Below are 57,671 nucleotides of genomic sequence, written 5' to 3' on the forward strand. Positions count from 1 at the left end.
ATAATTTTCCTCCGGTCGGGGTTGTTCGGGCCTGTCGCCTCCGGGTCGGGGGGGGGGGGCCGGGCCCCGCGCCCCGCGGGGGGGCGCGGGCGGGGGCGGCCGCCCCCCGCCGCCGGGCGGCGGGGGGGGGCGGGGTACGACGGCTGGGGCACGGCGGGGAGGCGCTTGCGTGGCGGCGGCTTCTCCTGGCCCGCGCGCCGGGCGGAAGGGCGGGATGCCGTATTCCGTGTGCTGCCGCTGCTGGTGTGTCCGGGCCTGTTGCGGGAGACCGTGCGGGTGATGATCCGGCCGGTGGACGTGCGGGTACACGTGCGTTGCAGGTAGCCGTGTTTTTCCAGCTCGCGCAGACCGGCGGCGATGCGGGTGGGGCCCTCGGGGAAGCGGGCGGCGAGGGTCTTGATGTCGACGGACGTGCCCTGCCGCACCGACTGGATGTAACAGGAGAGCCCGATGGCGAGCAGGGACAGCTCCTTGTGCTGGACGAGGTGGTTGCCGACCACCGTGAAGCTCTCGGTGTGGCGGACGTGATCGTGGACGACGCCCGCGAGGGGCTGTTCGTTGGGGTGGTCTTCGTCCGGGGTTCGGGACGTGGCGGATACGGGCGCGTTAGGGTGCTGTGCAGCCATCAGGAAGGGTCTTTCCTCGGTGGTCAGGCCCTCGCATTGGGATCCCACTCCCGGCGAGGGCCGTCGCATGTCTGTGGTGTGTCGCCGCTGAGCGTAAGGCAGACAACCAGTCCCGAATCCAGCCGAGTTGGCATATTCACTCGCAGGAGTGACCAAGCCCGGCGGGAGGGAGGGGAGGGGCTTGGTGGGGTGCTTTCTCCCCAGTTGGTGGTTCATTGGGGGCGCAGGTGGGACCGGAACACGTCTGGTCACGTTCCGGTACTTCCTGTTCCGTGAGGGCGAGTTCGGCCCAGACCGTTTTGCGGGGAGGCCGGCCGGGGGTTACTCCCCAGCGGTCGGCGAGCGCCGTGACGAGGGCCAGACCGCGGCCGGACTCGTCGACGGGGCCGGTGGTGCGCGGGCGCGGCATCCGGTCACCGCGCGTGTCCGTGACCTCGATGCGGAGGGTCCCGCCGACCACGTGGAGCTGAAGCTGGAAGTTCCGCCCCGGGACGCGTCCGTGGGTGGCGGCGTTGTTCGCCAGCTCGGCCACGATGTGCTCCGCCGGATCCAACGGCAATCCCCAGGAGCGCAGTTGTTCGGTTGCCAGCAGTCGGGCGAGGCGAGCACCGCGCGGCGTGGAGGACAGCAAGAGGCTGAAGCTGCGGACGGGTTTGCCGGGTGGGGTGAGTTTCTGGTTCACGTCACTCAGCGTGGCCGCAGCTGCGTACCGTGAGGAGTGATGACGCCGTTGCGTACGGTCACTGTCTGGCGGTTGTCCAGTGGTGTCCGGGCTTGTCAGGGCAGTGCGTACGGGTAGGGCGTGGCTGGTACGAGGCGGTACGACGGAGGGGCGCGCATGTCGGTGGACGGTGAGGTTCGGCAGCTCAGGACCGAGGCTGACGAGCCCGGTTGGGAGGTGGACCCGGACGACGAGTGGGGCGTGGCGGTGGTCGCCACCGTGGGGCGGCAGTTGAAGCTGCGCCGGGAGGCCGTGGGGATGCGGGCCGGGGAGTTCGGCAGGGCCGTGGGGTACGGCGAGGATCTCGTCTACAAGATCGAGGGCGGGAAGCGGATTCCCCGGCCGGAGTATCTGGACATGGCCGACGAGGTGTTGGGCGCGGGTGGGCTGCTCGCCGCGATGAAGGAGGACGTGGCGAAGGTCCGGTATCCGAAGAAGGTGCGGGATCTGGCGCAGATGGAGGCGCGGGCGGTCGAGATCGGGGTGTATGTGTGCCACAGCGTCAGTGGGCTGTTGCAGACACCTGAGCATGCCAGGGCAGCTTTCGAGTCACGGCAGCCTCCGTACTCCGAGGAGGAGGTCGAGCGGATGGTCGCGGCTCGCATGGCCAGGCAGGCGATCTTTGATCGGGACCCTGCCCCTGCAATCAGCTTCGTCCTGGAAGAGGCGCCGCTCCGGCGGCCTCTCGGAGGCACAATGGTGTGGCGACGACAGCTCGAACGTCTGTTGGAGGTAGGGCGGTTGCGTAGGGTCACCCTCCAGGTGATGCCGACGCACCGCGAGACCCATCCGGGCCTGGACGGCAAGATCGAGTTGCTGAAGTTCGATGACGGAACGGCCGTGGGACGCTCCGATGGTGCGTTCAACGGGCGGCCGATCTCTGACCCGAGGCAACTCCGCATCCTTGAGCTGAGGTATGGCACCATCCGGGCGCAGGCCTTCCCGCCGGGGGAGTCGCTGACCTTCATCGAACAACTGCTGGGAGAAACATGATCCGCAAGGCCTCCGCCGGGGAAGCCTCCGAACTGGCGTGGTTCAAGAGCAGCTACAGCGATGGCAATGAAGGCGACTCATGCGTCGAGGTGGCCACCACCCCCGGCACCGTCCATATCCGCGACTCCAAGTACCGCGGTGCGAGCCCCCGCCTCGCGGTGGCGCCGGAGGCGTGGGCGGACCTGGTGGCATACGCGGCCGGGGGCTGACCCCTCGACCGGAATCCAAGTGCGGTCCGGGTGCTTGCGTCAGCGGGCCACGAACTGGGTCAGGATCGCCTGGACCTCGTAGATGTCGACGCCCTTGGTGAAGGTCTTCTCGATCGGGGTCTGGGAGCTCGACAGCCAGATCTTCAGTTCCGCGTCGAGGTCGAAGTGGCCGGCCGTCTCGACCGCGAAGTGCGTGATGCTGCGGTACGGGATCGAGTGGTACTCGGTCTTCTTGCCGGTGATGCCCTGCTTGTCGATCAGGATCAGGCGCCGGTCGGTGAACAGGATGGTGTCGCGTATCAGCAGGTAGGCGGCGTAGATCTGCTCGCCTTGGCCCAGGAGCCGCGCGTACTCCTGCTGGGCCTTGGCCGGGTCGACCGTGTGTGCGTTGCCGAACAGTGCCATGGCTGCCCCCTTGAGATCGTTATGGTCCGATCTTCGCAAAGGGCGGGGCCCGGGAGAAGAGCTGTCTCCTCCCGGGCCCCTTCCTGTAGCGAGCGCGTTACGCGGCCGGCTTCTCCTCGAGACGCGGGAAGAGCACCGCGCCCTTGGTGACCGTGGCACCGGCGGGCAGCCGGCCCCAGTCCGCCGCGTCCTGGACCCGCTGGTCCGCGAGGGCGCCCAGGGACGCCTCGGCGCCGAGGGAGTCCCAGAGCTTCTGGGAGGTGTCCGGCATGATCGGGTTGAGGAGGACCGCCACCGCGCGCAGGGATTCTGCGGCCGTGTAGAGGATCGTTGCCAGGCGGGCCTTCCCCTCCGGCGAGTCGTCCTTGGCGACCTTCCAGGGCTCCTGCTCGGTGATGTAGCCGTTGACCTGCTTCACGAAGTCGAAGACCGCCAGGATGCCGCCCTGGAAGTCCAGCTCCTCGCCGATCTTCCGGTCCGCCTCCGTGACCGCCCTGGTCAGGCCGGAGTGGATCGCCTGCTCGGCGTCCCCGTCGGCCGTCGCGGCCGGCAGCTCGCCGCCGAAGTACTTGTTGACCATGGCCGCGACGCGGGAGGCGAGGTTGCCGTAGTCGTTGGCCAGCTCGCTGGTGTAGCGGGCGGAGAAGTCCTCCCACGAGAACGAGCCGTCCTGGCCGAACGCGATCGCGCGCAGGAAGTACCAGCGGTACGCGTCCACGCCGAAGTGCGAGGTCAGGTCCTGCGGTTTGATGCCCGTCAGGTTGGACTTGCTCATCTTCTCGCCGCCGACCATCAGCCAGCCGTTCGCGGCGACCTTGCCGGGCAGCGGCAGGCCCTGGGCCATCAGCATCGCCGGCCAGATGACCGCGTGGAAGCGGAGGATGTCCTTGCCGACCAGGTGCACGTCGGCCGGGAACGTCGACGCGAACCGCTCCGGGTCCTCGTTGTAGCCGACCGCCGTGGCGTAGTTCAGCAGGGCGTCGACCCAGACGTAGATGACGTGCTTGTCGTCCCAGGGGACCGGCACGCCCCAGTCGAAGGTCGAGCGGGAGATGGAGAGGTCCTGCAGGCCCTGGCGGACGAAGTTCACGACCTCGTTGCGCGCGGACTCGGGCTGGATGAAGCCCGGGTTGGCCTCGTAGTGCGCGAGCAGCCTCTCGCTGTACTCGCTCAGCTTGAAGAAGTAGTTCTCCTCGCTGAGGATCTCCACCGGCTTCTTGTGGATGGGGCACAGCTTCTGGCCCGCGTACTCGCCCTCGCCGTCGAGCAGCTCGCCGGGGAGCTTGTACTCCTCGCAGCCCACGCAGTACGGGCCCTCGTAGCCGCCCTTGTAGATCTCGCCCTTGTCGTACAGGTCCTGCACGAACTCCTGGACGCGGTCGGTGTGCCGCTTCTGCGTGGTGCGGATGAAGTCGTCGTTCGCGATGTCGAGGTGCTCCCACAGGGGCTTCCAGGCCTCGGTGACGAGCTTGTCGGCCCAGGCCTGCGGGGTGACCCCGTTCGCCTCGGCCGTGCGCATGATCTTCTGACCGTGCTCGTCCGTGCCGGTGAGGTACCACACCTTCTCACCGCGCTGGCGGTGCCAGCGGGTGAGCACGTCGCCTGCGACGGTCGTATAGGCGTGGCCCAGGTGAGGAGCGTCGTTGACGTAGTAGATGGGGGTCGAGACGTAGTACGCCTTCGCCCCCTGCTTCTCGGTTCCAGTGGCCGCCATGGTCGAAATCCTACTGGTCCGGCGGAGATCGACTCACACGCGTTTCGGGGGGTGGACGGCAGGTTTCGCCGGTCCGCCGTCCCCCCCCCGGTGACGCCGTTACGGGCGCCAGGTGGCCAGTAGGCCCTCGTAGAGCTCCTTGTCGGTGAGCTCCTTGGGGGTCTCGCCCGCGAGGAAGTGGGAGGCGTTGCCCGTCTTGAGCTTGCGGAGGTAGTCGAAGGCCTTGTTCTCCGGGTCACCGAAGGCGACGAAGGAGAAGTGGACCTCCGGGTGGTTCGCCGCGGCGTCCGTGAGGGACTGGGTGGCGGGGGTCTTGGCGTCGGGGGCGCCGTCGGTCTGGAAGACCACCAGGGCGGGCGTGCCGGGGGACGCGTGTTCGGTGTGGTGGGCGAGGACGGCCTCCACGGCGGCGTGGTAGGCGGTGCGGCCCATGCGGCCGAGCGCTCCGTGCAGCTCGTCGATCTTGTCCTCGTGGTCGGTGAGGGTCAGTTCCCCGGTGCCGTCCACTTCCGTGGAGAAGAACGTGACGTGCACCGTCGCCTCGGGGTCGAGGTGGGCGGCGAGCGCGAGGGTCTGCTCGGCGAGGGCCTGGGCGGAGCCGTCCTTGTAGTACGGGCGCATGGAGGCGGAGCGGTCGAGGACCAGGTGGACCCGGGCGCGGGTGCCGGTGAGGCCGTGCTTCTTCAGGGCGGTGCCGGCGGCCTTGTAGGCGGTGGTGAGGGCGGGGGCGCGGGAGCGGAGGCGCGCGGCGGGGGTTGCGGGTTTTGACACGGGGGCCTGCGGCTCGCTGTGGGGGGTGGCCTCGGCTGCGCCTTCGGCGTGCGTCTTCGCACCCGCACCGCCCGTGCTGCTTTCGTTGTCGGGTGCGGGTGGCCCCTGTGGGGGTTCCTCGCCGTCGGCGGGCGCCGGGTCCGGGGCTGGTTCGGGCGTTGTTCCGGTCTCTGCCTCCGGCTCGGGCTCGGGCTCGGTCTTTGCCTTCGGCTCCGGCTCCGGCTCCGGCTCGGGCTCCGGCTCCGGCTCGGGCTCCGGCTTCGGTTCTACCTCAGGCTCTGCCTTCGACTCCGGCTCGGGCTCTGCCGTCGGCTCCGGCTTGGGTTCCGGTTTCGGCTCTGCCTCTGCCTTCGGCTCGGGCTTGGGTTCCGGCTCTGCCGCTGCCTCTGTTGTCGGCTCCGTCGGCTCCGTCGGCTTCGGGACCGTGATGTTGGTGAAGGCGGCCTTGACGAGGTCGTGCTCGTCGGTGGAGGGGGAGGTGGAGGCGTCGGCCGGAGTCGGTTCCGAGCGGGGCTCGGGGACCTGGAGGGTGGCCTCCGGCTGGGCCGGGGGTTCGGAGGCGGTCGGCTGCGACGGGAGCTTCTGCTCCGGCGCGGTGACGGGCGGTGCCGCCTCCTGCGTCGCACCCTCCGTCTCAGCGGCCCGTTCTTTGCGTGACCGGCCGAACGCGTTCCGCAGGAGAGTCAGAATGCCCATGTGCGCAACCCTTCGCGTGAGTTGATGCCCGTAGATCCCTGGCCAGGACGGACACGTAAGGTTAGCGGCCCCGACTTGTGATCTTGTGCAGGGTCTGCCACGGCTGCGCGGACGCGTCAAGGCGGGATCGAGACGCCGCAGCAGTCCCCCCTTGGCTTCCGCGGGTTCACCCGTCGTTCACCGCGATGCCCGGCTCCCGCATGTGTGCGCCCCTACGGTCGCGCTGACACCAAGGGTATTCAGGGTTTCTCAAGGGGAGAACACAGTGCGCAAGCTGCTGCCGTTGATCGGAACGCCGTCCGGTTCGCACCCCGGCGGGAGGTCTGCCATGACCTGCCGTTTCCGGTGCGGTGACGCCTGTTTCCACGAGGTGCCCAACACCAGCGACAACGAGTACGTAGGTGACGTCATCGCTGGTGCGCTCAGCCGCCGGTCGATGATGCGGGCCGCCGCCGTCGTCACCGTCGCCGCGGCGGGCGCCGGGGCCGCCGGGGTCGCGGGAGCACCGTCGGCGCAGGCCGCGCCCGCGGCCGGAAAGGGGCACGGAAACGGGCACGGGCACGGGAAACCGTCGAAACCGCAGGGCGCGCGCGGGCTGCGGTTCACGCCCGTCGCGCCGAACACCGACGACACCGTCACCATTCCGGACGGATACCGGCAGAACGTCGTGATCCGTTGGGGTGAACCCATTCTGCGCGGGGCTCCCGCCTTCGACCCGGAGAAGCAGAGCGCCAAGGCGCAGGCCGGGCAGTTCGGGTACAACAACGACTTCCTCGCGCTGCTGCCGCTGCGGGGCGAGCACGGCCGCCAGCTCCTCGTCGCGAACCACGAGTACACCGACGAGGTGCTCATGTTCCGCGGCTACGACCCCGAGAACCCGACCCGCGAGCAGGTCGAGATCGCCTGGGCCGCGCACGGTCTGTCGGTCGTCGCCGTGGAGGAGGAGAAGAGGAGCGGCCGTCTGACGGGCGTCTCGCGGCATCGGCTGAACCGGCGGGTCACCGCCACCACCGAGTTCCGGCTGACCGGGCCCGCCGCCGGGTCCGACCTGCTGAAGACCTCCGCCGACCGCAGCGGCCGCAAGGTCCTCGGCACCCTCAACAACTGCTCCGGCGGCACCACCCCGTGGGGCACGACGCTGCACGGCGAGGAGAACTTCAACCAGTACTTCGCCAACGCCTCCAGCGACACCGACAAGCGGTACGGCATCGGCACCGGCGCCACCGAGCGCAAGTGGGAGCGGTTCGACAAGCGGTTCGACATCGCCCAGGAGCCGAACGAGGTGCACCGGTTCGGGTACGTCGTCGAGCTGGACCCGTACGACCCGGACTCGACGCCGCGCAAGCACACGCTGCTCGGCCGCTTCAAGCACGAGGCCGCGACCGTGCGGCTGACGCACGACGGGCGGCCGGTCGTCTACACCGGCGACGACGAGCGGTTCGACTACTTCTACAAGTTCGTCGGCAGCAAGCGGATGCGGCACGGCAACTCCCGCTGGGCGCGCGAGCACAACCTCTCGCTGCTCGACGAGGGCACGCTGTACGTCGCCAAGCTCAGCGGCGACTCCCCGGCGATCGAGATCGACGGCTCGGGCAAGCTGCCGAGCGACGGCGAGTTCGACGGGAGCGGCCGGTGGATTCCGCTGGTCACCGCCACGGAGCGCGGTGCCGTCTCGCACGTCGAGGGCATGAGTGCCGAGGAGGTGTGCGTGTTCACGCGGCTCGCCGGTGACAAGGTCGGCGCGACCAAGATGGACCGGCCCGAGGACATCGAGCCGTCGCCGAAGACCGGCAAGGTGTACGTCGCCCTCACCAACAACACCGACCGCGGCGTGGACGCCAAACCCAAGCCGGACGAGGCCAACCCCCGCAACGCCAACAAGCACGGCCACGTCCTGGAGCTGACCGAGCGCTGGAACCGGGCCGACGCCACCTCCTTCGCCTGGTCGCTGTTCCTCGTCGCGGGCGACCCGGAGGACCCGGCGACCTACTTCGCGGGCTTCCCCAAGGACCGGGTCAGCCCGATCTCCTGCCCCGACAACGTCGCCTTCGACGACCACGGGAACCTGTGGATCTCCACCGACGGCAACGCGCTCGGCACCCACGACGGGCTCTTCGGCGTGGCGACCAAGGGCGACAGGCGCGGTGAGCTGAAGCAGTTCCTGACCGTGCCGACCGGTGCGGAGACCTGCGGTCCGCTCGTCCAGGACCGGCGCGTGCTGGTCGCCGTGCAGCACCCGGGCGAGGTCGACGGCGCCTCCGTGGAGGAGCCGGCCAGCACCTGGCCCGACGGACCGGGGAAGATCGTGCGCCCGGCCGTCGTGGCGGTGTGGCGCGAGGACGGCCGCGACATCGGGGTCTGAGCCGCCCTCGACGAACGGTGTCCGAGCCGCCCCTCGACGAACGGTGGGGGTCAGCCGTCCGCCGCGTGCAGGGTCAGGTCGACGACCAGCGCGCGGTGGTCGGTGCCGGCCAGGTCCAGGAACCGGGCGCCGTGCGCGGCGAAGTCCTCGGACACCAGGACGTGGTCGATCTGCGTGCCGAACACGGGGAGGGTCTTCGCGGGCCAGGTCGGCGTGCGGTCCTCCCCCGCCAGCCGGGCCGCGTCGCCCAGCCCCGTGTCGAGGATGCGGCGGAAGGCGGCGTGGTCCTGGGAGGCGTTGAAGTCGCCGGCCAGGACGGTGGGCGTCCCGCGGTCCCCCGGGGCGGCGACGGCGTCGCGCACGGCGGCCAGCTCCTTGCGCCACAGGTCCACCTGGTCCGGCAGCGGCGGCATCGGGTGGGCGAGCTGGAGCCGTACGGCGTGGCCGCGCACGTCGGCGACGGCGCCGGGCATGCCCATGGTCCCGGGGACGCCGGGGGCGGCCTCGAGCGGGAACGCGCTCAGGATGACCGAGCCCTCGGAGCCGCCGCCCTCGACGGCCTGCCGGTGCGGGTAGCGGGCGGCGAGTTCGCGTCGCAGCGCCGCGTCGCACGTGTACTCGCACTCCTGCACGAACACGAGGTCGGGCTTCTCGTCCCGCACGGCGGCGATCAGGGCGTCGGTGCCCTGCCCGAACTCGACGTTCGACGTCAGCACCCGCACCTGGGCGACGGGCGGCCCGGCGGGCTCGCCGGTCCTGCCGTACGGCTCGGCGAACCAGGCCAGCAGCCCGAGCAGCGCGACGCCCCACACCGCGCCGGTCCACCACCGGGCGAGCAGCGTCAGCAGCAGGCCCGCAGCGGTGGGCGCCAGCAGCCAGGGCAGGAAAGCGAGCAGCTGCGGTACCGGGGTGATGCCGTCGCTGTCGGCGACACGGCAGCCGACGACCACGCTCACGCCCGTGAACAGCAGCCCGGCGCACCACGCCCCCAGCCGCCGTCCGGTGCGGCGGGCGGCGCGCCCGCCCCGGGTGTCCGTCCGTTCGCCGTACGCCGTGTCGGTCTCGGTCCCCAAGTCCCGGCCCTCCGCTCGCGGTGCGCTGCCCGAATACTCCCCCAAAGGACGAGGAACCGGGGGTCCGGAGTTGCGCACCGGGTACGCGCGCCGGGCCCGGACGGGCCCCGACGGCATCGGACGGGGCAGGCGGTCGGACGGGGGCAGGCGGGGTCGGAAGGAGCGTTGCGGGTGCGGGTGCGGGTGCGGGTGCGGGTGCGGGTGCGGGGCAGGCTAGGCGCCGGCGTCCGCGGTCTTCGCGTCGTCTTCCCGGGGGTCCGTACCCGCAGCGGGTGCGTGGTCCGCGTGCCGGCGTGCGCGGTCGCCACGTCGGCCTGCCGGGCGTTCGAAGCGGCGTCCGTGGCGGTGTCCGTCGCGGTGTCCGTGGCGGCCCGTGAGCCAGGAGGTCAGGGCGACCGTGAGCCCGAGGGCGACCAGGAGCCACGAGGCGGTGCGCAGGGTTTCGGTGAGGGCGTCGTAGACGGCGCCCGCGGCGGGACCGTCGACCGGGCCGGGGAGGTCGGTGACGGTGAGCCGGCGGCCGACCAGGACGGCCAGGCCGAGCAGCGCCCCGCCGAGGGCCGTGCCGAGCCCGGCGGCCGTGACGGCACGGCGGCGGCAGGCGGCGAGGAGGATGCCGGTGACCGCGAAGGCGACGGCCGCCAGCGGCAGCCAGAAGGCGGCGACGTCGAGCACGTGGTAGCCCTTCCTGAGCCGGTCCGCGTCGTGGGCCGGGAGCACGGTGACCTCGGTGTGCCGGACCGGGATGCGCCGGGCGAAGGGCACGTTGTCCCGGGCCAGCCGGTCCCGGACGCGTTCGGTGACGGGAGCGAGGTCGACGGTGACGGGGCGCCCGGCCGCCGAGTCGTCCCGCAGGGCGCGCAGCACGGCACGGTGGACGGTGCGGTTGGCGGTGACCCAGCCCTCGCGGAAGGCCTCGGTCCGGGTGAACGAGCGCGCCGCGTCCCGTACGAAGAGCCGTACCGCGCCGGTCACCGGACCGGGGCCGGCGGCGACCTCGTCCACGACGCCCGCGCCGAGCGGCCCCGCGACCGCCTCCCGCACGTCCGGGTCGTCGGCGAGCGGGGCCGTGGCGGCGACGTACCGTCCGGTGTCGGCCAGCCCGTACGCGGCCCAGCCCGCCAGCGTGCCGCACGGTGCGAGCAGGCAGGCGAGGACGATCAGCACGGCCGACAGGCCGCCCCTGAGGCGCGGGAACACCCTCCCAGGCAAACGCGCGCAGTCACGCCGGGCGACCGGCGTGACTGCAGATGGCCCCCCACGACGAGCCGGTCAGGTGGTGCGGGCCGCCCGCGCCTCCTCGGCGTCCTGGTGGGTGTAGTACCAGTAGGCCAGCCCGGCGGTCACCGCCGCGGCCAGCAGCAGGGACACGACGACGCAGGTGAACATGGCCACGCCGCTGCCCGAGTACAGGTACCCCAGCGCACTGCCCGCGAACGCGCCCCACAGCACCGCGTGGCCCTCCCGCGGCAGCCGCCGGGCCACCTCGCGGACCACGACGTAGAGCACGGCGAACGCGAGTGCCGTCATGAAGCCGAAGAACAGGTTCCAGCCGGTGACGGGGCCGCCGCGGCGGCTGACGGACGCCGCCCAGTAGCCGTAGACGAGGCCGAGTACGAGGGGCGTCGCCCATTTCGCCAGCAGGTGGGTCCGCCTGCCGAAGACGTCGGGCCACGCCGTGCGGCCGGTCCTGCCCGTGCCGGTGCGGGCCCCGGTGGATGAGCCGCGTGTCGGTACCGCGTGAGCCATGAGGGCACTCCTCTCGCCTCGCCCCGACTACCAGCGCACACCTGCGCGCGCCGCCCGGCAAGTCAGGATGCGCCCCGGTGGGGCGCGTGCTTCGCTGATTCCTGTGAGGGGTGGCGTGCGCAGGCTGGTACGTGGCTGGTGGGAGCTCTTCGGCGGGCTCGTCCGGGCCGCCGGCCGGGGCGACGCCGCCTCCCGGCACGCACTGCTGAGCGTGCGCGGCCACAGCGTCGCCTGGCTGGTCCCGCTGCTGATGCTGGGCGGCATCGTCGCGGTCGACGTCACCACCGACGTGTTCCAGTTCATCGCCTGGACGGTGCTGGTCCCCGGGGTCGCCGCCGCGATCTGCGGTGTGTGGAGCACGGGCCTGTTCTCGGTGCTGTCGATCGTCGTGTACCTGCTCGCCGACCTGGTCTGGCAGCACCGTGCGGAGACCGGTCTGCCCGGTCTGCTGCTCGTCGTCATCGGCGGCGCGGTCGCCGTGGTGGCGGCCGCGGTCCGGGTCCGGGGCGAGCGGAGCATGACGCACATGCGGGACATCGCGGAGACGACCCGCCGCACGGTGCTCCGACCGCTGCCGGTGGACTTCGGCGGCCTGGAGCACGCCGCCGTCTACCTCGCCGCGGACAGCGAGGCCCGCGTCGGCGGCGACTTCTACGACATCCAGCCGGGCCCGCACGGCACCCGCGTCCTCCTCGGCGATGTGCAGGGCAAGGGACTCGGCGCGGTGGACGCGGCCGCCGCGCTGCTCGGCACCTTCCGCGAGGCGGCCTACCACGAGGCGGACCTCGCCGTGGTTGCCCGGCGCCTGGAGACCCGGATGCTGCGCCACCGCGCGCACACCGCGGCCCTCGGCCGGTCCGACGGGGACCGGTTCGCCACCGCTGTGCTGGTCGGCTTCCGGCCCGGCCTGCCGGACGCCGTGGAGGTCGCCGTCTTCGGCCACGAGCCACCCCTGGCGGTCGGCCCCCGCGGGGTTCGCGCCCTGCCGGTGGGCGGCGGGCTGCCGCTGGGCATGAGCGACCTCGGCCCGGGACCGGTCGGGTCGCCGGAGCGCGCGGCGCTCGCCGCGGACGAGGCGCTGCTGCTGGTCACCGACGGTGTCACCGAGGCGCGCGACCCCGCCGGGCGCTTCTACCGGCACGGCCGGGCCGTCGCCGCCGCCGTCGCCGCCGACCCCGCGAACAGCGCGCCCGGGCGGCTGGTGGCCCTCGTGCGGGACGGCACACTGCGGCACTGCCGGGGACGTCTGGCCGACGACACCACGGTCTTCGCGGTACGCAGGGCGGGGCGCCCGCCGGTGTGGCCGTAGCGTCGCCACCCGTGTCCGCGCCGCATCCGTGTCCGCCCCCGCGCCCGCACCCGCACTCCGGCTCCGGCTCGGGCCGGAGCTGTCGCAGGCGGCAGGCGGCAGGCGTCGTCCGGCGGAGGGGCGGGAGGGACTGCGTGCCCCGCCGCGCGGCCGCAGCGGTTACGGTGCTGCCGTACGTGATCGACAGGGGAGGGACGGGAGGGGACATGCCTGGAACCGTGCTGCTGCTCGCGGCGGCGCCCGTGGGCCGCGGGTGCCTGGTGGACGCCGCCTCCGTGCTCCCCGTGCTCGCGGCGGTGCCGCCCGCCGTGCTCTCCGGCGCCGACACGGCCAACGTCGTCGAACTCGCCGACCCGCTGGAGCCGCAGGCCGTCCTCACCCGGCTGCGCGCCGCCGCCGCGGCCCCCGGACCGCTGACCGTCTACGTGACCGGCCAGCTCCAGCTGGACCGGCGCCAGCGCCTGCCGCACCTGGCGCTGGCCCGTACGACGCCGGCGACCGTCCGCTACACCGCCCTGCCCTGGCACTGGATCCGCGAGGAGCTGCGGCTGCGCCCGAGCGGCGCGACGACTCTGCTGCTCGACCTGCACGCCGACCAGGAGACGTGGCAGTGGCTGCGGGAGCACCCCCTGGACTGCGGGCGCGACAACGCCGTCTACGGTCGCGTCGCGCCGCCGCCCGCACGGCGGACGGTGGCCGTCCCCGCGTACATGCGGGGCGTCGCGACGATCCTGCGCAGCGGGCACCGGCCGCCGCCCCACGACCTGCACCAGCAGGCGCTGGCCCGCATGGCGGCCGAGGGCGCGGGGGGCTCGGCCGACCTGGTGCTGACGGCGCCGGGGCCGGTGGCGGGCGACCCGCACGCCGTCATCGCCGCCGCCGTACGGGCCGGCCGGCACGGCGACGCCGACGCGTTCGCCGCCCGGCACGAGCGGGCCGCCGCCCAGGCGCACGGGCCCACCGCCGAGGACACGCTGCACTGGACGGAGGTCCGGGCCGACCTGGCGATGTTCGCGGGCGATCCGGTGCGCAGCTGCCGGGCCTGGCTGACGGTGGCCGAGACCCGGCTGCGCGCCGGTCAGCCGCCGCAGGCGCCCGCCGTCGAGGCGGCCGTCGACCGGGCCCACCACCAGTGGGGGCGGATCCGCGACGCCGGACGGGCCAGGGAGCTGGGCGCGGCCCTCGCCACGCTGCGGGGCCACGTGCCGGGCCGCCGCGAGGGGGCCCTGGACCACGTGCAGCGGGAGCTGAGCAGACTCCAGACACAGGGGAGTTGAACCGGATCCGGCTGTCAGCCGTTCACCGTGGTGAGCTCGTCCGGGCCGGGGGCGCCCAGGCCCGGGTCGTCCAGGTCCCGGGCGTCCGGGCCGGGGCCGGTGTCCGCCGCCGGTCGCGGGGCCGGGGACGAGGCGTCGTCCGGGTCCGCGGGGCCCGCGTTCGCGGCCAGCAGCAGGCAGGCCACGGTGACGACGGCGGCGGCGAGTGCTCTGGCACGGCGCTCGGCGGTGCGGGTGCGTACGGGCACGGTGTCCTCTGCGGATCCAGGAATTGTGTCAAGCGGGGTAAGCGCGCTTAATACGCGGTTTAACCTAGAACTGTTCGTGTGGAACGGCAAGAGGCCTCAGGGGAGTTGGCAGTGGCGGACCGTGACGACCGGGGGACCGTCGGACGCCGGGTGCAGCGGCTGCGGGCCGAGCGCGGCCTGACACAGCGCCAGCTCGCGGAACCGGCGTACACCCCCGCCTACATCTCCACCCTGGAGGCCGGCCGCGTCCGCCCCTCCGAGGAGGCACTGCGGCACCTCGCCGAGCGGCTAGGCGTCGGCTACGAGGAGCTGGCCACCGGACGCCCCGCCCGCCTCGCCACCGACCTGCGGCTCAGGCTCACCGAGGCGCAGCGCACCTTCGCCGCCGAGGGCGCCGAGCAGGCGGCCGAGCTGTACACCGGGCTGCTGGCCGAGGCCGAGGAGTACGAGCTGGCCGAGGAGCGGGCCGCCGCGCTGCTGGGGCTCGGGGAGTGCTCGGTGGAGACCGGCGAACTGGCCGCCGGACGGCAGTACTTCGAGCGGGCCGAGCAGTGCCTCGCCGACGCCGGCGCGCCGCTTCCCGCGCGCGTGCCCGCCCTGCGCGGACGGGCCCTGTCCCACTACCTCGCCGGTGAACTCCGCTACGCCGTCTACCTCCTGGAGTCCACCCTCGACGAGCTGAACCGCGGCGGCCTGCACGACCCCGACGCGCTGCTGATGCTCTACGCCAGCGTGATCGGCCCGTACATGGACATGGGCGCCCACGCGCGCGCCGCCCAGGCCGCCGAACTCGCCCTCTCCCTCGCGCCCAGCGCCGGCGACCCCGCGCTGGTCGCCCGCATGCACCGGACCGTCGCCCGCACCCTGCTCGCCGAGGGCCGCCTCGCCGAGGCCGACGCGTCACTGGCCAAGGCGGCCGAGCTGTACCGCACGCTGCAACTGCGCACCGAACTGGCCAACTGCCACTGGATGCGCGGCTACGTCTGCGCCCAGAACGGCGAACTCCCCCGCGCCGAGGAGGAGATGAGGGAGGCCCTCGGCATGCTCTCGGCCACCCGCGCCGCCCTCTACAGCAGCCAGGTCGCCGTCGAGCTGGCCGATGTGCTGCACCGGCGCGGCAAGTCCGGGGAGGCCGCCGAACTGCTGCACGGGGTCCTCAGCGACCTCTCCTCCGAACGCGGCGCCGTGCACTCCGCGGGCGCGCACCGGCTGCTCGGCATCATCGCCGAGGACGCCCGGGACACCGAGGCCGCCGAGGAGCACTACGTCCGGGCGCTGAGCCTGCTGGAGCGGGCCGGGGCCGTCGGTGACCTGGCCGACCTGTGCCGGCTCCTGGGCGACCTGCTGCGCCGCACCGGCCGGGTGGAGGCGGCCCTCGACGCGTACCGCACGGGCCTCGGCCACCGCACCGCCCCCGGCACCACCACCCTGGGACCGGCCCCCGCCCAGCCGCCGCTGTGACTGCCGGCGGCGTTCCGGGAGCGGTCACGCGGTCACCCCTTCACGGCACCCCCTCCCGTCGCGCCACCAGCGTGCGGGGCCATCCGGGCGAGGGGGCGACCGGGGGCGCAGAGGGAGGCCGAGGGGACGCTACAGCCCCAGCCACACCGTCGTGTCGGGACCGAGGCGGCCGCCGTCCAGCGGGGCGCTGCTCAGCAGCACCTCACCGGCCGGCAGGTCGACGGTGGTCCCGGAGAGGTTGGTGACGCAGCGCCAGGTGTCCGAGCGGTCGAACCGCAGGACCCCGGCCGGAACGTCGTCCGACCAGGTCAGCGACTCGCCGTCGAGCAGCTTGCGGCGCAGGCGCAGGGCCGTGCGGTACAGCTCCAGCGTGGAGCCCGCCACCCCGTCCTGCGCCTGGACGGAGTACCCGCCGAAGCCCGGCGGCTGCGGCAGCCACGCCCCGCCCGTGCCGAATCCGTACGACGGCCCGTCCGTCGTCCACGGCAGCGGCACCCGGCAGCCGTCGCGGCCCTTGCGGACGTGCCCGGTCTGCTCCCAGATCGGGTCCTGGAGGACCTCGGTGGGCAGGTCGGCCACCTCCGGCAGCCCCAGCTCCTCGCCCTGGTAGACGTAGGCCGAGCCGGGCAGCGCCAGCATCAGGAGCGTCGCCGCGCGGGCCCGGCGCAGACCGGCCGCCGCGTCGACGGCCGGGGCGCGGCCGCCGGACAGCAGCCAGGCGTCCGGGTCGGTGCCCGGCGGGAGGACCAGCCGGGAGGCGTGCCGGACCACGTCGTGGTTGGAGAGCACCCAGGTCGCCGAGGCGCCGGCGGCGTGCGCGTCGGCGAGCGACCCGGTGATGATCCCGCGCAGCTTGGCGGCGTCCCAACCACCTTGAAGGTACTCGAAGTTGAAGGCCTGGCCGAGTTCGTCCGGCCGGGCGTACAGGACGCGCCGGGGGCCGGGGACCCAGGCCTCGGCGACGGCGGTGCGGGGCGGGGAGTAGGTGTCGAAGATCTTGCGCCAGTCGCGGTAGACCTCGTGCACGTCGTCGCGGTCGTAGAACGGGTGGGTCCCCGGCGCGAACTCGGCGAGGGCCGCCTCGCCGCTCAGCTCGGGGGCGCCGAGGTCGCGCAGCGGCTCGCCCAGGTCCTTGACCAGCGCGTGCGCCACGTCGACGCGGAAGCCGTCGACGCCCCGGTCGCACCAGAACCTCAGCGTGGTGCGGAAGTCGGCGCGGACCTGCTCGTTCTCCCAGTTCAGGTCGGGCTGCTGGGGCGCGAAGAGGTGCAGGTACCACTGCCCGTCGGGCACCCGCTGCCAGGCGCTGCCGCCGAAGACGGACTGCCAGTCGGTGGGCGGGAGTTCCCCGTGCTCACCGCGGCCGTCCCGGAAGACGTACCGGTCGCGGGCGGCCGAACCGGGGCCCGCCGCCAGGGCCTCGCGGAACCACGCGTGGCGGTGCGAGGTGTGGTTGGGGACGAGGTCGACGATCACCTTCAGACCGAGCCGGTGGGCCTCGGCCGCCATCGCGTCGAAGTCGTCCAGGGTGCCCAGGCGCGGGTCGACGTCGCGGTAGTCGTCGACGTCGTAGCCGCCGTCGGCGAGTTCGGAGGGGTAGAACGGGCTGAGCCACAGGGCGTCGACGCCCAGGGCGGCCAGGTGGGTCAGGCGCTGGGTGATGCCGCGCAGGTCACCGAGCCCGTCGCCGTCGGCGTCGGCGAAGCTGCGCGGGTACACCTGGTAGATGACGGCCTGCCGCCACCAGCCGGGGTCCTGGGACGACAGGTCGGGCGTGCTGGCGGTGGGGGCGGTGCGGGCGGTGCTGCGTACGGTCACGCGGCCTCCTTCGCGGTGCGTGCGGGCACTGCAGACCCGTTGGACGCCATGGATCTCATCGGCTCCGGTCCGGACCGGCTCCGTCCCGGATCGGGTCTGTCCACATCAGGTCTGTCCAGATCACCCGAAAAGCGAACCCGTGCGCCCGCGACGCGCCGGGGTTACGCGTCGGTGCGCTCGGCCGCTGCCGGGTACGGGTTCGCATACCGCGCTACGGCCACGCGCACGGCCGGGTCTACGTTTCCGCGGTGCTCTCGGCCGACCGGGGCCCGTCCGTCCCGGACGCGGAGGCGGATTCGGCCTCCTCCGCCGCGGTGCGCAGTGCGGTGCTGTCGACGGTCATACTGACCGCTCCGGAGGGATTGAGGTACAGCACGTGGCCCTCCGGGAGCCGGTCCAGGACGTCCACCGCGGGGAGCAGCTCGTAGCCGAACCGGCCGGCTGCCTGGAGGTGCACGGGCGAGGTGAAGACCGGGACGACCGGCTCCCCGTTCGGAGAGACAGCCGACAGGGGCGTCCGGCCGGGGCCGAGGAGCATCGCCACCTCGGCGGCGGCCAGGGTGCGGGTCACCGCCTCGCCGGGGCCGTATCCGGTGGCGGCGAGCTGGACCGCCTCGTCGACGGGATCGGTGGGGGCGGGCCAGTCGAGTGCCTGCGGGGAGGGCCGGTATTCCTCGTTGGGCCGCCACTCCGCGATCTCCCCGTCGAGGTCGGCCCGCCACTGGCCGACCACGGCCCAGTTCGGCGGCTCCCCCGAACCGGCCCATGTCGGGTCCACCATGCCCAGCCAGTGGTCGGGGGAGAGCCGTGCCGCCTCCCTGATCTCCTCCGGTACCGGAGGCGTGGTCTCCTCGTCGTGCCCGGGCGCGGTGCCGGCGGCTGCAGCGGTGTCGTTCATGGGTTCCTCGGGAGCTGTCGGGGATGGTTGTGCAGGATCTGCCAGATGTTCCAGTAGTCGTCCGCGGACGGGGTACGGCCCCGGTCCCGGAACCACTCCTCGACCAGCCGGCGCAGCCGCTCGAAGGCGACCGGTCCGTCTGCGGCGTCGGGGACCGTGTCCGGGCCGAGCGCCGTCAGCAGGTCGAGGATGTCGTCCAGGGTGTGCAGGTGGGCGAGGAACCAAGCTGTCTCGTCCGGGTCAGGTTCCTGACCCGGGGGGCGACCCGCCGCACCCGCCGTCCGGTCATCCGCTGTCCGGTCGCCCGTCGCCCGGTCGCCCGTCGGCCGGTCCATCTCGGCCAGAGCGTGCTCGTCGGGGAAGAGGCCGTCGACGGCGACGTGGGCGCGCAGCTCCTCTTCCGAGAGTGGAGCGAGGTGCCAGTAACGTCCCCAGTTGTCCACGTAGTCGAGGTCGGAGGACTCGTTCGTGCCGCGGGCCCGCAGCTCGTCCAGGACGAATTGTGACCCCCTCATGATCTCGTGGAGCGAGTGGTGCCCGACGGGCAGCATCTCCGCCATCAGCGCGAGCCGCATCAGCCCCAGGTCGATGTCCAGACCCCATTCTTCGCGCATGTGCGCGGCCTGGCGCAGCAGCCGGTACGTGGTGCCGGAGGTGCCGGCCCGCACCAGGCCCCCGGTGGCCTCGGCGGCGGACGGCAGGGCGGTACTCATGGGGATGTTCCAGCGGGCCGCGCCGGGGATCCAGCGCAGGACGCCGTCCGGCATCAGCGCGCCTTCGGCGACGCTCAGCGGCGGCCGGACGTCCGCCGGGGACATCGGTACGCGCAGTGCGCTCTCCAGGCGGGCGAACCGCTCCCGCTCGGCAGGGGTCAGGCTGTCGCGGCGGGCGGCCAGGGACTCGTACGCGGTCAGGTCGGGAGCGGTCAGCCGGTCGGCGCGCTCGGCGTGGATCCCGGGCGGGTTGAGGTTGGAGATGCCCAGCAGGTCGGAAGTGGTCGCCTCGGCGACCCAGAGCAGGCCCATGCGCTCGCGCAGGTTGCCGGAGACGGCGACCTCCTCGATGCGGTCCCTGTCCAGGCCGACCGCACCGTCGACGCTGGGATCGGCCGAGCCCAGCTCGTGCCCGCGACCGGCGGCGTCCGCGCGCCGGAACAACTCGGTCGTCATGACCCCGAGCTGGTCGTTGAGGTCGTGCCGGCCGGCGAGATGGCGACCCAGGCGCTCCTCGAACAGCTCGGCCTGCTCCAGGTAGCGCACCCGGCCGCGGACCCAGGCCGGTGCCTGGTCCGGGGCCGGGGCGGACGCCAGCTCCCGCAGCCGGCGGCGCACCGCCGGGGGCGCGGCGTCGATCGCCTGCGCGATGTGCAGTGTCCGTGTGCTCCGCTGCCCGTCCGGTTCCCCCGGGGCGCCCGGCGGCCGGGCCGACGAGGGACCGGTGGCGCTGGGCGGTACGGCGGTGGCGGGCTGCCCGACGAGCCACTGGTCGCCGTCACGGAGCAGAAGCACGGACGGCGGCACCGGGGCCTGCTGCCGGGACCGCGCCGTGCGGTGGGCGTCGGCGGTGTGCGGGGAGCCGCCCCCGGCGGAGGTGCCCCCGGCGGAGGTGTCCCCGGCGGAGGTGTCCGGTGCGGCGGGGCTTTCCGCCCGGGGCCCGATGAAGGCGACCGCCCCGTCCGGCTCCGCCACGGCGGCCGTTGCTCCGAGTTCGCGCACGGCGGCGGTCAACAGCGGAACCAGCGGCAGCTCGGTGTCCGGTCCCGCGAGTTCGGGAACGGTGAGCAGCAGCCGCAGCCGCACGGCGGGCTTGATGGCGTTGTCGGCCACCGGCAGGAAGTTGCCGAGCAGGACGGCTTCCGTCCGCTGCCTCTGGGTGATCGGGTGGTGCGCGATCTCCAGCCAGGACAGTTTCACCGTCGCCGACCGGTCCAGCCGGGGCACCTGCTCTTCGGTGACGTGGCCGTCGGGAAGGGCGTCCGCCAGCCATTTCCGGAAGGCTTTGCTCCGCCCGGGCTCCGCCGCCGGGAGCAGCCCGGCCACCGGCTCGCGTTCGCCCAGGGCGGCCAGCAGTACGGCCACGGAGGTGTGGCCGGGCTCGGCGGCCACGGGGTGCAGGGCATACCGGGTGCCGTCGAGCACGGCCTCGTCGCCGGTCCGCCGCAGTACCCCGAGGGTGGCGGGCGGGAACAGCGGGCCACGACCGGCCGCGGCGCCGTCGGCGGGGGACGGTGCGCTGCCGGGCGCGTCGGCGTTGCGGTAGGCCCGTGGCGGGTACGGGGGAAGTTCCGTGAGGGTGAGCGCGGCGTGCGGCTCGAAGGTGAGCCGGTTGTGGGGGACGTCCCGGGTGAGCACGGGCAGGGCACGGCCGGCCGGATAAAGGACTTCCCGCTCGGCGGGCCACACCGCGAGCGGTGCGACCAGCGGGGCCTGCGACCGGGACACATGGCCGATGACCGGGTGGCGGTCGGCCTTTCCCTCCGCGTCGTGGCTGACGAAGACCTCGGCCAGGTCCTGGCGCTCGCTGGTGCTGCGGAAGCGGGTGATGAACAGTGTGCCGTCGTGCAGCAGCGGTGAGGGGTCCGGCTCGTTGACTGTTCCGGGCAGCCAGCCGCCCCACCAGACCGGTCCGTTCACCCCCGGCAGTATCTCCAAAGCCTCGGTGGCCATGTCGAAGTGCAGCGCCAGCTCGTCGAAGAGCCGGTCGGCGATCCGGTTCACTCGGCGCCGCACAGCGGCCAGGTCCGCCGGATCCGGGGTCTCGCCCAGGTCGGCGAGGTCGGCGATCACGTCACTCAGCTCGTCGTCGTTGAGCAGGAGTTCCGGCCGGAAGTAGTCGCCGCTGCGGGCATCGGACAGGGCCAGCTTCCACACCTGGTGGCCGAACCGCCACCGGGCGAACGCCTGGCCGAAGCGACTGTCGGTGACGAAGCTCTTGAACAGGGTGTGGTCGGAACCCGTGTAGCGGTAGACCGCCGTCAGATGGCCCGGCGCCAGTGCCCTGAACGCACGACGGCCCTCCTCCCCGAACCTCTCCAGCCACTCCCGGGCGCTCTCGACGCGCTCGGCCAGGTGCTCGGGGGCTTCGGCGCCGGACACGGCCGCGGACAGCGCCGTCCAGATGTCCCCGGGGACTTGGAGGTCGTAGGAGGAGTAGAAGCCGGTGGTGTCGCCGTAGGCCGCGTGGTGCGGCAGGGGCCCCAGGTCGGGGGCGAGAGCGCGGCGGGCCCAGAGATGGAGCCGGGCGCCGTCGCGGGAGAGCACGGTGCGCTCCTCGTCGGTGCCTGTGCCGGCGAGGTGGGAGGCGCGCAGCACCTCGGCCAGGGAGTGCCGGTGGGTGAGCACCGACCAGGCCACCACCGCCGAGCGGAACGCGAACGTCCGGGCGGGATCCGCTATCAGCCGGTGTGCTTGGAGCAGCCACAGGGCCTGGCCCACGGTGCCGCCGGCGTATCGGAAGCCGCGGTCGTCGTGGGCGAGGCGGTAGGCGCCCCCGCGGTGGCCCGGCGGGTGGGGCGGGTGCGGGGAGCCGATCCGGCCGGGTGCGGAGCGTTGCAGGCTGGTCGGCGCGGGACCGTAGGCGGCCGTGCCGAACGCCTGCATCAGCTGTGCGAGATGGGGGCCGCTTTCCAGGAACCGCGCCAGAGCGGCCCCCGGGGCGGCGGCCCGCGAGTCGTCCGCTTCCGCGGGGGCGGCGAATCCGAAGGCCAGGTCGGCGCCTTGCGGACCGTGTATCGCGGTGAGGCGTTGGTGCAGCCGCAGGACGGCGTCGACGAGCACCGCGCGGGTCTGCGGCCGGGCGGCGATGTGCTGGGCCAGGGCGATCTCGTACCGGTAGCTGTACTGCCGCCAGTCCTGCCGGGCGTACAGGGAGGCGAAGCGGAGCGTGTCGGGCTCGCCGGGGATCCGCCAGCGGGACACCGACCAGGGGTTGCCGGGCAGCGTCGCCTGCCCGGTGGGGCCGACCGGCGCGACGACCTCGAAGGGCGGGTCGGGCAGCGTCGGCGCCGAGCGCTCGGTGGGCGGGACGCGCAGCCACCGGCTGGGGGTGCCGTCGGAGTTCTCCAGCAGGTGGATGGCGACGCCCGGGGTACCGTCCGGGTTTTCCACGGGGACGGGAGCGACCGGGCCGGTGTGGATGAACACGTCCAGGCCGGTGGCGTCGGCGATGCCTTGGGCGCGGCGCGCTGTCTTGGCCAGGTCGGTGCTGGAAGCGGGGTCGCAGGCCAGGATGGTGATGCTGGTGAAGCCCGCCGCTCGCAGATCTGGACCGAGAAGCCGGCCGACCGTCTCCGGCGTCGCGCCGGACGGCAGACCGTCCGGCCCGGCCACGGTGTAGCCGTCCTCCCGGCCGTGCGAGGCCCAGAAGAGCGTGCGGCCGGGACCGGTGGCGGGCAGCTCGCGGCGGCTGGCGGTTCGGATGCCACCGGGGCCCCTGCTCCACTCGGTGTAGTGCGTGGCGTCCCGCAGGCCGGCATAGAAGGGCGCGCGCAGCGACCAGTCGGCGGCGGTGAAGGAGGCGAGGCCGACGAGCTGTCCGTCGGCGCGGATCTCCTGGGTGGTGATGTCGCCGGGCGACGTGACGGTGCGTCCGTCCGCCCACGGGTTGTTCCAGTAGTCGCGCTCGGGGTAGGGCGGGTCGGCGGCTCGCTGGTGCGGGACCGCGGGCGGCGCGGCCGTACGCTCGGTGACGCGCACCAGGGTGTAGCGCAGACCGGTCTCGGGGTCGGTGTGCAGGGTGCGGTCGACGGCGCCGAAGTCGGTGGGCTCGGCGTGCACCGCGGTGCGCTCCGCCGGGTCGCCCGCGTAAGGGCTGATGTCGCGGGCCGAGGAGCGATCCACCTCGTAGAGCACCGGGTGGTGTCCGGCCCTGCGGTCGGCGGCCAGCGCCCGCAGGGCCGCGGACCTGCTCAGCCGGACGGGGTGCAGCCGGGGGACGGCGACCGCGTCGGGCAGCGCGTCGGTGGCCTGCTGGGAGGCGGGCGGCTCGCCGGGCAGCCAGGCGCCCCACCAGACGGGGGCGTCCACCGGCTCCAGCCGGGGCAGTGCCTCCAGGGCGGCCGCGGTGTGCTGGTCGGCGCGGGCGCGGAGGAGGTCGGCGGAGCGGACCACGGCGGACCGCAGGGCGCCGGGGCGGTCGTCGGACGGGGCCGGGTCCCGGTCGAGGAGGGCGCGGAACCCGGGCAGTTCCCTCAGCAGTACGGGGAATTCGGCGTGGCCGTCCAGCGCGGCGGTCAGGGCGTCGTGGGCCGCCGGGATCACCGGGCCGCCTCCGAGCAGCGCGGCGTCGGGGCCGCCGAGCAGGTGCAGCGCGGTGAGGTGGGACTCGTCCAGGCCGTCCAGGGCCGAGCCGCCGTGCCGCCGGGTGCGGTCCAGCAGCGCCTGCTCCCGGGCCGGCAGCGCGGTGGGGTCGTGGTCGGCCGCGAGGATCTGCTCGCCGCGCCGGATCGCGTCGGCGAGACCGTCGGGCAGCGTCCAGGTGCCGGTGGCCGCGGCGTCGATCCGGCCCGCGCCGATGGCGTACAGAGCGCGGTGCGGCGGGCGCAGCGCGCCCGGGCCCGGGGCGCCGGGACGGCCGGCGGGGCGCAGGGCGCGCTCCGCCCACGTGTACAGGTGCGCGGCGTCGCCGAGGACGGCGGCGCGTTCGGCGGTGTCGCCGAGGCCGACGGCGTGCGAGGCCCGCAGGATCTCGACGAGTGAATGGCGTCCGGTGGGCAGCAGCCGGCCGAGGAGCGCCTCGCGGAAGGCGAGCGTGTCCGCACGGCGCATGCCGGGCAGCGCGAGGTGCTGTTCCAGGGCCTGTTGCACGATGTGGGCGGGGCCGTCGCCGAGCGGCAGGCCGCGGTCCCGGTGGTCGCGACGGTGGTTGCCGTCTTCGTCGGTGGGCCGGGTGGGGTCGAACCACCCGATCAGGTCGGCGCCGCGGGCGTAGGCATCCACCAAGCGCGACAGCGGCACGCCCGCGGCGGGGTCCAGCAGCCGGTCCAGGGCGGCGAGCGGGTCGGGCCCGGTGGCATCGTCCGGGAGCAGCAGAGCGGCGGCACGGGCCGGGTCGCCGGTCTGCCCGGCGCGGAAGCGGTGCAGGGCGCGCACGGCGGCGCGCGCGGAGTCCGCGACCGCCGGGTCGGAGTCCAGCGCCAGGCCGAGGGTGCGCTCCCAGGCCCGGCTCGCCGGGTCCCAGCGAGGGTCGGCGTAGAGCGAGGAGGACAGGTCGTCGGCGAACCCGGCCTCCTCCGGCAGTGTGACCGGGTCGGCGACGAGTCTGCCCGATCCACCGGGTTGCGGCTGCCCCGGGTCCCGGGCCGGCTGGGCGGCTCCCCGGAGGGCACCGTCGGCCGGAACACGGTCGGCCGGAACACGGGCGTAGGCGGCGCCGGTGACCGAGGCTGCGGTGGCGGCGGCCGGGTGGCCGGAGGCGTCCGGGCGGGTCCGGGGCAGCGGCCCGGCGGCGCGGGCGCCGAGGACGACGGTGGCCCTTCTCCGCAGGCCGGTGAGCAGCCGCCGCAGCTGTGCGCCCACCCGTCGGCGGGTGCTCGGCCGGGAGCCGACGCGCACCGCGTGGCCGTCGCCCGGCGAGGCGAAGAACACGGTGCCGCGGTCCAGGGGGAGGGCGACCTGTTCCGTCTCTCCCTCCGCGGCCGCGGTGCCGTGGGACGTGAAGCGGTCCCGGACGTGCGGGCCGGCGACGTCGCGGGGCCGCCCGTCCGGCTCCCGGGCGGTGTGGGCGGTCAGTCCGGACCAGCTGCCGTCGGGGGCGACGATGGCGCGGGTGACGGTCTCCCGGTCCCAGGCGGGTGCGGCGTCCTGGCCGGTGCTCTCCTCAAGCAGGACGTGCGTGTGGACGCCCCCGAGTGCGGCGTCGTGGCGCAGTTCGCGGGAGACCTCCCGGAAGCGGACCGGGTCCGGGTGCAGTGCCGTGCGCTGTTCGGGAGCGCGGGCGAACGGCGCGATGTCCCGCGCGCCGGAGCCGCGCACCTCGTAGACCACCGGATGGCGCCCGGCCGGTCGCTGCGTGGTGGTGAGCGGGCGTACGGCCTGGTCCCGGGAGGTGTGGACGGCGTGCCCGGCGGGCCGGGTGTGGACGGCGCCCGGCCGCCCGGTGGCGACGTCCTCGGCGGAGCCGGTCTCCCAGCCGGACCAGTAGACGGGGCCCTTCAGCGCCGGCAGCAGGGACAGGGCCTCCCGCACCATGGGGGCCAGCAGGGTCAGTTCGGTACGCGCCCCCTCCGCGAGTTCGATGGCCCGGCTGCCGGCCCGCCCGGCCAGGGACCGGAGCACCGCTTGCCGGTCGGGGCCGTCGGGTGTCCGGGACGCCTGGCGGGCCAGCGAGCGCAGGCGGGTGTCGCGGAGCAGCACCAGCGGGTACGCCCCGTCGGGCGCGCCCCGGCCGACCAGTTCGGCGGCCTGCGCGGCCAGATCCCGGCGGAACTGCTCGGCGGCGTCCGGAGCGGTGCTCACGGCGGCGTCGATCAGGGCCGCGTCCGGCCCCCCGGCCAGGTACAGCGCGGTCGCGTGCGCGGCGGTCAGGGTGCGCGGCAGGCTCTGGCCCTCGTGCCGCCGCAGCCAGGCGCGCAGCGCGGCGCGCCGACTCCGGGCGGCGGCTCCGGTGGGCCACGGCAGCGCCTCCAGGTCGGCGGCGTTCCACGTGCCGCCGTCCAGCCCGGCGAGCGAGGTGATCGCGGCCGGTTCGGCGGCGCCACCGGTGATCCAGGGGGTGATCCAGGCGGTGCGCTGCTGGTAGAGCCGCTGGTGGGGCAGGACCAGCTGCTCGGACAGGCCGGGGCCGAGGGCCGGGTCGGCACCGGGGACCTGCCGCCCGCCCGGGTCTGCGGCGAGCGGGGCGCGGGGCGCGAAAGCGGTGTCGGTCCATCTGTACAGCGCCACGGCGTCCACATCGGCGGGCCGCGGTTCGCCGTCGGCGCGGACTCCCGCGGCCTGTGCGGCCTCCAGCAGCTCGGCCAGCGAATGGCCGTCACGGGACAGCTCGTCGGCCAGGAGCGCGGTGCGCAGCCCCAGGAGGCTGTCGGTGTCGGTGCCGGGCAGGCTGGCGTGGACCCGCAGCAGCCACTCGATCCTGGCGGCGTGGCCCTCGGAGGTGAGGTGGCCGAGCCGGTCGTGGCGGTCGCGGTACCAGCTGTCCCCGGGGCGGTGCGGCTCGGTGTCGGCCACGGTGATGGGCAGGCCGTGCGTGTTGAGGTCGGGGCGCTCGCTCCACAGACGGTTGAGGGAGTGCCGTCCGGAACCGTCCGGCAGCCCGTTCACGGCATGGGTGAAGGCCTCGACGAGCGTATGGAGATCACTGCGCCGCAGGAAGTCGTCCAGTCGTTCGTCCGGGCTGCCCGACGTTCCCCGGCCGGCGGCGAGGCCGGGGAACGCGGTCGCCGCGGCCTCGGGCCCGAGATGGACGGAGAGGTGGCCGAAGAGGCTGCGCACGGCGTCGCGGACGGCGTCCTGGACGGCGCCCTTCCGCGCCAGGAAGCGGCCCAGGGCACGTTGGTACTCGGTGGCCGCCGGCCACCAGCGCGGGTCGGCGTAGAGCGCACCGAAGCCGTGGGGAGGGGCGGACGGCGGCGATGAGGCGGTGGTCGGCCCGGGTGCGGCGGGAGTGTCCGTGACCTGGACGTAGGCGTAGGGCCGGCGGCCGCTGCCGTGCAGGAGGACCGAGCGGTGCTGCTTGGGGAAGTCCCACCCGGGCGGGTAGAGCGCCTCGACCTCGGTGAAGTTCACGGAGAACAGGGAGATGTCCCGTCCCTGGGACCGGGCGACCTCGGTGAGCTGGGCGTGATACCCGTCGAGCGGGGTGCCGTAACGGAACGCGAACCTGAGGCCGACGTCGCGATCCAGGGAGGCGCTGCGGAAGAACGGCATGGTGATCTGCCGCTCCCCGTGGAGCGCGGAGGTCCTGGACGGCCGGTGCACGGAGCCCGGCACGGCCCGGTCGCCCCACCACGCGGGACGGTTGACCGGGGGCAGCACGTCCAGGGCTTCGGCGATCATGTCGATGTGCACGGGCAACTGGGCGTGGACATCGTGGGCGATGGTGTCGAGCCGTCGGCGGGCACGCGCCAGCTGCGGTGGGTCGCCGTCCCGGAGCGCCTGTTTCACCGCCTGGAAGACGCCCGTGAAGCCTGGCCGGGCGCGCAGGAGGAGCGGCAGCTGCGCGACGCCGCCCCCGCTGACGAGCTTCCAGACCATGCGGCGCACCAGCCAGCGGCTCATGCCCCGGCCCAGCCGCTCGCCCTTCAGATACGCCTTGATCAACTGGTAGTCGGCGGCCGTGTAGAGGTGCAGGGCCGTCATGTGTCCGGGCGCCAACCGGCGCAGCGCCTCGCGGCCCGCGTCTCCGTAGCGTTCCAACCACTCCCGGGCGGCTTCCTGCCGGTAGCTGTCGGGGTCGATGCCGGTGCTGCCCGGATCGAGCAACTCCCGCACCATCGCCACCAGGTCACCCGGAACGTCGAGCCCGTCGTTCGCCAGCGACCCGGTAAACCGCACGGTCTCGCTGTAGAGCCTCTCGTGCGGAGCCCTCAGGTCCTCCCGCAGGGCGCCGCCCTCCGAAGCGGGCGGGACCAGATGCCAGGGGACCAGGTGGTCGCGCACCCAGTTGTGCATCCGGGAGGCGTCGAGGGCTACGGCCCCGCGCTCCTCGGGGCCGCCCATGCCGAGGTGGTGCGACGCACGCAGGATCTCGTGCAGGGAGTGAACCCCCGCGGGCACCGCCCAGGCGATCAGAGCGAGGCGCAGCAGTGCCATCTCCCCGGCGGTCGCGCCCGTCTCGCGCGCCGCCTGGAGCAGCCACAGGGCCGGGCCGTCGACGCCGTTGACCTCGCGGAAGCCGTGCCGGTCGTACCGGGCCCCGTTCGCGTCCGGGCCTGTCGGTACGGCCCGCAGGGGGCGCCCGGCCCCGCCGACGCGGCCGGGCAGGGTTCGGGCGACGGTGGCGGATGACCCGGTCCGGGCGAAGACCGCGTCGGACTGGGCCAGGAACAGTTCCTCCAGGCTCGGCCGGGCGTCGGGCCCGAGCAAGTGGGCGAGCCGGTCGTCACGGTGCGGGGCGGAGGTGTCCGGGGCCGGGTTCTGTGACGACGGGACGAGGACACGGTCGGCTGCTTCCCTGCCGTGGCGTTCGGCGAGAAAGCGCTGGGTACGGCCCAGGTTCTCCTGCACGGCCTGGAACACTTCGCGCCGGTCGGCGAGGAGCCGGGCGAGCGCGTGCTCGAAGCGCAGGTCCAGCCTCTGCCAGTCAGCGGTCGGGTACCGGGCGGTGAACCGGGGAGTGCCCGGTGCTCCGGTGATCCGCCAGGACGCGAGGTTCGGCGGGCGCTCCTCCCGGCCGTCGGTGTCATCCTCCTCTCCGTCTTCCGAGCCGGCCCCCGTTGCGTCTTCCGCTCCGTCTTCCGAGCCGACCACCGTGCTGGCGTCCGAGCCGAACTCCGTGCCGCTCTCGGAGCCCGCGTCGTCCGGGGCGAGGGCCGGGGCGAGAGCCGTGGCGTCGGCGTTGACCTGCGCCTGATCCGGGTAGCGGACCGGTGACGCGTGGGAAGCCGCCGACGGCGGGACCGTCGCCGACGGCGGGACCGTCGCTGACGGCGGGACCCGGCCTCCGGGGTACTCGGTCACCCAGGTGGTGGGCCGGCCCTCGGCGTCCTCCAGGAGGTGCGGCATCCCGTCGACGAACGCGGTCCTGCCCAGCGGCACGTGCACCGGCAACCCGGTGGCGTCGGCGAGCCGCCGGGCCAGCGCCCGCGCGGCGGCCGGGTCGGAGAAGCCGCCGCCCGGACGGCAGGCCAGCACCGTGATGCTGCGGAAGTGCCGGCCGGCCAGCAGCGTCCGCAGCAACAGGCCGGTGTAGGAGCCGTCGTCGTGAAGTACGCCGCCGTCCTCCGTGCGCAGGGCCAGCCCGGCGGTGCCGGCGTGCCCGGCGTAGTAGAGGGTGCCCTCGCCACCGGGCAGCGGGTGGAAGGACGCCTCCGGGTGCCCGTCGGTCTCCCGCTGCCAGGCGACGAAGTCGGTGCCTTCGCCGAGCCGCTGGTAGTCCCGCTCCCGCACCGCCCAGTCGGCGTCGTCGAAGGAGGCCACCCCGGTGAACCGGTCGTCGCTGTTCCGGATCTCCCTCAGCACCGGCGGTGCCGGCCATGGACCGGAAGCGGGCGGTGTGGCGATCCGCAGCAGGTCGTCCGGTGCGCCCAGCAGCCGGACCGGCGGGAGCGCGGCGGGTGGCGGCTCTGCCTCGTGCACGGTGAGCATCTCGAACTGCACGAGCCGACCGTCGTCGCTGTCGCTGTCGACAACTTCCTGGCGGCGTTCGCGGTGGGCCTGCGTGAACCGCTGCCCCGGCGGATACGTTGCCTCCAACTCATGGGAATAGGCCACGAACGGGGTGATGTCGCGGGCCGCGGCCCGTTGCCTGACGTGCACCAGGCCCGGGTGCACGTCCGACGGGCCGCGCTGGTCGCGGATCATGAACTCGAACGCCTCGCGGGGGGCGAGCGAAGTGCTGCGCGGGAACGGCATGTCGATGAAGTCCCTGCCGTAGACCGGTCCGTGTTCCGGACGGTCCAGCGGTCCGGGCACGCCCCGGTCGCCCCAATAGACCTCCTGCTCGACCGGTGGCAGCGGCTCCAGGGCCTCGACCAGCATGTCGACGTGCAGCGGCAGCTGATCGTGGATCTGGTCGGCGAACGCGTCCGACCGCAGGCGCAGCTCCGCCGCCAGATCGGTCGGAACGGCGTGTTGGGCGAAGGCGTCCGACAGGGGATCGAAGCCGGGCACCGACATGGCCTCGAAGTGGGCGTCCGTCATGCTGTCGAAGAGTTCCTCGACCCCGGGCAGATCGCGCAGGATGACGGGAATCACGTTTTCCTCTTCGATCTGCACAGCCCGGCGCAGTCTTGACCAGACGGCGGTTCGCACCAGCCGACGGGAGAAACCGACGCCCAGGCGCTGCCCGTTGAGATAGGCCTTCATCAGGCGGTAGTCGTTGCAGCTGTAGAGGAAGATGGCCGTCAGATGCCCCGGGGTCAGCTGCTCCAGGGCCCGCAGGCCGGCCGGTCCGGTGCGTCCGAGCCAGTCGTACAGCGCGTTGCCGCGGCCGTCCGGTAGCTCGTCGGGGTTGCGCAGCGCGATGCTCACCAGGTCCGTCAGGTCGCCCGGAAGGGAAACGTCCTGGCCAGGGCTGATCTCCCGGGAGTACGTCATCCGGGCGCCGTAGAGCGCCTGGTGCGGCGGGACCACGTGTTCGACGCGCGGGTCGCCGGACGGCGGGCTCGACCTGCGCAGCAGCTCCGCCGCCCACCGGTGCAGGCCCGCGCCGTCGCGCAGCGCGGTGGTCCGCTCCCCGGCCGGGCCGGTCCCGGCGAGCTGTGAGGCCTGCAGGATCTCGGACAGGGACGCCAGGTCGGCCGGGACCAGCCAGGCGATCAGGGCCGTGCGGAACGCCTCCAGTTCCTCGGAGGACGCGCCCAGGGCCGCATGGGTCTGGATCAGTCGCAGGGCCGCGCCGCGCTCACCGCCCACCCGTCGCAGGCCCCGGCCGTCGTGGACGGCGCGGTAGGCGCTGCCCGGCGCGTACCGGGCGCGGTCGCCGGCAGGACGTGCCAGTGCCGCAGCGAGGTCCGCGGGCAGCTCGCGGCTCGCATAGGCGGCGCGGGCGAAGACGGCCATCAGCTCGTCCAGGGTGCGGACACCGGGTGGCTGGGCGAGCAGCCGGTCCAGCGCCCGGCCGGGGTCGCCGGGCAGGACGCCGGACTCGAAGAAGGCGCGGTCCGCCCGCTCCTGCCCGTAGCGCGCCGCCAGTTCGGAGCGCAGGCGTACGACCGCGTTCCGGGTTGCCTCGGTCGTGCGGATGCCCGATCCCAGCAGCCCGGCGAGGGCGAACTCCAGCCGGACGCTGAGCTGGCGCCATTCGCGGTCCTGGTAGAAGGCGGCGAAGCGGACCGTGCCGGGGGATCCGGCGGGCCTCCAGGACGAGACCGACCACGGAGCCTCCTCGGTCGCGGGACCGGGGACCGGCACGGCGGTCTCGGTCTCCGGCGAGGCGTTGATCTTCTCGGGCGCGGGGTAGCTGGGGGTGCCTTTCCCGGATGGGCCGGCGGGGCCGGGTGCGTCGAACGGGCGTACGGCGTCGGTGGGCGACGCCCGGTGCGCGGGTGCGGTGGGCCCGAGGTGGAAGGTGCCCGGGGCGTCCGACGACGGGCCGGGGTCGGAGGCAGGAGGCCGTGCGGGGGCGGGAGGGGGTATCGGCGGGGCGTCGCTGCCCTCGTAGTGGGACCCGCCGCTGTAGTAGATCTCCGTCCGCTGCGTGGGGTTGTCGGATGCCATGTGGGTGTTCGCCCACGTACCGTCGGGGCGGTGAGTCGTCGCGTCGATCCATAGATCGAATGTGTTCGCGACAAGGGGCAGGAACATCTCTGCCGCGTTCGCGGACCACTGATTTTCCCAGTCGGTGACAACGTGCAAAAACGACTGCAATTCCGTGCTGTCCAGCGGCGCGATGCTCGTTGCGTTGACGGTGAGAAGCAGTTGGCCCAGCGCGTCGTCGTCGAGGTCGGCGGGAGCCGGTAGCAGACCGTGCTCTTGGAGATATTCGAACTTCCGGGGCCGAGACACGTCCTCGGCGGCCGTCTCCGCCATGAGCCGGGCGTCCTCTGGGGGCAGGTCCCGGTAGGCGGTATGCGATGTCATGAGGGCGTCGACATACCGCCTGTCCAGGTCGTCGGGGTCCAGGCCTTCCCACACGGGAATGGACAGGACGCCGTGGTGCTCGAGGTGCTGGAGTCGTTGGTCCCGGTTCATGCTCCGCAGGCGCTCTGCGAAGTCGAAGGTGGTCGATCTCCGGAACTGTCCGATGACATGGTCGGGCAGGTGCCCCTTGCTACGGGTCACGTAGGCCTCGATCACGGACTGCATGGCCCGTTGCACGGCATACGCCGGACTCGTCAGGTCACGGGTCCGGGTCAGGCTGAAATTCTCCGCTTGGTCACGCAGTTCGTTGCGTACCGCGTCGGGATTCGCGAGCCAGGCGTACGCGTCCGGGGCGGCGGAGGCGAGGTGAGGCAGGCGGCTTCGGACGTACAGGGGGTTGCTTGCCATGACGGCGTAGAGGAGGCACCCGCCGGTGGCGGGCACCGGTATCCGACTGCCTCTCGCGGGGGCTGTGACGGAAGCTGGGTACTCCTTCGGTTTCGACCGCCCCCCCTCCGACGCCTTGGCCTTCGCCTTGCCCGTTTTGTCGCTCGGTGCGGCGACCGGTACGTCCGGTGTGGCCGGCTGCTGCGGCGGTTCCGCGACGGTCGGGGCGGTGGGACTCTCCGGTGCGGGAGCCTTCGCTTCGGTGTCCGGCTCCACTGTCGGGGCCGGGGTAGGGGCCTCCGGCGCTGTTTCAACCACGGGCTGAGGTTCGGGGCCGGGTTCGGGGGCGGCCGTGGGTTCGGGGGTGCTCGCAGGAGGTTCGGGCTCGACTCCGGGAGATCTCGGCGGAACGATCGCGGGCACAGGCTTCTCGGTCGTCGCCGCGGACTCCGCGGACTCCGCCTCGGGCGCGGGGTCCTCGACGGCCTCCGTTGTGGGTGTCACGGGTTCCGGGGGCTGCGCTTCGGAGCCGGTGTCCTCGGCCACCGGTGCGGGGGCCGTGGGGTGCGACGGCTCCGCCTCGGGCGCGGGGGCGTCCTGGGCTGGCGTGTTCTCCGCGGGTGCTTCCCCGGCGGGGTCGCTCCCGGGCTCGGGGGCGGGAGGCCGGAGGAAGGGGCCCAGGACGGGGTCGTCCTCCAGGCCGTCGGCCAACTGACCCGTACCCTTGTCGATCGGCAGCGAGCCGTAAAGGCCCCGGGGCACCTTGATCCGTACGGTGCCGTGCGGTCCGCGGACGACGGCCGTGACCCCGAAACGGTAGAGCCGGTAGGGCCGTGTGCCCTCCTTGTTGCGCTCGTCGGTGTCCGCCAGCGCGGCGTTGCGCATCTCGCTGTCGGACCAGTCCTTGATGTCGAACGGCAGACCCCCGAACATGGTGTCGTCGTTCGCGTGGCCGCCGCCCTCAGGACCGAAGTGGAAGGCCCCGCCCTTGCTCTTCTCCTCCTCGGTCTCGGGCTCTTCGTCGGTCTGTGTGTACCCGCGCTGCTTGATCGCGGTGCCCTCCGCGGGGCCCAGGATGTCGGCGCTGTCCAGCTCCAGGCCGACCAGGGCGTCCTGGTCCCCCATGGGCAGACTGTAGGCGTGCCGCAGCAGTTCCTTGATGCGCGGTCGCATCATGTTGCTGCTGGCGCGGTGTGCGTAGACCACACCGGCCGTCCTGGTGATCGGGTCCAGGCCGTCGACTGCCGGGGGATTGCCCACCTCGGTGCTCGGGGGTTCGTGCCACCGCACGGCGGTCGTCTTGGCCCAGCGCTCGATGGCCAGGGCGGCGGGCACGGTCCAGGGATGGAGACTGGTCACGAACGTCTCCCAGGCTCGCGCCGAAGCCTCCGAACGCTCCACCGGGTCCACGGGGTTCGGGGTGACCCTTGGCTCTGCGGGCTCTGTGGGCGCCGGGGGTGTCGAGGTCCCCGCGGGGCCCTGGGGTTCCGGGTTCTCCAGGGCTTCAGGGGATTCCGGGCCTGCCGGGGACTCCGGGGCATCCTGAGGCCCGGGGACCTGCACGGCCTCCGTGGTCTCCGTGGTCTCCGTGGTCTCCGTGGTCTCCGTGATCTCCGTGATCTCCGTGATCTCCGTGATCTTTGGGAGCTTCGGGGGCTTCGTGAGCTTTTTGGGCCTTGCGGCGGACTCCGAGGGCTTCCAGACGACCTCGGTCTCGCGCGGCGTGGTCAGGTCGATGGGCCACCGGGGCTGCCGGCCCGTCGCCTCCGTGAGGTGGTTCGGCACGAGCAGTCGCACGCTTCCGTCCACCAGTTGCTCCGGCGCGTCCCCGGGGTCGTACCAGACGAAGGGACGCAGGCCACGCTCCCGGTCCGCGCTGCCGGCGGTCATGTACTCGATGCGGTTCACCGTGCGTGAAGGCATGGTGAGGAGAGCCGGCAGCTCCGTGGACATGCCCATCTCGATGCGGAACGCGACGTCGTGCTCGAACTCCTCGGAGCTGTCCTTGGGGTTGGCCCGGTAGATCTCGACCGTCTTCTTCGTGTCCTTGTCCGCTGTCTTCCGCGAGGCGCGGTATTCGCTCCCGAGCTCGAATCCTCCGTGCCCGCCCTCGTTTCCGGCGCGCGCACGGACGTCGAGGCCACCGCCGGACGACCAACCGGTCTCCTTCTCCTCCGCTTCGGCCGTCACTCCCTCGCCGCGCAGCGTGAGCTTCAGTCTCTGACGGGACCGCTGGGTCTTCGGCTTCTCGAGGCGGACCGTGGTGACGTTCACCCACAGATAGCGGGTGCTGCCCAGAGGGCCGGGCACCGGGAACCAGCGGAAGACCCCCTTGTTGGTGGCGGCGTGCCACTCGGTCTGGAGGCCGCTGGAGGAGTACGACTTCTTCAGCGACCTCTGAAGGGTGTTGGGACGCGGGGCGGTGTCCGGGGACCTCTCGGTGTGGACGACTCCCCTGGCGCGCAGCCGGGCGTTGATGGCGTCCAGCACACCGTCGGCGTTCAGGATTTCCGGATGCGCGACGCCGGGGATCAGATCGGGGTCGACGTAGGTCCGGATCGGCTCCGGCTCCGGCGTCGGCTCCGGCTCCGGCTCCGGCGTCGGGTCCGGTGCCGGTGCCGAGTCCGGCTCAGGCTTCGGCTCCGGGCTCGGCCCGGGGGCCGATTGCGGGGTCGGGTCCGGTGTCGGTGTCGGTGTCGGGTCCGGTGCGAAGAGGTCCGTCAGACGGCGATCGGGGACGAGGAGGTCGAGTGCGTTCTCGGCCCTCAGGTAGCGGGTGTCCTCGATGAGCTTGTTCCCGTGCCAGCGCAGGTACGTCAGCTCGAAGATCGGACTGGCACGCAACGTGTGTGCGGGTTCGCCGTAGGTGGCGCGCGTGATGTCGATCCGTCCCCTGGTCTCGTCCTCCGAACTGCCCCAGTCCCTGACGGCGTCCGCCTTGGCGACGACGGTGACCCGGCCGCCCGGACCCGTCGGGTGTTTCTCGTGGCCGGCGTCGGAGCCGAGCATGAACTGGGGCCCGGCCGAGACGTTCACGCCCACCCCGTTGTCGACGCTTCGATCGGTCACGGTCTCCTGATTGGCCTTCGCGTACTGTTCGACCTCGACGTTCTTGCTCTCGGCGGGGTTCTCGAAATCCCGGCTCTCGTCGAGGTCCTCGTAGTCGAACACGTGGATCTTCAGCCGCATCGCCTGTTTGAAGTTGCCGTCCTTCGGCAGTTCCATCTCGTGCGCCACCTTGCGGGCGCTGTCGTCGAAATTGGCCGTGAGAGTGCCGGGATGGGCCAGGTCGCGGATCTCCTTCGGCCACTTCGACGGGTCGTCGAGCCAGGCCTTTCGTGCAGCCGCGTTCATTTCCCCCGGAAAGACGCGCTCGGCGTACTGTCTCGCGCCCAGCTGGGCGAGTTCGGGCATGAGATGGAAGACGGGGTAGAGGCCCTGGGCGCCGCTGGAGAAGTTCAGATGGCGCTGCCGCCTGGGCGGGAGTGAGCTCAGCTCTCTGACGCCGGTCGCCCGTAGCTTCTGTGCCTCTGCCAGGGTGACGGGCTGCTTGGGCGCGTGCTCCGTCGGGACCACGACCCGCGCGACGTACGGCACGCGCCCGCCGAGGAAACGACGCTTCCGGACGGATCTCACCGACCAGATCACCGCCATCGGGTAACGGTGCTCGTCGACGTCCGAGTCCGTCTCCGTACGCCGGTAGCTCTCGGGGGCGCTCGACAGCTTGGTCCCCTTCTTCTTGCCCCTTCGCAGGATGGCCTGCAATCCCGCGACCTGGAGACGGACGCGAGGCGTGACGAAGTGGAGACCGGCGATCGTGTGGTCGATCTCAGGGATCTCCAGCCGGAGACCGCCGCCGGCCATGCTGGAGAGTTTCCACCCCGTGTTGCGGTTGCCCGCCACCTTCGAGCCCGCCACGGCCCGGGTGTTGACCCTCATGCGGAAGCGCCCGCCGGACGCCGGGTCGGTGGTCTCGCTGGGGCCGTCGGTGCGGGAGGATCCCCATATCGTCTGGGCGGCCACTTCGTACGCCCGGTTGCCGACCTTGATGGTGCGGTACTCGCCCAGCAACGACTGGTCCAGGTCGGCCTCGAGCGCGGGACGTCCGTAGAAGGTCATGAGATCACGGTCGGCGACCGCCCAGTCGCTCTTCCGGCTGTTCTCCGAGCCGACGTCCAGGACATCCAGCTGCTCGATGGCGTCCCGCAGGTCCTGTTGCAGGTTCTCGGCACCCGGCAGCGCGATCGGCACGCCGAATCCGAGACCCTTGCGGGCCGCCATCGCCAGAGGCTCTCGCGCATGCGGCGTCAGCAGGTGCTTGGCCCTGCCCACCAGCATGCGGAACCGGTACACCGGCCGTACGGTCGGTGCCGACGGGATCCTGCGCCGGCCGGGCAGGGCGGGGACGCGGTGGCGCGGTGCGGCCTTGTCGAGGGCCTCGGTGTCGGTCTCGCCGGCCCCGTCGCTCGTGTCGGTCCGTTGCCTGTACTCCTTCACGGCCGACGCCGGGCGCAGCTCGGAGGTCCACGTCGGTCCGACGGTCCGCCGGACGAAGTGCGCGGCCTCGCGCTGGGGAACGCTGATCTCTCCCACGGTCTTCTCCCGCACCGTGGCGACCTTGTGCGTGCTGGACAGCGCGATCAGTTCGAGCTCCAGCCCGGCGCGGTAACGGCTCTGCGGTGCGGTGTCGTTGAGGACCGTGTGGCTCATCTGCGACGCGTCCAGGGAGTATCCCGCGTTCCGGCTCACGTCCAGGGCCGCGTTGAACATGGGTACCAGGCCCGTCGCTTCGACGTCTTCCGAGGTGTTGCCGTCCCCGTGCGACCCGATGGGTGCGCGGCCACCGAAACCGGTCTGGTTGTAGCCGGCTCCCAGTCCTCCCTCGCTGCCGCCCGAGCTGGACGTGGTGTGCGTCGTGCCCGCTCCGACGTCGTCCCGGGTGCCGATCTGGCTGTCCCCCAGGTACTGGAGGCTGTCGATCTTCCTGCGCAGCCGCAGGTGCCCCTGGAACTTCATGCCGAGCGGGCCGGTGACCCGGATGGAGTTGGACGTGTCGCCGCCGGACCACCAGTTGTACCGGCTCCGGGCGGTCGGCTCGGTCAGGAAGCCGGCGGCCCGGTCCATCTTGGCCTTGTGCAGGACCTGCTGCGCCATGGAGGCAGGCATCCCGGCGGCGAGCAGGTTGCGGTGCAGCCCGGCGACGACGGGGGTGAGGTTGACCGCCTGGAGTACTTCCCGGGCTTCGGAGGGCCGCGCGGCCGTAGCGTGCCGGCCTCCCGGCGGCGGACGTTCGGCCTCGGGCGCCCCTTCGTCGGGGCGGTAATCGTCCCCGCCGTCCCGGGTGTAGGCGGTGGGTACGTCGACGTGGAGTCGGCTCGGTACGGTGAGCTGATGATGGGCGGTGGGCGTGGCGTCCTCGCCGTCGATGAAGACCTTCATGGTCAGGCCCGCGTCGAAGCGGCTCAGGGCATTGACGAACGGCTTCCGGCCGGAGATCACCCTGCGCCGCCAGCCCCGCGACTTGCTCAGCGAGGAACGGCCCCTGAGCTGTGGCGCCACCACCACGCCCACGGAGGCGAGCCCGTTCACCGCCATGCCCACAAGACTGAACAGCGCGGTGTCGAACCCCCAGCTGTCCTCGCGTTCGCCGTCGCCTCCCGAGGCGGCGGACGCGAAACCGACGGGGTATTCGGAGACGTCGCCCTTGGCCGTCGGCATGCTGGTCAGGCCGTTCAGTACGGGGCGCAGCCACACCAGGTGCCCGTCGACGACCAGGGTCCGGCCGGCTGCCAGAATGTCGTCCCACTTCTTGGGATCGGTCTCCAGCAGCAGATCACGGACCGCCTTCCGGATCCCCGTCCGCAGCGCCTCCTGCGGTCCGGGCACCTGTAGATCCAGCCCCGAACTGATCTGCTGTGCCCAGGAGTCCGCCCTCTCCTTCGTGAAGTCCACGTCGGCCGTCGACCTGGCGACGACGATCTGCCCCATCGCGCCGTGCTCGAAGTACCAGGGCGACGGGTCAGGCGTCGGGGCCGGGTTCGGGTCAGGTGTCGGGTCCGGGTCCCCGTCCGGTTCGGCCGTTTCGCCGTCGGGTGTCGTCAGCGTGAGCTGAGGCAGTGCGGGCTGGGGCGGTACGGGCTGTGAGGGCGGAGGCTGTGGAGGCGTGGGGTCTTGGGACGGTGTGGAGTCTTGGGACGGCGTGGGGTCTTGGGACGGTGCGGGGTCTTGGGACGGTGTGGGCTGCGAGGGTGTGGTGCCTTCGGCGGGCCTTGGCGACGGTCCGCCGAGTTCTTCGAGCACGCGGTCCAGGCTGGGCCAAGCTGTGGCGGGGCCGTTGAGGGGCCGGGGTTCGAGGAGGTCTCCGGGCTGGATGGCCAGAGCGCCGTCCAGGCTGGGCAGTTGGGTGTCGAAGCCCTTGAGGGATCTGGGCTCGAAAACGTCCTCGTGCGGGGTGCGGAGGATGCTGTCGAAGGTGGGGAGGGACGTGTTGCGTGAGTTGGCAGGGCTGGGTTCGAAGGGGTTTTCGGGCAGGGGCGCGGTGACGCTGCTGGAATTGTCGGTGAGGCTGGGTTCGAGTACGTCCCCGGGAGGAGTGGCAACCTGGGGTGAGGCATCGGTCGAGTTCCCGGCCGCACGGGTGGCGGAGGCCGGTCGCACGGTTCCGTCGGCCGGGCTGCTGCCCGGCGCGTACGGGCCCTGGGGGTGCACGACCGACCAGTCGGCGGCCGTCTGTCTCCGCCCGGCCGCGAGGGGGAGCAGAGCCAGCGACTGCGGCAGCGACGGGTCGGACGGCGCGAACAGACTCACCGCACCCGGTGAGTTCCACACGGGGAGACCCGTTGCCTTGCTGAGGACGGTCGCCGGGTCGGCGGCCGGGGTGCCACCGCCGGCGTCCGGCCCGGTGGCTGCCGCGGCATGGGGCGAGGGCTGTTCCGAGAAGGTCTCCGACCAGGAGGCATAGATGATGTCGGCCGGCGAGTAGGAGTCCCTGCTCTTCTCCCACGCCAGAAGCTCGCCGATCTCCTCGTGCGGCACCTTGGCGCTGAACCCGTTGGGCAATGTCATGTGCAGGTAGGTCGGATGGAGTTCGCCCAACACCAGAAAGGGAGCGGGGTCGGTGGACCACGGCATGCGCGGCCACCGCACGGGACCGATGTTGCCCTTCTGCTCCGCCAGGACGGCGGCCGGGTTGACGTCCACCACCTTCAAGGGGGCAAGGCCGGGAACTTGTGTGAAGTGACGGCCCGACGGATTTCCGTTTGTGTCGTGAATGAGGGTGTCCAGCGCGAGTGCGCCCATCTGCTCCAGATGGAAGGCGGCCAGTTCGATCGGGTTGTCCAGGTCGATGCCGACGGCAGCCGCGCTCATCACCAGTTCGAACAGTTCGGGCAGCCGACCCGGGTCCGGGTTCTCCAGATGCAGGACCCTGGCGGTGAGGGTCGCGAGGTCGGGCGTCCGGTCCCACCACTCCAGAGCCTTCACTCTCGCCCAGAGGGCCCGGGACCGCTCGATGTCCCCGATGCCTGTCACGCCCGGGTCGGCCCACAGGACGCGGCGGGCCTCGTCGTCCAGTTCCGGGCGCGAGTAGTCGCCCAGCCACCGGGCCGCGTTGTGCACGTGCGGCAGGGTCACGAGGTCCGCGAGCGTCGCGTCGGGCTGCTGCCGGAGGGTTTCGGCTGCCCGGTCCAGCAGGATGCGGTACTCGTCCGGTCCCGGCTCGGCGCTCACCGTGCCGTCTGCACGGAGCTCGCGGGCCGCGCGCTCGAAGAGGTCGAGGGTGAACGGGGTGAGGTCGCGCAGTGCCGGGTCGGCGGCGCGCAGGGTCTCCAGTGCGCCGATGCCGGCGAGGAGTTCTCCGTACTGGCTGTCGTCCTCGATCCGCACGCCGAAGGTCAGCCGCAGGGCGCGGACCAGTCGCAGGGTCCGGTCGCGGACCTCGTCGGAGGCCGGCTGCGTGGGGTCGGTGTGCAGGCCCGCGGCGCGGGCCCGGTCGTCGAGGGCGGCGCCGACGGGCTCGGGACGGAGCAGCACCCATGTACCGCGCCGGCCCTTCGAGTCAGTCTCCAGGGCGAGGACCCAGGTGCCGTTCTGCTGCGTGACCACCACGATCCGGTCGGGGCCGTACCCTTCACGCTGGGTCTCGTTGACCTGGTGCTGGGCTTCGCTCACGAACCACAGAGGGTCGTGGGCGAGCGTGTCGCGTGCGCCCCTGCGGATGCGGGTCACACCCGGTTCGACCGCGGCGAAACAGGACGTGGTCACGAGGAGGTGGTCCTTGGGCCGCCGCGCCAGACTCGGACGACGCTTGAGCATTCCACCGGTCTGCTGTCGCCTGGTGACGTGACGCGGGTTGTCCTCGGTCGGGATGTGCGTCTCGCCCGGCAGGCCGTGCGCGCTCCACTGGTAGAAGGTCCGGCCCGCGAAGGGCAGGGGCTTGTCGTCCTTGGTGAAGACCCTGGTGACCGGGTTGTAGTGCCACATCTCCGTCTGCTTCGCGAAGCTTCGGTCCCCGGTCAGCATGAAGGCTGCCTCGGCGTCACCGAACACCGCCCTGCCGACAGGCTGTCCGTCGGAGACGACGGTGTGGGACAGCGTCCGCCGTTCCCAGAACGGGGCGCGTGCGGCCTCGGCGGGGTCGAGTACCAGTCCCGGCGGGCTGGGGATCCACTCGGTGGGGTACGTGACGGGTGTCCCGTCCACCATGTGGGACTGAACACGCAGGGAGACGACGTGCGGAAGCGACGCATCGCGCTGAGGTGTGATGTCCACGAGACCGTTGGCCGACCAGACCAGCCTGCCGGTCCGCTCCGCCGCCAGCCGCGGCTGCTTCAGGCCCCCGGAACCGGCGTGGGAGGGCAGCAGCACCACGGATACGTCGTGGGGGAGCGCGGCCAGCTCCGGGTCGAGGGCCAGCAGTTCGGCGAACACCTCGAGCGGTGCTCTGCGGGGGGCACCGTGGCGGTCGCGTACGACGATGTGCTCCGCGTCACCGTCCGCGCGCACGACGTACGGCTCGGGCCCGCCGGGACGGTGCCAGTGCGCCGGGTCCACTTCCGGCTGACGCTCCGGGCGTCCGTCGCTTCCGAGTACCGTCCTCCCGGTGGTCGTGAGGTCCAGGTCGGTAATGGAGCGGGTGGTCCAGTCGCGGCCCGGGGGGCGCCCGCCGTTGGCGGTCCTGGAGTAGCGCTGTGACAGTGCGCCCTGGTCGGCCAGGTGGAACGCGCTCAGGAAGGCGAGGTTGTGCGCCTGCCGGGTGCCCGGGTGCGTCGCCACCCGGAACAGCTCTTTGTGATGTTCCCGGGTCACCGGTCCGGCCTCGTCCAGGAGCAGCACGTCGCGGGCCATCGTGTCCAAATCGAGCGGGCTGCGGCCGAACAACTCGTCCATGGGGTCGACGGGGCGCAGCCGGTCCAGGCGGGCGAGGGCGTCGAGCACGGCGGAGTACTCGTGGTCCGGCAGGGTGCCGGAGCCGTAGACGTCCGTCAGCAGCTCCTGGTACCGGAGGAGTTCCTCGGGGGTCGGCTGCGGAGGGGTCTGCACCTGCTCCTCTGCCACGGCGCCGGCCGGACGGTCCGGCGACGGGGTCTCGTGGCCGGACCGGACCTCGTCCGTGTCCGTCGTTTCCGTGTCCGTCGTCGGGGTGCGGGCCGCTGCGGGCTCCAGGAGGCCGTCGGGTGCGACGGGTGTTTCGGGTGCTTCGGACGGGCTTTCGTGTTCGGCCGCCAACGTGGCGTCGTCTTCGGAGGTGACGTCGTCCTCGGAGGTGACGTCGTCTTCCGATGTGAAGTCGCCTTCGGACGTTTCGTCCGTCCTGCCGCCGGCCCTGTGCGTCGGGGATACGCCGGGGATGCGCGACCACTCTTCGTCCGCCCGCGCTCCCGGCACGCTGGGCAGGAGGGTTGTGACGTACGGATCCCGTCTCCCCGGACCGGTCGGGAGCAGGGCGACAGTGCCCTTCGCGCCCCATGTGGCCCGACCGAGGACGGCGCTGATGACGGCTCGCGGGTCGGGGTGGGAGGCCCCACCGGTGCCGCGGCCGGTGGCCCCGGCGGCGGCCTCCGTTTCCCGGACAGTGTTCGAGACGGCCAGGACGACCTCGGTGTCCCGTGGGCGGGAACCGAGGACGCGGTCGAGTGCCAGCAGCTCGGCGATCTCGTCGTAGGGCACCCGGCCGCTGAACTTGTTGGGCAGGTTCATGCGCAGGTGTCCCGGCTCGGACCTGGCCCACACCATGTACCCCGGAGACCCCGTGGGCCTGTTCCACGGTGGATCCTCCTGGCCGGTGTGCCGGAGGTCACCGGCCTCCGACCGGGCGCCCATATCGATATGGTCGGTGACCGCCGACGCCTTCCGAGCGGCGCTGGTCCAGTTGCGGCCGACCGGCTCGCCGTCGGGGCCCAGCACGAGAGTGGCGTCCGAGAGGGCGCCCAGGGCCTCCAGGTGGAAGGCGCCCAGCGCGGTCAGGTCGTCCACGTCGACGCCCGCGGCCGCAGCCTGGGTGACCAGGCCGAGCAGATTCTTACGGAGGGCCGGGTCCGGCCGGTCCAGATGCAGGATCCTCGCTGTGAGTGCGTCCGGGTCGGAAACCCGGCTCTCCCACTCCAGCGCCTTGGTCCTGGCCCAGAACAGCGCGGTGCGCTCGGCATCCCCGACGGTCTTCGAGCCGTCGGGCCGTCGCAGGACGTGGGCGGCGGCGTCCAGGCCCGACGCGTCGTAGGCGGACAGCTCCCGCGCCACGGCGGTCACGTGCGGCAGGTCGACGAAGTCGGAGAGCACGCTGTCGGGTTGCCGGTTCACGGTGTCGGCGGCGCTGAACAGCAGGGCTCGGATGTCGACGGGGCCCGCCTGGTCGCCGTGCTGCCGCACGTGGTGCGCCTGGGCGGCACGCTCCAGCAGGTCGAGGGTGAACGGGGTGAGGTCGCGCAGTGCCGGGTCGGCGGCGCGCAGGGTCTCCAGCGCGCCGATGCCGGCGAGGAGTTCTCCGTACCGGCTGTCGTCCTCGATCGTCGTGCCGAAGGTCAGCCGCAGGGCGCGGACCAGCCGCAGCGTGCGGTCGCGCGTGGCGTCCGAGACCGGCTGGGTGGGGTCCGTGTGCAGGCCGGCGGCGCGGGCGCGGTCGTCGAGTACGGTTCCGGCGGGCTCGGGGCGGATCTCCAGCCACCTGCCGCGCCGGCCTCGCGAGTCCGTGTACATGAAGTGGACGAACTTGCCGTTCCGCCGTTTGACGCCCACCGGGTGGGTGGCGGCGTACACGGTGCGTCCGGTCTCGTTGGCGATGTGCTGGGCCTCGCTGATGACCCCCACCGGGTCGGAGACGAAGACGTCCTTGATGCCTCTGCGGGTACGGAACAGGCCCGGAAGCGCGGCATCCTGGCACGCCTCCGCCACGATGGCGTGATCCTTGGGCAGCCGCGCCAGGCTCGGACGCCGCTTCAGCATGCCGCCGGTCGCCGGCCCCTGGGAGTGGTGGGACGGGTCCGTCTTCGTCGGTGCCGCGGTCGTCCCGGCGGTCCCGTGTGCGGCGTGGAGGTACGCCGGTTTGCCGGCGAACGGAACGGCCTCGCTGTCCTTGGTCCACTCCCGGGTCACCGGGTCGAGGTGCCACAGCTCCGTCGCCGACAACGCATACCGCAGCGTTCGGACCCGGCGCGGAGCCTCGGAGTCGGTGAACAGGCCCCGGCCGATCTGCTTCCCGTCCATGACGATGGTGTGGGACTGCACCTCGTTCTCCCAGGCCGGGGCGTTCTCGGACTCCGCCGGATCCCGGACGAGTCCGGGAGTGCTGAGGATCCAGTCGGCGGGTGAGAGCCCCTTCGCGAAGGTCAGGGAGGGGACGAAGGGCAGGGACGGGTCGTCCTGCGGCTCCACCGAGACGTGTCCGTTGACCGCCCAGACGTCCCGCCCGATCCGGTCCGCGACCTGGCGCGGGAGCTTCTGCTCCCCGTTGCCGGCCCCGGAGACGATCAGTACCACGGGAGTGTCCGTCGGGAGACCGCTCAATTCGAGGTCGAGAGCCACCAGTTCGGCGAAGACGTCGATCGGTACCCGGCGCGGGGGCCCGGCATCACCCCGCACGACGACGTGCTCGTGGTCGCCGTCCGCCACCACGACGTACGGTTCCGGCCCGCCCGGACGGTGCCAGCGTGCGGGCTGGGCCTCGGCATACTGGGGGGCTTCCCCGGTTCTGAGGGTCACCTCGCCGGTGCTGGTGGGGTCCCAGTGGGGGAGGGCGGTGCCCGTCCAGTTGCGGCCCCGGAAACGGCCCTCGGGAGAGACCAACGCGTGGGTGCCGGAACGGACACCCCAGAGCTCCAGATGGAATGCGGCCAGCCTGGCCAGGCCGGTCATCTGCTGCGTCTCCGGCTCCATCGCGAGCCGGAGCAGGTCACCGCGCAGGGTGTTGGTCACCGGATCAGCGGGATCCAGGAGCAGCACCCGGCGGGTCACGGCGTCCAGGTCGAGGGGCCCGGCGCGCAGCGCAGGGTCGGCCCGGCGGAGCCGGTCGATGCGCGCGAGGGCGTCCAGCAGCACGGGATACTGCCGGCTCGACCCAATGCCGGGGCCCAACACGTCCACCAGCAGCTGCTGGTGGTGAAGTTCGTCCGACGGCGGGGAGTCGTCGAGGTCCATGGGGTCCGGACCGTGTGCGTCGGTCTCCCGGTCCGCGATCACGTCGAGCGGCTCCGGGGACCCGGGCGCGGAGGAGAGGCCGGGCATCTCGGCCGGTTCCCGGGCGCTGAGGACGCCATCGTCGAAGGAGTCGAAGGAGTCCAAGGACACGTCCGGCAGGACCGGCTGTACGGCGGACTTGGCGGAGAGCGGTGCCACCGGGTGCGCGTCGGTCGGCAGTGCGCCGGACTCGGTCGGGACCGGCTCATAAGGGGGCGGGGGGTCGGAGTCCGGGGCGGGCGGCCAGGACTTGGACTCGGTCGGGAACTGCTCGTAGGGCGGCGGGGCGTCGACGTCCGGGTCGATGGCGGTCCCGGACCTGGTACCGGGGTCGGTCCCGGACTTCGTGCCCGGTTCCGTGTCGGACTTGGTGCCGGGCTCCGGCTCGGTGATGTGCGGACCGGACTGACCGGAGCGATCGGTCTGCTCGGACTCCGGGGTGCGGATGTCGTCCGGTCCGGCGGCGGGACGGCCGGGCGGGGTGGTCTGCTGCCGTTGCTGCGAGGCTGCGTGCGGGGCTCCGGGGATCGGCGAGGCGGCGTGCGGGGCTCCGGGGGCCGGCGAGGCGGCGGCCGGCTGTGCGGGAGCGGTGGCCGGTGGTGCGAGGTGCGCTGGCGGGGGCGCCTGTTCCTGCTGGCCCGGGGTGGGCCGCCCTGTCCCGTGTGTGGCGGACTCCGGGTTGGCGGACTCCGGGGTGGCGGACTCCGAGGTGATGGGGCGCGTCTCCCGCCCCGGCAGGGGTTCCTGCTCCGGTCGGCCGGGTGCGGGCGTCGTTCCGTGCGTCGTGGGGGACGCTTCCGGAGTGGTCGTGCCGTCCTCGGCGTTCTCCTCCGCAGTGGCCGCGTCGGCACGGGCCGTGGGGGTGTCGCCGTGGGCCGCCGACCGCCGGTGTTCGGGCGTGCTCCGGGATTCGGGGTCCCCGGCGGGCTGCGAGCCCTTCGAGACGGCGGGGTCGTCCCCGGTGGCGTCCTCGCGACCGGTGAGCGGAGCGTTCGTGTCGGCGTCGGCTCCGGGGCTCCACTCTGCCGACCGGGCCGGAGGAAGCCCCGGGGCGGACGACGACACGGTGGCGGGCTTGCCGCCCGGCAGGCCGTTGTCCGTGTCGCCGAGCGGGGTGTGCTCCGCCGGCGTCGTCACCGGGGGGTTGAGCGTGCCGGCGACGGTGTCGGCGTCCGGGGACTGCGAGGCCGGATGTGTGCCCGGGAGAGGACCGGGGGGCACGGCCGGGGTGTCGCTGTCGACGTCGGCCAAACCGAAGTCCCTCTGGGGCGCCGGTTCCGGGTGCGGGCTCGACGGGGTGGGGAAGGACGGTTTGAGGCCCGGTGCCCCGGCGCCTGCTGCCAGCGCTCCCGCACCCGCTGCCCCGGCGCCCGGCAGCGCACCGGGGAGGACGTCGGGGACCGACGACACGGACGAACTGGACGACGCGAACGAGGCCGTGCTGAACGTGGAGTCGACGGAGGAGGCGGACGAGACCGACGAAGCGTCGCTGGCGACCGAGGCGGCGTCGCTGAAGTCGTCGACGGACGACGCGGCGTACTCGGAGCCGTACGACGGCGCGGCCGGTGTGTAGGGACTGTCCCAGGTGTCGCTGGTGGCAAGGCTGCCCGGCCCGGCCAGGGGGCTGCTGTCGACGTCGGACAGGGGGTCGGCGGCGGAAGAAGAGGGAGCCGGGACGGCAGCAGTGGCGCCGTCGTACCCGGCGCCGTCCTCGTACCCGCCTTCACTGTCGAGGTCGTCCGGCAGGTGGTTGAGGTCCGCGGCATCGAGTCGGTGGTCGGCGACGAACTTGTTGTGCACCCACTTCCCGCCGAACGCCGCGCCGTCGGAGGCCGCTTCGAAGACGATGCCCGTGATGCCGGCGCTGACGAACGTGCCGGGACTGACCACGAACGCGCCGGTGAAGGCCAGACTGGTTATCCCCACGGCCAACGTCTCGGCCTGACCCTCGTTGACGAAGGCGACGGGAAGTTCGGCCACCTCCTTCCAGAACAGGTCGTCCTTCTTGAAGATTTGGTTGATTATGTGTCCCGCGAACCGGGCGCCGAGGTCCCCGAAAAGCCCCGCGAACGCGCCCATGACGAACGACTGCGCGACTCCCTTCCAGTCGATTTCCTTGAGGCGGCGGTCCGGTTCGTCCGGCACGGACATGGCCAGCACACTTGCCCCCAAGTGCGTCAACGCCTCTTCGATCGCCTCCAGCACCACGGACAGCGGCGTGGGCACCGCCTGGCTCATCCGTTGGTAGATCAGCAGGATCGTGAGCGCGGTGCGTGCCTTCTGGGCCGCCGCCTCGGTGAGTGACGTACCGCCGGTGAAGACGGCCAGGGCGGCGATCAGCGCAAGCTCGATGTGCATGATGATCAGCTCGATGAGGATCTGGTACTTGCCCTCGGTGAGCTGGATCGAGCGGTCCACCTGTCTGTCGGCGATTTTCCGGATTTCCGCGGACAGGTTGGCCAGGTGGTTCTGGCCGTTGTCGTCGACGAAGGTTTTCATCGCGCCGATGAACTGCTCGGCGACCTGGGGCGGGAGGGATCTCCCCGCGGCGGTGATCGCCTCCTTCATCATCGCGGACAGGTCGTCGATCTCGGTCGCCAGCTGTTGGTAGGGAACGCGGCTCGCGTAGCCCCGGTCCTCGTCCCCCATGGGGGGCGGGCCCACCCAGGCGGTGAGGTACCCCTTGTCGGAGGCCGAGAAGGTGATCGCCATTCAGCGCCTGGTTTCGCTCTCCGCGCCCTGTGCCGCGATGTCGTCCAGCGCCTGCAACTGCGGCCGCTGCACCTCCCCGGCCTGTGCGCCGAATGCTTCCGCCACCGTCAGGAAGTTGGTTATGAGGCTCCTGACCGTGGGCAGGATCTGCTGCAGTTCCTGTTCCACCTGCGGAACGATGGCGTCGGCGAAGGAGTCGCCTTCGCCCTCCTTGCCCCAGCAGTCGTCGAATTCCGCGACGCCGTCCTCGAACCGGGGCACGATCCCTTCGTATTGCTGCACGAGGTCGGCCCAGCTCTTGCCGCTCGCAAGGATCTCCGAGACGTCCGTGACGAACTTCTTGCTCATGGCTGCGCGCCCTCCTGCCGTTCCCGTCGGCCGTCCTCCGTGCCGCGAGCCGACGTCCCGGGCGGGACGGGTGGCTCCTCGTCGTCCTCGACGATCTCGTCACGGAGCCGGCTCATCGCTGTCGGGCCCTTCGGCGCGGCGGTCTCGGTCAGCAGCGATCCGAAGACCGACTTCCAGTCGACGCCCACCCGGTCCGGGACGTCGTCCCACGCGGTCAACCGGGTGAGCGGCTCAAGGGTGTCGACGACCCGGCGGGCCATCTCGGCCCGGGCCAGGTTCGTGGCCTCCAGGACCGCCGCGGACAGCTGGGCCGCCGCCATGGTCCGGTACCTGCCGTCGAGGAATTCGAGGCCGGTCAGCTCCCCCTTCGCGCCGACGGACACGCGGACCGACCGGTCCGCCGAACGCGCGCTGACCGATGCGGCGTCCAGCTCGGACTGTGCCGAGGCCGTGGCATCCTCCACCGTCTTGAGGCGCGCCCTCGCCCGGGCCACCCGGTCCTCGATCGGCTGACTCATCCCCGTCTCCTTCCGTCAGCGTCCCAGGGCCTGCGGTGCGCCGCCCTCTTCGGTGCCCCAGACGTCCTCGTCCTCGGCCAGCCAGGTGGTCCGTTCCCGGTCCCCGCTCTCCGTCTGCGGCCGGTCCCCCGCCCCGCCCATGCCTCCCATGGGCGGCATGAAGGGTGATCCGCTGCTGGTCTGCGCGTTCCGGGCAGCCACGCGGTGCTCCTCCTCGTCGACCGTCGGCGTGGTGGCGGCGGTCCGGGCGGAGCGCGCGACGCCGGGTTCGATGACGGTCCTGGTGCGCTCGCCGGAGTTCCCGCCGGCGTCGCCCCCGACGCCCCGCCCCATCGGCGGGTACATCCCCGGCGACCCGCTTCCCGTACCGGAGCCGCCGGCGGAGGCGGCCGCGGCGTCGCTGCCCTGCGGGCGGCCGAGCGCCGAGGAGAGGTCGTCCTGGTTGTAGAGGTTGTCGCCGAACGCGGAGGAATACGCCGAGCCGGGGGAGCCGCCGCCCTGGTTGTAGGCCGAGAGGTCGGGAGGTTGCGGAAGGTCGGCGATCCGTTGCCGGATCAGTTCGTCGAAGTCCTTGTTCCCGGCGGACAGCCGGTCGTACTCGGCCTGGACGTCGCCCATGCGCTCGTCGTACTCGGCCCTGGCGTCCCTGCGGGCCTGCTGGGCGTCGGTGCGAGCCTGCTCCCGGTCCTCCTGGGCGTCGGCCTTCGCCTGGTCGTACTCGCCCCGCGCCTCGGCCTCGGCGGCGTCCGCCCGTTCGAGGGCTTCGCGCTCGGCGGCGTCGATCTCGTCGAGCCGGCGGTCGTAGTCCTGGCGGGCCTGGCTCTCGTCGGCCCCGGCGGCCAGCTCGCGGTCGTACTCCTCGCGGGCCTGTGTCCGGTCCTGTTCGGCCTGTTCGCGCGCCTGGTCCCGCTCCTCCTCGGCGTCGGCCTTCTGCTGCTCGTACTCCTGCCGGGCCTCCTGCTCCTGACGGTCGGCCTCGGCGACGGCGGCCTCGCGTTCGGCCTGGGCGTCGGCCTTCTGCTGCTCGTAGTCCTGCTGCGCCTGCTCCTGGGCCTGCTGGGCCTCCAGCCTGGCCTGCTGCCGCTCCACCGTGGCCTCGCGGCGGGCCCGGTCCTGCTCGGCCTGCGCAGTGGCCTGCGCCTCGTCCTGTTCCTGCTTGGCGGCTTCCCGGTCTGCCTCGTACTGCGCCTGCTGCTGTTCCTGTTCGGCCTTGGCGGCGGCCTTCTCCTGTTCGGCCTCCGCCTTCGCCGCCTCCTGCTCGGCCTCGGCCTCCGCCTTCTCGCGGTCCTGCTCCGCCTCGGCCTCGGCCTTCTCCTTCTCGTACTCGGCCTTGGCGGCCTCCTCCTCGGCCTCCGCCTCCGCCTTCTCCTTCTCCTGTTCGGCCTTGGCGGCGGCCTTCTCCTGTTCGGCCTCCGCCTTCGCCGCCTCCTGCTCGGCCCGGGCCCGCTCCCGTTCCTTGTCTGCCTCGTCCTGGGCCTTCTGGTTCTGCGCGACGACGAAGGCCCGCTGCTCGGCGGCCGCCTGTTCGGCCTCCGCCTGCTGCTGTTCCTGGTCCGCCTTGGCTTGGGCTTTTTCCTGGTCGGCTTCGGCTTTGGCGGCTTCCTGTTCGGCTTTTGCCTGGGCCTTTTCCTGCTCTTGCTCCGCCTTGGCCTGGGCTTTTTCCTGGTCGGCTTCAGCCTTGGCGGCTTCCTGTTCGGCTTTTGCCTGGGCCTTTTCCTGCTCTTGCTCCGCCTTGGCCTGGGCCTTCTCCTGGTCGGCTTCAGCCTTCGCCGCGGCCTGCTCCGCTTCGGCCTCGGCCTTCTCCTTCTCCTTCTCGGCCTTGGCCTCCGCCTTCTCCTTCTCGTAGTCCGCCTTCTGCTGCGCCTGTTCGGCCTCGGCGTCGGCCTTCTCCTGGTCGGCCTCCGCCTTCGCCTTGGCGGCCTCCTCCTCGGCCTTCTTCTTCTCGGCCTTGGCCTCCGCCTCGGCGGCGATGTCAGAGAGAGGGCGGCTGTCCTTGTCGGTGATTTCGGCGTCGAACGCCTTGCTGAGGTCGTAGAACGCGTTCCTGATCGCCGCAATGGCCTCGGCACCCGCCGGGGCCAGCCAGTCCTGCGCGGACTCGTTCCAGCGCTTGACCGCCTCGTTGCCGATCTCTCTCCAGGTGGTCATGCTGGCGGGCGGGCCGTACTCCCTCATCCCGCTGTCGTCATTCTGCGAGATCGCCGCGATGATGATCGTGTTCTTGAAGCCTTCCTCCGCCGCTACGTACGTGGAGTCCTTGGACGTGTTGCCTTGCTCATTGATGCTCGACACCTCAATGGTCGTTTTCGAGTAGTGGTGATCGAACATCCTGCTGAAGCCGTCCCGCAGCATGTCGTAGAGCCAGCGCCCCGGGTTGCTCTCCCTCTCCCACGCCTGCCAGGCCCTCAGGAGGTTCTCCGCCTGGGTGAGAATCACCTGCTGGGCCTCTGCGAGGGCACGGGCCGGCGCGGAATTCACCGTCACGCCGTCGATGGTGACCGGACTGCCGGAATCGCCCTGGGCGGTGAGCTGGTCTACGTAACCCTCGTAGTTCCGCGCCAGTTTGTGGACGAGTTCCTTGAAGAGGGCGGCGGACGTACCGTCCCAGGAGTCGCTGCCCTCTCCGATGTTCTCGGTGTCCCACTTGCCGACGGTGGCCGAACTGTCCTCGAAGAACTTGACGACCCGGTCGAATGCCTGTGCCGCCTCGGTGAAGGAGAGCAGGTTGACGTATTCCCCGTCGGTCACTTCCCGCCCGCGGTTGACGAAACCGCGGGTGGAGTAGTCGGGGGCCTCCGTCAGCTTCTTGAGTGCCGCCCTTGAACCGTAGACGTACTGGACCAGGGCGTTGGTGTTCCAGCTGAGGCTGTCACCCTCCCAGTTCCAGCCGCCCTTGTCCTTCAGGTTGTCACTGGTCTTTCCGTAGTCACTGATCCAGTCGTCGCCGTCGAACCAATCCTCCTTGTACTGGGCGAGGAAGGTGATGTGTGCGCGATAGCTGTGGAGCGAGTCGCCGGCGGAGCCCCCCGTTTGGTTGTTATTGGGGGCGTAGTACGGAAAGGTGTAGTCGGTGTTGTGCGTGTGCCAGCCGTCCGGAAGCAGGAAATTGGACTGGTAGCTCGGACCGCCCACGTGGTCCAGCCGGACATGCATCAGCGGGATGGCTTCGTTGCCCTTGAGGGTGTCGAACACCGTGTTCCGGTCCGGCAGGACATAGCCCGTGAGCATCTGGACGGCTTTCTGCCAGGTGTCCCCTGTGAGATCGGTTCCCTCGCCGTCGGCGGCCATCGCGAAGCCCCGCTACCCTTCCTGACCCTGACCCGAGCCCTGACCACCTGAAGAAGCGCCCGGATTCGTCGAACTGCTGTCGACATCCTCGAAGAGGTCCGAGAATTCCTCCGGTGTGATGCTCTCGAGGTTCTTTCCCTGGGCCTCCGCCAACTTCTCGATGGTGTCCCACAAGGCCTGCTCGAGGTCTTCGAAGAGGGTCACGTGCGACTCAAGAATGTGTTGGAGCGCCTCCGCGCCCTGCTGAACGGCAGAGTTCAGCTGGCTCGCCTCCTCGATGGCGTCCTCACCGTTGGTCATGCGACCGAGGTTCAGCGGCTTCGACACATCGAGTGTTTCGGCGGCCACATCGTGCACGAGCGTCGAGATCGCGACGGCGCCGTTCGGCTCGTCCTTGAGGATGTTCTCGAGTCCCGCCTTGAACGTCTCGATGTGCTCGGAGATGAAGTTCTTCAGGAACTCGCTGTCGAGGACCACGCCGGCCATGCTCTTGTCCTTCCGTCACGTCACCCGGTGGTGTCAGCGGCTGCCGATCCGGATGTCGCCCCAGCGCTGGGCCAGGCTCTGCTCCGTGTACCGGTAGTTGCCGGAGATCTCGGTGAGCAGGCCGGAGTGGTTGGCGAGCAGGGTCTTGATGTTCGCGACGGCGCCGTCCCAGGCCGCCTGTACTTCGCTGTAGACCTCCCTGTCCTCACCGATCCAGCTGTTGCGGAGCTCGGACAGTTCCATCTCCAGGTTGGCCAGGATGCTCATGATCGACTGGGACTGGCTGATCATGTCGTCGGCCGCGCCTTCGGCGTGGTTGTAGTCGACGTAAATAAAGCCGTCGGAGAAGTCCACCGGATTCCTCGATTCGCGGGGAGGGGCACGCGGGGGGAAGGGCTCGGAGTGCTGCCGGGTGTGGGGCTAGCTGAGGGGGTTGGTGCCGGCCGTGGGGGCGGGAGTGTCGGCCGTGCCGTTGAGCTCGTCGAACACCGCGGTGGCGCGTGAGTACGCCGAGTCGATCGCCTCGTTGTTGGCGCCCTGCTGGCCCGTGTGCTCCTGGAGCGTTTCGTTGAGCTGGTCGACCATCCGGTCCAGGTTGAGCAGGATGGTGTCGACGTGCCCGTCCCACTGCTCCAGCAGCTGCTTGTACTTGCCGCCGTCCGCGCCCTGGTAGCTGGAGGCGAGCGTCTGCGCCGTGGACTGGACGTCCTGCTGGCAGCGCTGGACACCGGTGAAGGCCTGTTCCAGCGCCAGGACTCCGTTGCGAGTGGCGCCTTCTTCTGATTGCTGCATGGCCATGAGATAACTCCCTTTCGGGCGAGGCTCACTGTGCGATGGCCCCACGTCACCCCGTGGGCAGACAGGGTGTTCCCGCGGGCCGGTCGGCACGTCGGGGCATGAGGTGAGCTTGATGCTAAGCAGGGCGCAAGTGGATTGGCAATTGTCGCTTCGGGCCTTTGCGGCGCCTGAAAGGTCGAATTCGATCGCTCAGTTGAGCAGTTTCGGGGAATTAACTCCGCTCAGGTGAGCGGAGTGAGGGACTTGGTCGGACAGACCGGGCAATGCTGCCTTCCGTGGAGGGGCGTCCGCAGGTCGGGGTTAACGTGAGGTGGAAGCGTGGAGTTCAAAAATTCCCCCGCCCGACGATGTACGGATAAGTGCTCGCCGATTCCCGGTGAAGTGCCCGCTCTGTCCGCTATTCCTTCGGGCAGCGCAGTGTCACCCGGGCCTCGCCCGAGGACGCCGCCTCGGGGGTCAGGTCGGGGCCGCTGGGCAGCATGGACAGGAGCTGGGACGGCATCGTGCGGGCCTCGCCGCTGTCGTAGCCGAGTGCTTTCGCCCCGTCCTGGGACAGCAGCCGGTACTTCACGCCCTCGTCCGTGACCAGGTAGGTGGTGTCGCCCAGGGCGCTGCCGCTCGCGCTCAACGCCCGCACCAGTGCGCCCTTTCCGGCGCGTACCGCGATGGAGTCGACCTTCAGGCAGCCCGGTTCGGTCTCGGGCGACGGCGGCTGCACGGGCTCGGGGAGGGCGGTCTCGGGCAGCAGCGTGGTGCCCACGCGGACGCCGGAGCCCGTGGACGCGACGGCGGCGCAGGCCGCGGAGCCGGCGGCGACGGCGACCGGTTCCGGCGGGGTCGCGGGCAGCCTCGTGGACCCCGTTTGGCCGAAAGCCCCGTCGGCCGCCTGGCCGGAGGAGGAGTTCGGTGCCAGGTGCTCCGCGAGGATGTCCGCGCCGAGCGTCGCCACGGTCGCGGTGCCTCCGCCGTACGCCTTCTCGCGGGTGAGCGGGTCGCCCAGCAGCAGGGTGGCCTCGGTGGCGGTGAGCGGGGCGAGGCCCTCCCGCGTGAGCAGGTGGTAGCGGGCGTCGGAGCCGGGTACGCCGACCCGGAAGAGCTGGCCGACCCTGGTGCTCCGCCCGGCCAGTTCCGGGCCCTTCTCGCCGCGGCCCGCCACCTCGGGCGGGGTCAGGCCGGGGCCCAGGGGGAGGGCGTCGAGGAAGGCCGCCGACACCGGGCGGGGTTCGGCACTGCCGTACCCGAGGGCCTCGGTCGCCTTGGCACGCTCGTCCAGGGGCAGGCGGCTGCCCTGCCAGAGCAGGTAGGTGACGTCGTCGGGCCCGATGACCAGCAGGCCCTCGTCGGCGCCCAGTTGCCGGCCGCCGGGCAGGTTCTCCGGCGCGTCGGTGCCGAGGGCGAGTGTCGTGGTGGCCGTGACGACGCCGGTCGTCCTCGGCCGGACGCCGGAGCACACCAGCCAGGGCGTACCCGCCAGGTCGTCGGTGCCCGGCAGCGCCTCGGGACCGTCGGGGATGCCGGCCGGCGCCCCGTGCGGTGTGCCGGCGAGCGAGGACGAGCCCACCGTCGTGACGCCGATGTCGCCGCCGGCGATCAGCCGCGCCGACGCGTAGTTGCGCACCGGGCGCAGCCGCCCGTCCAGGTACAGGTAGCGGGCGCCGGTGTCCTTGTTGACGATCAGCTCCTCGCCCGAGCGCCACGAGTTGTTCCCACCGGGCTTGATGAGCCCGAAGACGAAGGCGCCGGCGCAGACCAGCACCGCGATGATCACGCCGATGGCGGCGCCTCGGTTGGTCCGGCCCAGCGGGCTCTCCGGGGCGTCGGGCTCGGCGCGCAGCATGGCCGAGGCGAGTCTGCCCATGATGAAGAGATGGGCCTGGACCTGGTCGCGTTTGCTGTGCATGTCGCCGTTTCTCCCCGGTTCAGCCGTTGATGCCGCGCAGCCGGCCGTAGACGCCCATCGACCAGAGCGTCAGCGGCAGGATGCTGAGGGCGGCGAGCGAGTGCAGCAGTTCCGCGGCGCGCCCCCAGTACGGGACGAGCCGCCGGCCGGGCACGCTCCACGAGGCGATCGTGACCGCGGCGGCCAGCCCCAGCAGGCCCGCTGCCAGGGTCAGCCGGTCCGCCGGGTCGAGGGAGCGGGCCGACACGACGAGGAGCAGCACCACCCCGAAGACCCCGGCGGTGGTCAGCGCCAGCCGCTGCCAGACGTTGCCCAGCCCCCGGCTGTGGAGCAGCAGCAGGAGCGACAGGGCCACGACGGTGAGGACCTCGGCGAGGCCCGCGTCGGCCGTCAGTGCCGCCAGACAGGGCAGGCAGACCAGGCCGACGGCGGTGTAGAACGCGGTCATCCAGTCGTCGGCCAGTGCGGACCGGGCGTCGACGTCGGAGGAGGAGTACGGGTCGATGCCCTGCTGCAGCTGCTGGACGTTGGTCGGCAGCGGCGGCATCCGCATGCCGGCCAGCCGGAAGGACAGCGAGGGCACGAAACCCCCGAACAGCACCACCACGACGGCCACCACGCCGGCCGCCTGCTGCGGTGCCAGGTCGAGGGTGATCAGCCCGGCGCCGAGCGCGCCCGCCGCCGCGATGCCGGCCGCGCCGACGAACAGCGCCGGGTGCACGCCGACCGCCGCCAGGGCGAGCACCGCGCCCGCACAGCCGGCCGCGGACGCCGCCAGCAGTCGCGCACCGAGGACGGCCTCGCCGTCGGCACCGCCCAGTTCGCCGCCGGGCAGCAGCCAGCCGGCCAGGGCGAAGTAGGGGGCCGCCATCAGTCCCAGGACCGAGCCCGCGCCGGCGTCCCCGACGGCGCGGGAGGCGGAGCCCGCGCCGGCGATCAGGAGCAGCCCGGCGGCCGAGGCGGCGACCGCCCGTACCCAGCCCGCCGTGCCCGGCACGGCCAGCAGCACGAGCGTCAGGGTCAGGGTGGCCGCGGCCAGTCCGAGCAGCAGCCGCCGGCCGGCCTCGGGGCTCCAGCCGTGCGGTCTGCGGCCCATGCCGTCGGAGATGCCGTCGACCAGGTCGTCGATGTGGACCTCGGGCAACGCCTCGGTGCGTGGGCGCAGATAAAGCTCCTCTCCGTCCCGCAGACCGAGGGAGTCCAGGGTACTCTCGGGGTCGAGCGGCGGGCCGCCGAGGCGTTGGAGGACCCAACCGCCGTGCTCCAGGCCGGCTTCCTCCAGGTCGTCCCCTCCGTAGCCGATCACCGTGGGCAGCAGATCGGCGACGGGGACGTCGGAGGGCACGGCCAGGTCGACCGTCCTGGCCGGAGCACGTACGGTGACGCGGCACAGGCTTGCCGCCTGAATCTCAGTCATGAGCTCGGAGTTCACACTTTCTGGCGGCCACTGGATGTTCTGGCGGCCACTGGATGCGCGGTGGCTGAAGGTGTGGCAGCGGCACGCCGGTTGGTCGCTGACCGCGACGAAATCGTCGGACGGGGCACGCGCCGACGAGTTTGACCGTACGCCGGGCTTTTCGCAACACCACTTCGGAGTTCAGCGTTACGGAACCCCGGGGAAATCTTCCCGCAGCCGTCGTGGCAGAGTCTGGCCCTTTACGGAAAATCCGCGACGTACCTGCGTCGTTCCCGCGGAATTCATGCCGAAATCATTGAGGAGGACGTTCGTTGAGCGTGATCCTGTTCCGCAGGCCGGCTCGCCGTAAAGGGCCGGAAATGCCCTCCGGTGAACTGAGTCTGCAGGAACCGCCGACGCTTCCGGAAGTCGTCCCCGACAGTTCCGCGGTGTGGACCTATCTGCCGATGGCGCTGATGTCGGTCTCCATGATGCTGATGTTCATGCGGCCCGGCATGAGCAGGGGCAGCGGCGGGTTCATCTACATCGCGCTCGGCGTGATGGTGATCGCCTCCGCGGGGATGATGCTCGGTCAGGTCATGCGCCGCAACGGCGAGCGCAAGCAGCGGCTGAAGGGCGAGCGCCGGGACTACCTGCGCTATCTGCGTCAGACCAGGCGCGTGGTGCGGACGTCCGTGGTCGAGCAGCAGCGTGCCCTCGCCTGGCGCCATCCCGAGCCGGACGCCCTGTCGTCGCTGGTGCGCAGCACCCGGCTGTGGGAACGCCGGGCGTCCGACGAGGACTTCGCGGAGGTGCGGATGGCGGTGGGCGACCAGCGTCTGGCGATGAAGCTGACGCCGCTGTCCACCAAGCCCGTGGAGGACCTGGAGCCGCTGGCGGCGCACGCGCTGCGCAGCTTCACCCGGGCCTACTCGAGCGTGCGGGACCAGCCCATCGCGGTCTACCTGCGGGCCTGGTCGAAGGTGCTGTTCCGGGGCGACGAGGAGCAGGTGCGCGGCCTGGCCCGGGCCATGCTGGCCCAGCTGGCGGTCTTCCACTCGCCGGACGACCTGTGGATCGCGCTGTGCGTGTCCGACGAGCGGCGCGCGGAGTGGGAGTGGGCCAAGTGGCTTCCGCACAGTCTGCACCGGCACGAGGAG

General features: G+C 72.3%; 26 protein-coding genes and 1 pseudogene (1 of these 27 running past the window's edge). 7 read left to right on the forward strand and 20 right to left on the reverse strand.

Translation table 11 applies throughout. The annotated features are described in order from the left end of the window. Both HZS56_RS18530 and HZS56_RS18535 read right to left on the reverse strand, forming a co-directional pair. Positions 1-626: pseudogene (locus HZS56_RS18530) on the reverse strand (hypothetical protein); the annotation flags it as partial. A gap of 136 nt (positions 627-762) precedes the next feature. Beyond that, on the reverse strand, positions 763-1,308 hold the full coding sequence (locus tag HZS56_RS18535) for an ATP-binding protein (RefSeq protein ID WP_216721814.1): 546 nt from the start codon (positions 1,306-1,308) through the stop codon (positions 763-765). A gap of 156 nt (positions 1,309-1,464) precedes the next feature. Here HZS56_RS18535 and HZS56_RS18540 point away from each other — a divergent pair, with 156 nt between their 5' ends. Together HZS56_RS18540 and HZS56_RS18545 are read left to right on the forward strand one after the other, a co-directional pair. Beyond that, on the forward strand, positions 1,465-2,340 hold the full coding sequence (locus HZS56_RS18540; protein ID WP_216721815.1) for a helix-turn-helix domain-containing protein: 876 nt from the start codon (positions 1,465-1,467) through the stop codon (positions 2,338-2,340). Continuing rightward, positions 2,337-2,549, forward strand: a complete 213-nt coding sequence (locus HZS56_RS18545) for a DUF397 domain-containing protein (protein WP_216721816.1) — start codon at positions 2,337-2,339, stop codon at positions 2,547-2,549. The genes HZS56_RS18540 and HZS56_RS18545 overlap by 4 nt, the downstream gene beginning before the upstream one ends. A gap of 39 nt (positions 2,550-2,588) precedes the next feature. Here HZS56_RS18545 and HZS56_RS18550 read toward each other — a convergent pair whose 3' ends face one another. The 3 genes from HZS56_RS18550 to HZS56_RS18560 all read right to left on the reverse strand — a co-directional run bounded on the left by HZS56_RS18550 (position 2,589) and on the right by HZS56_RS18560 (position 6,135). Further along, the gene (locus HZS56_RS18550; protein WP_216721817.1) at positions 2,589-2,954 is read right to left on the reverse strand and encodes a PH domain-containing protein; all 366 of its coding nucleotides are present in this window, start codon (positions 2,952-2,954) and stop codon (positions 2,589-2,591) included. Positions 2,955-3,051: 97 nt separating this feature from the next. Continuing rightward, positions 3,052-4,668 (reverse strand): methionine--tRNA ligase, encoded by a 1,617-nt coding sequence (metG, locus tag HZS56_RS18555; RefSeq protein WP_216721818.1) that lies wholly within the window; start codon positions 4,666-4,668, stop codon positions 3,052-3,054. Between the two features lie 99 nt (positions 4,669-4,767). Beyond that, positions 4,768-6,135, reverse strand: coding sequence for a VWA domain-containing protein (locus HZS56_RS18560; protein WP_216721819.1), 1,368 nt, complete (start codon positions 6,133-6,135; stop codon positions 4,768-4,770). A gap of 265 nt (positions 6,136-6,400) precedes the next feature. On the opposite strand from HZS56_RS18560, the gene HZS56_RS18565 reads away from it, so the two are divergent. Then, complete coding sequence (locus HZS56_RS18565; protein ID WP_216721820.1) at positions 6,401-8,497, forward strand: PhoX family protein; 2,097 nt, start codon at positions 6,401-6,403, stop codon at positions 8,495-8,497. A 50-nt stretch (positions 8,498-8,547) separates the two neighbouring features. Here HZS56_RS18565 and HZS56_RS18570 read toward each other — a convergent pair whose 3' ends face one another. The 3 genes from HZS56_RS18570 to HZS56_RS18580 all read right to left on the reverse strand — a co-directional run bounded on the left by HZS56_RS18570 (position 8,548) and on the right by HZS56_RS18580 (position 11,319). After that, the gene (locus HZS56_RS18570) at positions 8,548-9,570 is read right to left on the reverse strand and encodes an endonuclease/exonuclease/phosphatase family protein (RefSeq protein WP_216721821.1); all 1,023 of its coding nucleotides are present in this window, start codon (positions 9,568-9,570) and stop codon (positions 8,548-8,550) included. Between the two features lie 213 nt (positions 9,571-9,783). Continuing rightward, positions 9,784-10,770 (reverse strand): hypothetical protein, encoded by a 987-nt coding sequence (locus tag HZS56_RS18575; RefSeq protein WP_308408097.1) that lies wholly within the window; start codon positions 10,768-10,770, stop codon positions 9,784-9,786. 72 nt (positions 10,771-10,842) lie between these two features. Beyond that, positions 10,843-11,319, reverse strand: a complete 477-nt coding sequence (locus HZS56_RS18580; RefSeq protein ID WP_216721822.1) for a hypothetical protein — start codon at positions 11,317-11,319, stop codon at positions 10,843-10,845. Between the two features lie 115 nt (positions 11,320-11,434). Here HZS56_RS18580 and HZS56_RS18585 point away from each other — a divergent pair, with 115 nt between their 5' ends. Together HZS56_RS18585 and HZS56_RS18590 are read left to right on the forward strand one after the other, a co-directional pair. Beyond that, positions 11,435-12,628, forward strand: a complete 1,194-nt coding sequence (locus HZS56_RS18585) for a PP2C family protein-serine/threonine phosphatase (RefSeq protein WP_308408098.1) — start codon at positions 11,435-11,437, stop codon at positions 12,626-12,628. A 206-nt stretch (positions 12,629-12,834) separates the two neighbouring features. Then, positions 12,835-13,905, forward strand: a complete 1,071-nt coding sequence (locus tag HZS56_RS18590) for a hypothetical protein (RefSeq protein ID WP_216721823.1) — start codon at positions 12,835-12,837, stop codon at positions 13,903-13,905. Positions 13,906-13,919: 14 nt separating this feature from the next. Here the strand turns inward: HZS56_RS18590 and HZS56_RS18595 are convergent, their stop codons facing one another. Continuing rightward, the gene (locus HZS56_RS18595; protein WP_216721838.1) at positions 13,920-14,153 is read right to left on the reverse strand and encodes a hypothetical protein; all 234 of its coding nucleotides are present in this window, start codon (positions 14,151-14,153) and stop codon (positions 13,920-13,922) included. A gap of 111 nt (positions 14,154-14,264) precedes the next feature. Between HZS56_RS18595 and HZS56_RS18600 the strand changes: the two genes are divergently transcribed. After that, positions 14,265-15,614 carry a helix-turn-helix domain-containing protein gene (locus HZS56_RS18600; protein WP_216721824.1) on the forward strand — a complete coding sequence of 450 codons (1,350 nt, stop codon included), beginning with the start codon at positions 14,265-14,267 and terminating at the stop codon, positions 15,612-15,614. 129 nt (positions 15,615-15,743) lie between these two features. On the opposite strand, the gene HZS56_RS18605 is transcribed toward HZS56_RS18600, so the two are convergent. From HZS56_RS18605 to eccD, 11 genes are all read right to left on the reverse strand, one after another. Continuing rightward, on the reverse strand, positions 15,744-17,432 hold the full coding sequence (locus tag HZS56_RS18605) for a glycoside hydrolase family 13 protein (RefSeq protein WP_216721825.1): 1,689 nt from the start codon (positions 17,430-17,432) through the stop codon (positions 15,744-15,746). A 235-nt stretch (positions 17,433-17,667) separates the two neighbouring features. Continuing rightward, positions 17,668-18,330 carry a type VII secretion system-associated protein gene (locus HZS56_RS18610; RefSeq protein ID WP_216721826.1) on the reverse strand — a complete coding sequence of 221 codons (663 nt, stop codon included), beginning with the start codon at positions 18,328-18,330 and terminating at the stop codon, positions 17,668-17,670. Then, entirely contained in the window at positions 18,327-47,777 is a 29,451-nt protein-coding gene (locus HZS56_RS18615) for a lonely Cys domain-containing protein (protein WP_216721827.1), read from the reverse strand. Before HZS56_RS18615 ends, HZS56_RS18610 begins: the two co-directional genes overlap by 4 nt. After that, complete coding sequence (locus HZS56_RS18620) at positions 47,778-48,125, reverse strand: hypothetical protein (RefSeq protein ID WP_216721828.1); 348 nt, start codon at positions 48,123-48,125, stop codon at positions 47,778-47,780. It lies immediately after the preceding gene. Then, on the reverse strand, positions 48,122-48,643 hold the full coding sequence (locus tag HZS56_RS18625; RefSeq protein WP_216721829.1) for a YbaB/EbfC family nucleoid-associated protein: 522 nt from the start codon (positions 48,641-48,643) through the stop codon (positions 48,122-48,124). Before HZS56_RS18625 ends, HZS56_RS18620 begins: the two co-directional genes overlap by 4 nt. Before the next feature lie 15 nt (positions 48,644-48,658). Then, a complete protein-coding gene (locus HZS56_RS18630; RefSeq protein ID WP_216721830.1) occupies positions 48,659-51,931 on the reverse strand; it encodes an AAWKG family protein in 3,273 nt (1,090 codons plus the stop codon). A gap of 12 nt (positions 51,932-51,943) precedes the next feature. Then, the gene (locus HZS56_RS18635; RefSeq protein WP_216721831.1) at positions 51,944-52,417 is read right to left on the reverse strand and encodes a type VII secretion system-associated protein; all 474 of its coding nucleotides are present in this window, start codon (positions 52,415-52,417) and stop codon (positions 51,944-51,946) included. 33 nt (positions 52,418-52,450) lie between these two features. Then, positions 52,451-52,771 (reverse strand): WXG100 family type VII secretion target, encoded by a 321-nt coding sequence (locus HZS56_RS18640; RefSeq protein WP_216721832.1) that lies wholly within the window; start codon positions 52,769-52,771, stop codon positions 52,451-52,453. 66 nt (positions 52,772-52,837) lie between these two features. Then, a complete protein-coding gene (locus HZS56_RS18645) occupies positions 52,838-53,215 on the reverse strand; it encodes a WXG100 family type VII secretion target (RefSeq protein WP_216721833.1) in 378 nt (125 codons plus the stop codon). 397 nt (positions 53,216-53,612) lie between these two features. Beyond that, a complete protein-coding gene (gene eccB / locus HZS56_RS18650) occupies positions 53,613-55,115 on the reverse strand; it encodes a type VII secretion protein EccB (protein ID WP_216721834.1) in 1,503 nt (500 codons plus the stop codon). Positions 55,116-55,134: 19 nt separating this feature from the next. Next, complete coding sequence (eccD, locus tag HZS56_RS18655) at positions 55,135-56,532, reverse strand: type VII secretion integral membrane protein EccD (protein WP_216721835.1); 1,398 nt, start codon at positions 56,530-56,532, stop codon at positions 55,135-55,137. 359 nt (positions 56,533-56,891) lie between these two features. Between eccD and eccCa the strand changes: the two genes are divergently transcribed. Beyond that, on the forward strand, positions 56,892-57,671 hold the 5' end (the start) of the coding sequence (gene eccCa, locus HZS56_RS18660; RefSeq protein ID WP_253914477.1) for a type VII secretion protein EccCa. Its footprint extends 3,174 nt past the window's final position; only the first 780 of its 3,954 coding nucleotides appear in the window; it begins with the start codon at positions 56,892-56,894; the stop codon falls past the right edge of the window.

The sequence above is a fragment of the Streptomyces mayonensis genome (assembly GCF_018982965.1).
In the GTDB taxonomy this organism is placed as follows: domain Bacteria; phylum Actinomycetota; class Actinomycetes; order Streptomycetales; family Streptomycetaceae; genus Streptomyces; species Streptomyces mayonensis.

Bases quoted from the DNA above. Each gene is read 5' to 3' on its own strand.
- HZS56_RS18540 (WP_216721815.1), top strand. From the start codon at position 1,465: ATGTCGGTGGACGGTGAGGTTCGGCAGCTCAGGACCGAGGCTGACGAG.
- HZS56_RS18545 (WP_216721816.1), top strand. From the start codon at position 2,337: ATGATCCGCAAGGCCTCCGCCGGGGAAGCCTCCGAACTGGCGTGGTTC.
- HZS56_RS18550 (WP_216721817.1), bottom strand. From the start codon at position 2,954: ATGGCACTGTTCGGCAACGCACACACGGTCGACCCGGCCAAGGCCCAG.
- metG (WP_216721818.1), bottom strand. From the start codon at position 4,668: ATGGCGGCCACTGGAACCGAGAAGCAGGGGGCGAAGGCGTACTACGTC.
- HZS56_RS18560 (WP_216721819.1), bottom strand. From the start codon at position 6,135: ATGGGCATTCTGACTCTCCTGCGGAACGCGTTCGGCCGGTCACGCAAA.
- HZS56_RS18580 (WP_216721822.1), bottom strand. From the start codon at position 11,319: ATGGCTCACGCGGTACCGACACGCGGCTCATCCACCGGGGCCCGCACC.
- HZS56_RS18590 (WP_216721823.1), top strand. From the start codon at position 12,835: ATGCCTGGAACCGTGCTGCTGCTCGCGGCGGCGCCCGTGGGCCGCGGG.
- HZS56_RS18610 (WP_216721826.1), bottom strand. From the start codon at position 18,330: ATGAACGACACCGCTGCAGCCGCCGGCACCGCGCCCGGGCACGACGAG.
- HZS56_RS18615 (WP_216721827.1), bottom strand. From the start codon at position 47,777: ATGGCGATCACCTTCTCGGCCTCCGACAAGGGGTACCTCACCGCCTGG.
- HZS56_RS18620 (WP_216721828.1), bottom strand. From the start codon at position 48,125: ATGAGCAAGAAGTTCGTCACGGACGTCTCGGAGATCCTTGCGAGCGGC.
- HZS56_RS18625 (WP_216721829.1), bottom strand. From the start codon at position 48,643: ATGAGTCAGCCGATCGAGGACCGGGTGGCCCGGGCGAGGGCGCGCCTC.
- HZS56_RS18630 (WP_216721830.1), bottom strand. From the start codon at position 51,931: ATGGCCGCCGACGGCGAGGGAACCGATCTCACAGGGGACACCTGGCAG.
- HZS56_RS18635 (WP_216721831.1), bottom strand. From the start codon at position 52,417: ATGGCCGGCGTGGTCCTCGACAGCGAGTTCCTGAAGAACTTCATCTCC.
- HZS56_RS18645 (WP_216721833.1), bottom strand. From the start codon at position 53,215: ATGGCCATGCAGCAATCAGAAGAAGGCGCCACTCGCAACGGAGTCCTG.
- eccB (WP_216721834.1), bottom strand. From the start codon at position 55,115: ATGCACAGCAAACGCGACCAGGTCCAGGCCCATCTCTTCATCATGGGC.
- eccD (WP_216721835.1), bottom strand. From the start codon at position 56,532: ATGACTGAGATTCAGGCGGCAAGCCTGTGCCGCGTCACCGTACGTGCT.